The sequence below is a fragment of the Acidisphaera sp. L21 genome (assembly GCF_009765685.1).
In the GTDB taxonomy this organism is placed as follows: domain Bacteria; phylum Pseudomonadota; class Alphaproteobacteria; order Acetobacterales; family Acetobacteraceae; genus LMUY01.
Map to the genome: position 1 here is coordinate 34,021 of NZ_LMUY01000114.1, position 56,540 is coordinate 90,560.

Annotated in this window: 51 protein-coding genes (1 of these 51 running past the window's edge); 18 read left to right on the forward strand and 33 right to left on the reverse strand. The window is 63.8% G+C overall.

Annotated elements, in window-relative coordinates; translation table 11 throughout:
• The 4 genes from GSQ76_RS22090 to GSQ76_RS22105 all read right to left on the reverse strand — a co-directional run.
• The coding region (locus GSQ76_RS22090; RefSeq protein ID WP_158746278.1) for an ATP-binding cassette domain-containing protein at window positions 1-452 on the reverse strand (452 nt) is incomplete at its 3' end.
• On the reverse strand, window positions 449-1,294 hold the full coding sequence (locus tag GSQ76_RS22095; protein ID WP_158746279.1) for an ABC transporter permease: 846 nt from the start codon (window positions 1,292-1,294) through the stop codon (window positions 449-451). The genes GSQ76_RS22095 and GSQ76_RS22090, both read right to left, overlap by 4 nt.
• On the reverse strand, window positions 1,291-2,259 hold the full coding sequence (locus tag GSQ76_RS22100) for an ABC transporter permease (RefSeq protein ID WP_158746280.1): 969 nt from the start codon (window positions 2,257-2,259) through the stop codon (window positions 1,291-1,293). Before GSQ76_RS22100 ends, GSQ76_RS22095 begins: the two co-directional genes overlap by 4 nt.
• Window positions 2,260-2,546: 287 nt before the next feature.
• Window positions 2,547-3,275 (reverse strand): UTRA domain-containing protein, encoded by a 729-nt coding sequence (locus tag GSQ76_RS22105; protein WP_158746281.1) that lies wholly within the window; start codon window positions 3,273-3,275, stop codon window positions 2,547-2,549.
• An 85-nt stretch (window positions 3,276-3,360) separates the two neighbouring features.
• On the opposite strand from GSQ76_RS22105, the gene hutI reads away from it, so the two are divergent.
• The 4 genes from hutI to GSQ76_RS22125 are packed head-to-tail and all read left to right on the forward strand — an operon-like array spanning window position 3,361 to window position 9,134.
• Window positions 3,361-4,563 (forward strand): imidazolonepropionase, encoded by a 1,203-nt coding sequence (hutI, locus tag GSQ76_RS22110; protein WP_158746282.1) that lies wholly within the window; start codon window positions 3,361-3,363, stop codon window positions 4,561-4,563.
• 2 nt (window positions 4,564-4,565) lie between these two features.
• Window positions 4,566-6,092 carry a histidine ammonia-lyase gene (hutH, locus tag GSQ76_RS22115; RefSeq protein ID WP_216851235.1) on the forward strand — a complete coding sequence of 509 codons (1,527 nt, stop codon included), beginning with the start codon at window positions 4,566-4,568 and terminating at the stop codon, window positions 6,090-6,092.
• Window positions 6,089-7,753 carry a urocanate hydratase gene (gene hutU, locus GSQ76_RS22120; RefSeq protein WP_158746284.1) on the forward strand — a complete coding sequence of 555 codons (1,665 nt, stop codon included), beginning with the start codon at window positions 6,089-6,091 and terminating at the stop codon, window positions 7,751-7,753. Before hutH ends, hutU begins: the two co-directional genes overlap by 4 nt.
• A 43-nt stretch (window positions 7,754-7,796) precedes the next feature.
• Window positions 7,797-9,134 (forward strand): LLM class flavin-dependent oxidoreductase, encoded by a 1,338-nt coding sequence (locus tag GSQ76_RS22125; protein WP_216851219.1) that lies wholly within the window; start codon window positions 7,797-7,799, stop codon window positions 9,132-9,134.
• A 376-nt stretch (window positions 9,135-9,510) separates the two neighbouring features.
• On the opposite strand, the gene GSQ76_RS22130 is transcribed toward GSQ76_RS22125, so the two are convergent.
• From GSQ76_RS22130 to GSQ76_RS22165, 8 genes are all read right to left on the reverse strand, one after another.
• Window positions 9,511-10,878 carry an MmgE/PrpD family protein gene (locus GSQ76_RS22130; RefSeq protein WP_158746285.1) on the reverse strand — a complete coding sequence of 456 codons (1,368 nt, stop codon included), beginning with the start codon at window positions 10,876-10,878 and terminating at the stop codon, window positions 9,511-9,513.
• A 64-nt stretch (window positions 10,879-10,942) separates the two neighbouring features.
• Window positions 10,943-11,995 (reverse strand): ABC transporter substrate-binding protein, encoded by a 1,053-nt coding sequence (locus GSQ76_RS22135; RefSeq protein ID WP_158746286.1) that lies wholly within the window; start codon window positions 11,993-11,995, stop codon window positions 10,943-10,945.
• 61 nt (window positions 11,996-12,056) lie between these two features.
• On the reverse strand, window positions 12,057-13,193 hold the full coding sequence (locus GSQ76_RS22140; RefSeq protein ID WP_158746287.1) for an ABC transporter ATP-binding protein: 1,137 nt from the start codon (window positions 13,191-13,193) through the stop codon (window positions 12,057-12,059).
• A complete protein-coding gene (locus GSQ76_RS22145; RefSeq protein WP_158746288.1) occupies window positions 13,193-14,950 on the reverse strand; it encodes an iron ABC transporter permease in 1,758 nt (585 codons plus the stop codon). Before GSQ76_RS22145 ends, GSQ76_RS22140 begins: the two co-directional genes overlap by 1 nt.
• On the reverse strand, window positions 14,926-15,984 hold the full coding sequence (locus tag GSQ76_RS22150) for an ABC transporter substrate-binding protein (protein ID WP_158746289.1): 1,059 nt from the start codon (window positions 15,982-15,984) through the stop codon (window positions 14,926-14,928). Before GSQ76_RS22150 ends, GSQ76_RS22145 begins: the two co-directional genes overlap by 25 nt.
• A gap of 40 nt (window positions 15,985-16,024) precedes the next feature.
• Window positions 16,025-17,170, reverse strand: coding sequence for an acyl-CoA dehydrogenase family protein (locus GSQ76_RS22155; RefSeq protein ID WP_158746290.1), 1,146 nt, complete (start codon window positions 17,168-17,170; stop codon window positions 16,025-16,027).
• Window positions 17,171-17,173: 3 nt separating this feature from the next.
• Entirely contained in the window at window positions 17,174-18,343 is a 1,170-nt protein-coding gene (locus GSQ76_RS22160) for a CaiB/BaiF CoA-transferase family protein (protein WP_158746291.1), read from the reverse strand.
• A gap of 16 nt (window positions 18,344-18,359) precedes the next feature.
• The gene (locus GSQ76_RS22165; protein ID WP_216851220.1) at window positions 18,360-20,012 is read right to left on the reverse strand and encodes an FAD-binding protein; all 1,653 of its coding nucleotides are present in this window, start codon (window positions 20,010-20,012) and stop codon (window positions 18,360-18,362) included.
• 150 nt (window positions 20,013-20,162) lie between these two features.
• Between GSQ76_RS22165 and gcvA the strand changes: the two genes are divergently transcribed.
• The 3 genes from gcvA to GSQ76_RS22180 all read left to right on the forward strand — a co-directional run bounded on the left by gcvA (window position 20,163) and on the right by GSQ76_RS22180 (window position 22,397).
• Window positions 20,163-21,086: a transcriptional regulator GcvA gene (gene gcvA, locus GSQ76_RS22170; protein ID WP_158746293.1), complete on the forward strand. Its 924-nt coding sequence runs from the start codon at window positions 20,163-20,165 to the stop codon at window positions 21,084-21,086.
• Between the two features lie 145 nt (window positions 21,087-21,231).
• The gene (locus GSQ76_RS22175) at window positions 21,232-21,621 is read left to right on the forward strand and encodes a MaoC/PaaZ C-terminal domain-containing protein (RefSeq protein WP_254070571.1); all 390 of its coding nucleotides are present in this window, start codon (window positions 21,232-21,234) and stop codon (window positions 21,619-21,621) included.
• Window positions 21,622-21,629: 8 nt separating this feature from the next.
• Complete coding sequence (locus tag GSQ76_RS22180; protein ID WP_158746295.1) at window positions 21,630-22,397, forward strand: enoyl-CoA hydratase/isomerase family protein; 768 nt, start codon at window positions 21,630-21,632, stop codon at window positions 22,395-22,397.
• Window positions 22,398-22,721: 324 nt separating this feature from the next.
• Here the strand turns inward: GSQ76_RS22180 and GSQ76_RS22185 are convergent, their stop codons facing one another.
• From GSQ76_RS22185 to GSQ76_RS22205, 5 genes are all read right to left on the reverse strand, one after another.
• Window positions 22,722-23,141 carry a hypothetical protein gene (locus tag GSQ76_RS22185; RefSeq protein ID WP_158746296.1) on the reverse strand — a complete coding sequence of 140 codons (420 nt, stop codon included), beginning with the start codon at window positions 23,139-23,141 and terminating at the stop codon, window positions 22,722-22,724.
• 162 nt (window positions 23,142-23,303) lie between these two features.
• Window positions 23,304-24,611, reverse strand: a complete 1,308-nt coding sequence (locus GSQ76_RS22190; protein ID WP_158746297.1) for an MFS transporter — start codon at window positions 24,609-24,611, stop codon at window positions 23,304-23,306.
• A gap of 104 nt (window positions 24,612-24,715) precedes the next feature.
• On the reverse strand, window positions 24,716-25,345 hold the full coding sequence (leuD, locus tag GSQ76_RS22195; protein WP_158746298.1) for a 3-isopropylmalate dehydratase small subunit: 630 nt from the start codon (window positions 25,343-25,345) through the stop codon (window positions 24,716-24,718).
• A 9-nt stretch (window positions 25,346-25,354) separates the two neighbouring features.
• Complete coding sequence (leuC, locus tag GSQ76_RS22200; protein WP_158746299.1) at window positions 25,355-26,773, reverse strand: 3-isopropylmalate dehydratase large subunit; 1,419 nt, start codon at window positions 26,771-26,773, stop codon at window positions 25,355-25,357.
• Between the two features lie 23 nt (window positions 26,774-26,796).
• Window positions 26,797-27,477, reverse strand: coding sequence for an HpcH/HpaI aldolase/citrate lyase family protein (locus tag GSQ76_RS22205; protein WP_158746300.1), 681 nt, complete (start codon window positions 27,475-27,477; stop codon window positions 26,797-26,799).
• A 209-nt stretch (window positions 27,478-27,686) separates the two neighbouring features.
• Between GSQ76_RS22205 and GSQ76_RS22210 the strand changes: the two genes are divergently transcribed.
• Both GSQ76_RS22210 and GSQ76_RS22215 read left to right on the forward strand, forming a co-directional pair.
• Window positions 27,687-28,739, forward strand: a complete 1,053-nt coding sequence (locus GSQ76_RS22210; protein WP_158746301.1) for a LysR family transcriptional regulator — start codon at window positions 27,687-27,689, stop codon at window positions 28,737-28,739.
• Window positions 28,740-29,073: 334 nt separating this feature from the next.
• The gene (locus GSQ76_RS22215) at window positions 29,074-29,331 is read left to right on the forward strand and encodes a hypothetical protein (protein ID WP_158746302.1); all 258 of its coding nucleotides are present in this window, start codon (window positions 29,074-29,076) and stop codon (window positions 29,329-29,331) included.
• 31 nt (window positions 29,332-29,362) lie between these two features.
• Here GSQ76_RS22215 and GSQ76_RS22220 read toward each other — a convergent pair whose 3' ends face one another.
• Genes GSQ76_RS22220 through GSQ76_RS22235 form a run of 4 tightly spaced genes read right to left on the reverse strand, consistent with a single transcriptional unit; the run spans window position 29,363 to window position 33,626 of the window.
• Window positions 29,363-30,697 carry an MFS transporter gene (locus tag GSQ76_RS22220; RefSeq protein WP_158746303.1) on the reverse strand — a complete coding sequence of 445 codons (1,335 nt, stop codon included), beginning with the start codon at window positions 30,695-30,697 and terminating at the stop codon, window positions 29,363-29,365.
• Between the two features lie 51 nt (window positions 30,698-30,748).
• On the reverse strand, window positions 30,749-31,603 hold the full coding sequence (locus GSQ76_RS22225) for an oxaloacetate decarboxylase (RefSeq protein ID WP_158746304.1): 855 nt from the start codon (window positions 31,601-31,603) through the stop codon (window positions 30,749-30,751).
• Between the two features lie 23 nt (window positions 31,604-31,626).
• The gene (gene leuD, locus GSQ76_RS22230; protein WP_158746305.1) at window positions 31,627-32,232 is read right to left on the reverse strand and encodes a 3-isopropylmalate dehydratase small subunit; all 606 of its coding nucleotides are present in this window, start codon (window positions 32,230-32,232) and stop codon (window positions 31,627-31,629) included.
• Entirely contained in the window at window positions 32,232-33,626 is a 1,395-nt protein-coding gene (locus GSQ76_RS22235; protein ID WP_158746306.1) for a 3-isopropylmalate dehydratase large subunit, read from the reverse strand. The genes leuD (GSQ76_RS22230) and GSQ76_RS22235 overlap by 1 nt, the downstream gene beginning before the upstream one ends.
• 103 nt (window positions 33,627-33,729) lie before the next feature.
• Here GSQ76_RS22235 and GSQ76_RS22240 point away from each other — a divergent pair, with 103 nt between their 5' ends.
• Window positions 33,730-34,545: a GntR family transcriptional regulator gene (locus tag GSQ76_RS22240; protein WP_158746307.1), complete on the forward strand. Its 816-nt coding sequence runs from the start codon at window positions 33,730-33,732 to the stop codon at window positions 34,543-34,545.
• 69 nt (window positions 34,546-34,614) lie between these two features.
• A complete protein-coding gene (locus GSQ76_RS22245; RefSeq protein ID WP_254070572.1) occupies window positions 34,615-35,343 on the forward strand; it encodes a transporter substrate-binding domain-containing protein in 729 nt (242 codons plus the stop codon).
• 57 nt (window positions 35,344-35,400) lie between these two features.
• Here GSQ76_RS22245 and GSQ76_RS22250 read toward each other — a convergent pair whose 3' ends face one another.
• Window positions 35,401-36,888 carry an MDR family MFS transporter gene (locus tag GSQ76_RS22250; protein ID WP_158746308.1) on the reverse strand — a complete coding sequence of 496 codons (1,488 nt, stop codon included), beginning with the start codon at window positions 36,886-36,888 and terminating at the stop codon, window positions 35,401-35,403.
• Window positions 36,889-36,972: 84 nt separating this feature from the next.
• Between GSQ76_RS22250 and GSQ76_RS22255 the strand changes: the two genes are divergently transcribed.
• Window positions 36,973-37,569 (forward strand): TetR/AcrR family transcriptional regulator, encoded by a 597-nt coding sequence (locus tag GSQ76_RS22255; RefSeq protein WP_158746309.1) that lies wholly within the window; start codon window positions 36,973-36,975, stop codon window positions 37,567-37,569.
• Between the two features lie 112 nt (window positions 37,570-37,681).
• On the opposite strand, the gene GSQ76_RS22260 is transcribed toward GSQ76_RS22255, so the two are convergent.
• Window positions 37,682-38,791 carry an alpha/beta fold hydrolase gene (locus GSQ76_RS22260; RefSeq protein WP_216851221.1) on the reverse strand — a complete coding sequence of 370 codons (1,110 nt, stop codon included), beginning with the start codon at window positions 38,789-38,791 and terminating at the stop codon, window positions 37,682-37,684.
• Window positions 38,792-38,883: 92 nt separating this feature from the next.
• Window positions 38,884-40,617 carry a tetratricopeptide repeat protein gene (locus GSQ76_RS22265; RefSeq protein ID WP_256367014.1) on the reverse strand — a complete coding sequence of 578 codons (1,734 nt, stop codon included), beginning with the start codon at window positions 40,615-40,617 and terminating at the stop codon, window positions 38,884-38,886.
• Between the two features lie 102 nt (window positions 40,618-40,719).
• On the opposite strand from GSQ76_RS22265, the gene GSQ76_RS22270 reads away from it, so the two are divergent.
• Window positions 40,720-41,856, forward strand: a complete 1,137-nt coding sequence (locus GSQ76_RS22270) for a serine hydrolase (protein WP_158746311.1) — start codon at window positions 40,720-40,722, stop codon at window positions 41,854-41,856.
• A 46-nt stretch (window positions 41,857-41,902) separates the two neighbouring features.
• Here GSQ76_RS22270 and GSQ76_RS22275 read toward each other — a convergent pair whose 3' ends face one another.
• On the reverse strand, window positions 41,903-42,124 hold the full coding sequence (locus GSQ76_RS22275; RefSeq protein ID WP_158746312.1) for a hypothetical protein: 222 nt from the start codon (window positions 42,122-42,124) through the stop codon (window positions 41,903-41,905).
• A gap of 116 nt (window positions 42,125-42,240) precedes the next feature.
• On the opposite strand from GSQ76_RS22275, the gene GSQ76_RS22280 reads away from it, so the two are divergent.
• On the forward strand, window positions 42,241-43,383 hold the full coding sequence (locus GSQ76_RS22280) for a S9 family peptidase (protein WP_158746313.1): 1,143 nt from the start codon (window positions 42,241-42,243) through the stop codon (window positions 43,381-43,383).
• A gap of 13 nt (window positions 43,384-43,396) precedes the next feature.
• On the opposite strand, the gene GSQ76_RS22285 is transcribed toward GSQ76_RS22280, so the two are convergent.
• Window positions 43,397-44,419 (reverse strand): phosphotransferase enzyme family protein, encoded by a 1,023-nt coding sequence (locus GSQ76_RS22285; protein WP_158746314.1) that lies wholly within the window; start codon window positions 44,417-44,419, stop codon window positions 43,397-43,399.
• A 206-nt stretch (window positions 44,420-44,625) separates the two neighbouring features.
• Here GSQ76_RS22285 and GSQ76_RS22290 point away from each other — a divergent pair, with 206 nt between their 5' ends.
• Together GSQ76_RS22290 and GSQ76_RS22295 are read left to right on the forward strand one after the other, a co-directional pair.
• A complete protein-coding gene (locus tag GSQ76_RS22290; RefSeq protein WP_158746315.1) occupies window positions 44,626-46,377 on the forward strand; it encodes a gamma-glutamyltransferase family protein in 1,752 nt (583 codons plus the stop codon).
• A gap of 49 nt (window positions 46,378-46,426) precedes the next feature.
• Window positions 46,427-46,594: a hypothetical protein gene (locus GSQ76_RS22295; protein WP_254070573.1), complete on the forward strand. Its 168-nt coding sequence runs from the start codon at window positions 46,427-46,429 to the stop codon at window positions 46,592-46,594.
• A gap of 17 nt (window positions 46,595-46,611) precedes the next feature.
• On the opposite strand, the gene GSQ76_RS22300 is transcribed toward GSQ76_RS22295, so the two are convergent.
• Complete coding sequence (locus GSQ76_RS22300) at window positions 46,612-48,174, reverse strand: ABC transporter substrate-binding protein (protein ID WP_158746316.1); 1,563 nt, start codon at window positions 48,172-48,174, stop codon at window positions 46,612-46,614.
• 232 nt (window positions 48,175-48,406) lie between these two features.
• On the opposite strand from GSQ76_RS22300, the gene GSQ76_RS22305 reads away from it, so the two are divergent.
• The gene (locus tag GSQ76_RS22305; protein WP_158746317.1) at window positions 48,407-48,775 is read left to right on the forward strand and encodes a hypothetical protein; all 369 of its coding nucleotides are present in this window, start codon (window positions 48,407-48,409) and stop codon (window positions 48,773-48,775) included.
• A gap of 32 nt (window positions 48,776-48,807) precedes the next feature.
• Here the strand turns inward: GSQ76_RS22305 and GSQ76_RS22310 are convergent, their stop codons facing one another.
• From GSQ76_RS22310 to GSQ76_RS22335, 6 genes are read right to left on the reverse strand one after another with little or no spacing between them, the layout of a single operon-like run.
• Entirely contained in the window at window positions 48,808-50,454 is a 1,647-nt protein-coding gene (locus GSQ76_RS22310) for an ABC transporter substrate-binding protein (protein ID WP_158746318.1), read from the reverse strand.
• Between the two features lie 24 nt (window positions 50,455-50,478).
• Window positions 50,479-51,495: an ABC transporter ATP-binding protein gene (locus GSQ76_RS22315; protein WP_158746319.1), complete on the reverse strand. Its 1,017-nt coding sequence runs from the start codon at window positions 51,493-51,495 to the stop codon at window positions 50,479-50,481.
• Window positions 51,492-52,295 (reverse strand): ABC transporter ATP-binding protein, encoded by an 804-nt coding sequence (locus GSQ76_RS22320; protein ID WP_158746320.1) that lies wholly within the window; start codon window positions 52,293-52,295, stop codon window positions 51,492-51,494. The genes GSQ76_RS22315 and GSQ76_RS22320 overlap by 4 nt, the downstream gene beginning before the upstream one ends.
• Entirely contained in the window at window positions 52,292-53,188 is an 897-nt protein-coding gene (locus tag GSQ76_RS22325) for an ABC transporter permease (RefSeq protein WP_158746321.1), read from the reverse strand. The genes GSQ76_RS22320 and GSQ76_RS22325 overlap by 4 nt, the downstream gene beginning before the upstream one ends.
• Window positions 53,185-54,201 (reverse strand): ABC transporter permease, encoded by a 1,017-nt coding sequence (locus GSQ76_RS22330; RefSeq protein ID WP_158746322.1) that lies wholly within the window; start codon window positions 54,199-54,201, stop codon window positions 53,185-53,187. The genes GSQ76_RS22325 and GSQ76_RS22330 overlap by 4 nt, the downstream gene beginning before the upstream one ends.
• A gap of 5 nt (window positions 54,202-54,206) precedes the next feature.
• Window positions 54,207-55,448 carry an NtaA/DmoA family FMN-dependent monooxygenase gene (locus GSQ76_RS22335; protein WP_158746323.1) on the reverse strand — a complete coding sequence of 414 codons (1,242 nt, stop codon included), beginning with the start codon at window positions 55,446-55,448 and terminating at the stop codon, window positions 54,207-54,209.
• A 276-nt stretch (window positions 55,449-55,724) separates the two neighbouring features.
• Between GSQ76_RS22335 and GSQ76_RS22340 the strand changes: the two genes are divergently transcribed.
• Window positions 55,725-56,540: the 5' portion of an allantoinase PuuE gene (locus GSQ76_RS22340; RefSeq protein ID WP_158746324.1), read on the forward strand. 132 nt of this gene lie beyond the right edge of the window; the window shows 816 of its 948 coding nt (coding positions 1-816); the start codon lies at window positions 55,725-55,727; its stop codon lies beyond the right edge, outside the window.

A 56,540-nucleotide genomic window follows, 5' to 3' on the forward strand; every position in this document is an offset into this window, starting at 1 on the left:
CGGGAAATCACCACCGGGTCGGGTAGGCCGACCTCGTCCAGGAGGGCGTGCACTGCGGCGACACGCGCCGCCCGGCGGACATCGTCCGGCAACGCCTCGGCAATTTGGACGCCGACCCGGCGGGTTGGATTGAGGTAGCCGAGCGGGTCCTGAAACACGATCGAGAAGCTGCGTTGCCGACGCAGCCGACGCAGCGCCGGGCGGGGCATCGCGGCAATATCGGTGCCATCGAACATCACGCGGCCGGACAGTTCGGACATTGCCACATTCGGCAGCAATTGCACCATCGCGCGGGCCAAGGTGCTTTTACCGGAGCCGGACTCGCCGACGATGCCGACGCATTCCCCTGGCGCCACCGTAAGGTCGACGCCGTCCACCGCGCGCACCACCGTGCGCCCGATGCGCAAATGCACGCGCACCGATTCGAGTTGCAGCAGCGGAGCCGCGGTCATTCCGGCAACCCGACGAGCCGCTGCCCGGCCCGCGGGTTCACCACCTCGTTCAGCCCGTCCGCGAGCAGGTTCAACCCGATCACCGCAATGCAGATCGCCACGCCCGGGAAGACGCTCATCCACCACGCGGATTGCAGGTAGGTTTGCGCTGGAAACAGCAATTGGCCCCAACTCACCATGTTCGCGTCCGACAGGCCGAGGAAGCCAAGGCCGGATTCAATGAGAATGGCAAGGCTCGCATCCAGGGCCACCTGCACGATGACGGGCGGCAATGCGTTCGGCAGGATCTCGCGCAGCACGATGTGCCAGGCCGGCATGTCGGCGACGATGGCCGCGGCGACGAATTCGCGTTGGCGTAGATTGACGAACTGGCCGTAGATCAGCCGTGCCTCCAACGGCCAAATCGCCAGCGCGACGGCGGCGATGAGCAACCAGAAGCTGCTGCCGAACAGCGCGATGGCGAACAGCACGACGACGATCACCGGCAGGATCTGGAAGAGTTCCGCCAGGCGCATCAGCACTGCTTCGGTGGTACCCCGCCAGTAGCCCGCCAGCATCCCCACCGTGCCGCCTACCAGCAGCGCTGCGAGGGCTGCGGTGACGCCGATCAGCAGCGAGGCACGGGTGCTGATCAGCACCAGCGACAACATGTCGCGCCCGATATTGTCCGTGCCCATCGGAAATGCGCGTGATGGCGGCAGCAAGCTGATTCCGACCTGCTGGCGTGGTCCGTAGGGCGCCAGAACCGGTGCGAACACTGCCAACAGCACCAGCACCAGCATGATCAGCAACCCAGCGATGCCGTAGCGCGTCCCGGCGAGCCGCCCGAGCATTCCCCTCATCGGCCGGCGCGGATCCGCGGGTCCAGCAAACCGTAGAGAATATCCACGATCAGATTCATGACGATGACGGCGAGCGATATGAACAACACCACGCCCACGACAACTTGGTTGTCGCGGTTGCGGATCGCCTCGATCAACAGCAAACCGATGCCGGGCCAGGAGAACACCGTCTCGATCAGCACCGCGCCTCCCATCGCCACACCGAACGCGTAGCCCATGACAGTGAGCACCGGCAGGCTGGAGTTGCGCAAGATGTGGCCGCGGATGATCGCGCCGCGTGACAAGCCCTTGGCTCGCGCAGTGACGATGTATCCGGCGCCGAGCGTCTCGATGGTGCTGGCGCGCATCAGGCGCGCGACGCGGGTGGCTTCGTAGACTGCGTAGGTGATGGCCGGCAGTGCAAGGTAGCGAACCCGCTCGAGCACGAAGGCGGTTCCCGATGCGCGGGAAAACACCGGCGCCATCCCCTGCGTGGGAAACCAGCCGAGCTGCATGGCGAAGAGGATCACTAGCAACTGTCCCAGCCAGAACCCGGGAATGGCGTAGCCGACCAGCACCGCGGTGGTCCAGAAGCGGTCGACATTGCCACTTCGGGTGGTCGCGGAAATCAGGCCGATGCCGATCCCCACCGGCACGCCGATGACAAACGCGGAAGCCGCTAGAAGCAAGGTCCTCGGCGCCCGTTGCAGAATCAAAGTGGCGACGAATTCCTGCTGCTGATACGAGTAGCCAAGATCGCCGTGCAGCAGGTTGATGAAAAAATGCAGCAGCCGCACCGGCAGCGTGTCGTCCAAGTGGTACTGCAGCACGATCGCGGCGCGGAACGCCGGCGGCACGGGATAGTCGCCGACGATCGCCTGCACCGGGTCACCCGGCGTAAATTGTAGCAGGACGAAGACCAGGATGACGACACAGGCGACCATCGGGATGGCCTGCAGGAGGCGGAGGAGGACGTATCGCGCCATGCCCGGATCTTATCGACGGCGCAGGAACGTCAGCGCAGTTGGGGAGACGCCAAGGCGGTCCGCGCCATTCAGGCGGATCGACATAGGCTTCACCTTACGGGTCGCTGCGGAGATCATGCGGTCGGGAGCACCTGTTCGAATGCAAGGGCGGTCATCGCTCGGTCGGTGTTCCGTGAAGTGTGGGCAAGCCGCAGTCTAAAGTATAGACATAACGCCCCCGCAGCGGTCAATTGGGATATTGACGACTGACTCTGACACCGACGCACCTGGCGGCAGGCGCATCCGGCCTATGGCGAAAAGCGGCCCACCAGATGCTGGCGCTCGCCGGCGTAGGTGATGTCGACGGTGGTCACTGGCTTGCCCAGATGCCAGGTGCGCCGATGTAATACCAAACATGCCTCCCCCGGTTTGACGTCCAACACCCGGGCAAGGCTTGCGTCGGCGCAACAGGCGCGGATTGTGTGCTCGGCTTGGCTCCAGGGCACGCGACGCAGCAGCCAGGTGCCGGGCGGGATTAGGTCGAACTGTTCGTCGGCAGCAGCGGGGACGGCGGCAAGGGCGATCAGGCGATCCTCGAACGCCACTGGCCGTTCGCCGATACTGTGGCGGCACATCACATGCAGCACCCGCGCACCATGGGGCAAGCCAGCAGCACGAGCAGCGGCTACGCCCAATCGCTTGAGGCTATGCGCCAAAATTTCATGATGATAAGGCAAGTTCAGGCGTGCCGCTTCCATGGCGAAATCCTGGATCTCCATCACCGCCTGCTCGACCTTCGGCTCCGCCACGAAGGAACCGGCTTTGCGGCGCCGGGTGATCAGTCCTTCCTGTACTAAAGCCGACAGCGCCTTGTTCACCGTCATGCGGGAGCAGCGATATTGTCCGGCAAGTTCGGTTTCGAATGGGATGCGAGTACCGGCCGGCCAGTCGCCGGACACGATGCGTTGCTGGATGTCGCGATGAATTCGGCCGGTGAGGGAGAGCGGCGCGATCGGCGGCTCCAGCGGGGCGTTCATGCATCAAGTCTGGCTCCAAACTCAACGCTAGACAAGCTGAGCGCGGGGCGGATACGTATAGACATAACAGCACGGGTACGATGCCATGCGGATCGACACTGTCTGGCACAACGCTCGCCTCGCCACGCTGGACCCGGTGCTGCCAAAGCTGGGTGTGATCGAACGGGGTGCGATCGCCTGCACCGACGGCCGCATCGTGTTTGCTGGCCCGGAGCAGGACCTGCCCGCCAGCGACGCTGCCCGTTTCGATTGCGAGGGCCGCTGGATCACGCCGGGGCTGATCGACTGCCACACCCATTTGGTCCATGCCGGGGACCGCGCACGGGAGTTCGCGCAACGGCTAGGCGGCGCTACCTATGAGGAAATTGCCCGCGCCGGCGGCGGGATCCTTTCCACGGTGCGCGCGGTGCGTGCGGCCAGCCAAGCGGAACTGGTCACCCAAAGCCTTCCCCGCCTGGACGCGCTGCTGGCCGAGGGGGTCACGACGGTCGAGGTCAAATCCGGCTATGGCCTGGATCGAGAAGCGGAGTGGCGCATGCTGGCCGCCGCCCGCGAGTTGGGGCGCCAGCGGCCAGTCGGCATTACCACCACCTATCTGGGCGCCCATGCCGTGCCACCGGAGTTCGCCGGCGATGCCGATGGCTACGTCGACTGGATTTGCACCGAGATGCTGCCCGCCCTGGCTGCGGAGCGTCTGGCGGACGCGGTGGACGTGTTCTGCGAGACTGTCGCTTTCTCGCCGGCGCAGACCTCGCGCATTTTCGACACGGCGCAACGGCTCGGGCTGCCGGTGAAGCTGCATGCGGACCAGTTATCCGACTTTGGCGGCGCGGCGTTGGCGGCCCGATACGGCGCGCTGTCGGCGGACCATCTGGAATATGCGTCCGACGAGGGCGCCGCAGCGATGGCGGTGGCGGGAACGGTGGCGGTGCTGTTGCCCGGCGCGTTCTACACCCTGCGCGAGACGCACGCGCCACCGATCTCCGCGCTGCGCCGCCACGGCACGCCGATCGCGCTGGCGACCGACTGCAACCCCGGTTCCTCCCCGCTGACGTCACCCTTGCTGGCGATGAACATGGCGGCGACGCTGTTCCGGCTGACGGTGGAAGAATGCCTGGCCGGGTTCACCCGTGTCGCCGCCCAGGCGTTGGGGCTGCAGGCGGAGATCGGCACGCTGCAACCGGGTAAATTTTGCAACCTAGCGATCTGGGATATCGGCGCCCCCGCGGAACTGATCTGGCGCATCGGCTTCAATCCTTTGTACCGCCGGGTCTGGAGGGGGGCATGACGATGCTGACACCCGGCGCGGTGACGCTGGACCAATGGCGGGCCGTTTATGGCGGCGCAGACTTGTCGCTGGATCGCGCCTGCATGCCGGCAGTGCGGGCCAGCGCGGCGGCGCTCGGGCGCATCCTGGCGCGGGGGGAGCCGGTGTACGGCATCAACACGGGGTTCGGAAAACTCGCTTCCGTCCGGATCGAAGCGGATGCGCTGGCCCAACTGCAGTTGAACATCGTGCTGTCCCACGCCGCCGGGGTGGGCGATCCGATGCCGGTGCCGGTGGTGCGGCTGATGATGGCACTGAAGCTGTGCAGCCTCGCCCAAGGTGCCTCCGGCGTGCAGCCCGGCGTGCTCGGGTTGCTGGAGGGGATGCTCGTCCGCGGCGTCGTGCCGGTCGTGCCATCCCAGGGATCGGTCGGCGCGTCCGGCGACCTGGCGCCGCTGGCCCACATGACCATGGTGATGATTGGCCAGGGCGAGGCGCTGCTGGACGGCGCGGTCGTGCCTGCCGCCACGGCGCTGGACCGGGTGGGACTGCGCCCGATCGTGCTCGGCCCAAAGGAGGGGCTGGCGCTGCTGAATGGCACCCAGTTCTCCACCGCCTACGCCCTGGCCGCGTTGTTCGAGGCGGAGGCGCTGCTGCACGCGGCCTTGCTGACGGGCGCGCTGTCCACCGACGCGGCCCGTGGCTCCGACACGCCGTTCGATCCGCGCATCCACGCCCTGCGCCGGCACGCTGGGCAGCGGGAGACGGCGGCGGCGCTGCGGGCGTTGCTGGCCGGCAGCGCCATTCGCCAATCCCATCTGGTGAATGACGAGCGGGTACAGGACCCATACTGCCTCCGCTGCCAGCCGCAGGTGATGGGCGCGGTGCTAGACCTGCTGCGCCAGGCCGCCGACACGTTGGGGACCGAGGCCAACGGCGTGTCCGACAACCCGCTCATCTTTGCCGGTGCCGACGAAGCGCTTTCTGGCGGCAATTTCCACGCCGAGCCGGTGGCGTTTGCGGCCGACATGATCGCCTTGGCGCTATGCGAGATCGGAAGCATTTCGGAGCGCCGAATTGCGATGCTCATCGACCCGGCGCTCTCCGGCTTGCCAGCGTTCCTGACGCCGCGGCCCGGGCTGCATTCCGGCTTCATGATCCCGCAAGTGACCGCGGCCGCCCTGGTGTCGGAGAATAAGCAGCGCGCGACGCCGGCCAGCGTAGACAGCATCCCTACGTCTGCCAACCAGGAGGATCACGTGTCGATGGCGGCCCATGGTGCGCGGCGGTTGCTGCCGATGGCGGCCAATTTGGGCAGCGTTCTGGGCATCGAATTGCTGGCCGCCGCCCAGGGCTGCGACTTCCATGCCCCGCTATCCTCCAGCCCGGCGTTGGAGCACGTGCGTGCCCGGTTGCGCGCCGTGGTGCCCCGCCTCGACGAGGATCGCTACATGGCCCCCGACATCGCCGCCGCCACCGCGCTGGTGCGGGGCGACACGATTCTGCCGCCGGGGCTCGACCTGCCCGGCCTGACACGGAGCGCTGCATGAGCCGCCTGGACAATGCCCGCCGGATTCGCGCCCCCCGCGGCTCGCAGATTACCGCCCGGTCCTGGCAGACCGAGGCCGCAATGCGGATGCTGATGAACAATTTGGATGCCGAGGTCGCCGAGCGGCCGGAGGAATTGGTGGTGTACGGTGGTATCGGCCGCGCGGCCCGCGACTGGGACAGCTTCGACCGCATCGTCGCCGGGTTGAAGCGATTGGGCGACGACGAGACCCTGCTGGTGCAGTCCGGCAAACCGGTCGGCGTGTTTCGCACCCATGCCGACGCGCCGCGGGTGCTGATCGCCAACTCCAACCTGGTGCCGCATTGGGCGACCTGGGAGCATTTCAACGAGTTGGATCGTCGCGGCCTGATGATGTACGGCCAGATGACCGCCGGGTCTTGGATCTACATCGGCAGCCAGGGAATCGTGCAGGGCACGTACGAGACGTTTGTCGAAGCCGGGCGCCAGCATTACGGCGGCAGCCTGGCCGGGCGGTGGATCCTCACCGCCGGGCTGGGCGGCATGGGTGGCGCACAGCCGCTGGCTGCCACCATGGCCGGCGCATCGATGCTGGCCGTGGAATGCCAGCCAAGCCGGATCGAGATGCGGCTGCGCACCCGTTACCTGGACATGCAGGCGAAGGACCTAGACGAGGCGCTGACCATGATCCGGCGCGCCTGCGAGGAGGGGCGTGCCATCTCCGTCGGGCTGCTGGGCAATGCGGCGGACGTGTTCCCCGAACTGGTGCGTCGCGGGGTGCGGCCGGATATCGTGACCGACCAGACCTCCGCCCACGACCCGCTCAACGGCTACCTTCCAGGCGGCTGGAACGTCGCGGAATGGGAGGATCGCCGCGCCCGCGACCCAACCGCCGTGGCGGAGGCAGCAAAGCGGTCCATGGCAACGCATGTGCAGGCAATGCTGGCGTTTCACCGCCGGGGCGTGCCGACCATCGACTACGGCAACAACATCCGCCAAATGGCGCACGACATGGGCGTAGCGGACGCGTTCGACTTCCCGGGCTTCGTTCCTGCCTACATCCGACCGCTGTTTTGCCGCGGCGTCGGTCCCTTCCGATGGGTGGCGTTGTCCGGCGACCCGGAGGACATCGGCCGCACCGACGCCAAGGTGAAGGAGCTGATGCCACACGACACGCATCTGCACCGCTGGCTGGACATGGCGAAGGAACGGATTGCCTTCCAAGGCCTGCCCGCGCGCATTTGCTGGGTTGGTCTGGGCGATCGCCACCGGCTGGGCCTGGCATTCAACCAGATGGTGGCCAGCGGCGAACTATCAGCCCCTATAGTCATCGGCCGCGACCATCTGGACAGCGGCTCCGTCGCCAGCCCGAACCGTGAGACGGAGGCGATGCGCGACGGCTCGGATGCGGTGTCCGATTGGCCGTTGCTGAACGCGCTGCTCAATTGCGCATCCGGCGCCACCTGGGTCAGCCTACATCATGGCGGCGGGGTGGGAATGGGGTATTCCCAGCACGCCGGCATGGTGATCGTGGCGGACGGCACGCCGGAAGCGGCGGCGCGGCTGGAGCGGGTGTTGTGGAATGACCCGGCCACTGGCGTGATGCGCCATGCCGACGCCGGATACGAGTCCGCCATCGAATGCGCGGTCCAGCACGGGTTGAACCTGCCGGGTCTGGCATGATTTTCTTTCGGGGGCACGAAAGAGCCCCCAAGGAGACAAATTAATGGCTCGCCAAATGCATTTGTCATTCTCCGCACACCTGACGGGCGCCCATCCTGCGGGTTGGTTGCACCCCAGCACCCAACTCGACGCCGACACCGATATCGGCGCCTATATCGGCCTGGCGAGATTGGCGGAACAAGGTTGTTTCGACATGTTCTTCATTGCCGACACGCCAGCGGCGCGAACGACCAATCTGACCGCCTGGGCGCGCTACCCAATGTTCATGAACGCGTTGGAGCCGCTGACGGCGCTGACCGCAATCGCCGGCGCTACCAAATATATCGGCCTGGGTGGCACTTGCAGCACCAGCTTTACCGAGCCGTATAATGTCGCCCGGCAATTCGCATCGCTGGATCATATCAGCCGCGGTCGCGCGGCATGGAACGTCGTTACGTCCGCCAACGACTTCGCCGCGCAGAATTTCGGCCATGCCAAGCTGCCGCCCCATGCCGATCGCTATGCCCGCGCGCGGGAGTTCGTGGAGGTGGCCAAGGCGTTGTGGGACACCTGGGAGGATGATGCTTTCATCCACGACCGGGCGCAGGGCCTTTTCTTCGACCCGGGCAAGCAGCATGCGGTGCATCATGATGGCCCTCACTTCAAGGTCGATGGCGCGCTGAATATTGCGCGCTCCCCGCAGGGGCGGCCCGTCATCATCCAGGCGGGTGCGTCCGACGCCGGCAAGGCGCTGGCCGCGGAGACCGCGGAGGTGGTGTTCGGCTCGGCGATCGATATCGAGGCGGGGCGAGCCTTCTATGGTGATTTGAAGGGCCGGATGGCGGCATTCGGTCGTGCCACGGACAGCTTGAAAATCCTGGCCGGCATGCCTGTCGTCGTCGGCGAAAGCCAGCAGGAGGCCGATGATAAACACGCCGAGTTGCAGGCCATGGTGCACCCGGATGTCGGTCGCCAGCGCTTGTCCACGGATCTCGAGGTTGACCTCACGCAATTGCCGTTGGACGAACCCGTGCCAGAGGATTTGATCCCGAAAACCTCCAATTTTCACAAAGCGTATTTCGACGAGATCGTTCGCATGATCCGGGTGGAAAAGCTGACGTTGCGCCAGCTTTACACCCGCTACGAACGGGGCACCCGATCCGTTCGTGGCACGCCCCAGCGTGTCGCAGATGTGTTGGAGGATTGGTTCAGCACGGGCGCTGCAGATGGCTTCATGTTCATCCTGCACCTGCAGCCGAAAAGCCTGGAGGATATCGTCCGTTACGTCGTCCCGGAATTGCAGCGCCGCGGTCTGTTTCGCACGGGCTACACTGGAACCACGTTGCGCGACCATCTGGGTCTGGCTCGGCCGGCCAATCGCCACGCAAAAGCTGCGGAGTAGCTTGCGTTGCCGAGAGTTATCTCGCCAGTACACTGACAGACGAGCCTGCTTGTGATCAAGCACGCGCTCGATGGCACAGACATCCCGTTGCTGCAGGACCGGCGCCCGGCGCACCGTTCCCCCGCGGGGGAACGCTTGGCATTGCCCGCCGGACTATCGGACGGCTCCACCATCCGGCCCGCTCTGCGCACGCCTCCCCAAGCCCTATAATGTGCCAGTCCTTCAAAGTGCGGTGGTGGCGTTGGCTGGGGAGGCACTGGCGGCGAAGATCGGCCTCTTCGTTGCAACAGGGCCGGGCTGATTAGGGCTGCTTCTTTCCATCCCAGCCGAGCGCGACGCGGTGTCACGCTCGGTCTGGGAGGCCGTCTGGAAGACGCTATTTCAGGAAAAGCTGTGCGAGGGTCCTGACCGATACGCTTCCACCGGCTAGCACCATGGCCATGGCTTCTGCCGTGTTGGACGCCCCGATCACGGGCTCGGAAAGAGACTGAAACTTGTCTCGCAGTGCGTCTGGCCGCATCGGCTTGTCGCGGGAGCCAGTCGATGTGATTTGAGTTTGGCGAAACTCGCGACCATCCTTCAGTCGCAACACGACTTCGGCTGGCCAGTTCTTGGGGAAATGCACGTCTAGGGCTGGGTCGTGAATGAGGTTGGTGCGCGACTTGAGATCCTGCACATCCTGCCCGTTCATCCTGTCACCTTCGCCTTGCGCCAGGCCAAACCGGCCGTCGATCGCCGCGGTGGCAATCACCGACCGGCAGTCGATATTTTGCGTCGGATTTCCATCCACGATCGAGGCGGCGTTTGGCGGCATGTGCACGTCGATGCCCTCCAGGTTGGCCGCCACGACGCCGTGCTCTTTCATCAATTCCAGCAGTGCATCCAGCGCTGCATGCATGGGCCGGCCGGCAGCATAGGACTTCTTTGCCGAATTCCAGATCTCGTAAACGGACCCAAGCCCGTTCACCCAACTGGGATCATTGTCTTGACCGGTGAACGTGTGAACCACGTTGCGTGGCCCGGCAAAGACGGCGACCGGCCCTCGAAAGCCGTGCCGCGCCAATAGCGCGGCCGTGATGCCGTTGCGCGCGCCCATGCCCATGTGAAATGATTTGGAGTTGTGATGGGACTCAGTATGCCAGGCAAGCGTGCCGGACGCTTGGCTCGCCGTCAGTCCCAGGCTTGCATAGACCTGGTCCGCAGACGATCCCAGCAACCTGGCCGCCGCGGCAGCACAGCCGAAGCCGGATACGACGGCGGTGAGATGGAAGCCGCGCCCAACCAGCCGTGGCATATCGATGCCCACACCGAAATGCCCCGACAGTTCGTAGCCGACCAGCGTCGCATCCAGCACCTGGTCCATGGTTGAACCGACGTGCTGTCCCAGCGCAAGGGCCGCGGCACACACCGTTGCGCCAATATGTTGTTGGCTTGGCAAATGCACCTCATCCAGTTCAAGACCGTGTCCAAGCGTCCCCCAGACGATGGCGCCGGTTTGAACGTCGACGCGCTTGTCGGTTCCGGGAACGATGACGTTACCAGGTGCGGCAAAGCTCGGTATCGCCCCGTATAACGCCTTGCCAACATCATGATGCGTGGATGCCAGCATGACCCCGAGCGAATCGAGCAACACGTAGGCCGCAGCCTCCTTCAACGCCGGCGTCATGGACGCAGCAGAGAAGCCAGAAATCCAACGTGCCACGGTTTCGGTCGGCGCGCGATCGGCCTCGGTCAGTTCGTACATAGCATCTCTCTTTCTAGGGGGCGCCAAGAGCCCATTGCTCTCGGCCAGTGGACCTCATGAGCGGCTAAAACCCGGTGATCTGGTTCCAGAGTTTCACGAACTTCGCGTGGTTGGCGGGCGAGCCGTAATCTTCCATGTCGGTGGGCAAGATGATCTTGAACTTCGACGTATCGGGCAGCCCGGGAATGTGGGCGTCGGGCCGGGCCGAGGACGCGCCCTGGATGGTGTTCCAACTCTCCTGCCCCTCTTTGGACAGCAGAAAGTCGACATAGGCCTTGGCCGCATTCGGCCGCTTGGTCGGCGCGATGATGCCAACCACCTCGCTGAAGGCGGGCGTGCCCTCCGGCGGGAACACCATCTTCATCGGGACCTTCTGCCGCTGGGCGCGGACGAATTGCACCGTGTTGACCCGGCCGCCCATTTTGAGGTTGCCGGAGGTGATGTCATCGGCGAGTTGCGTCGACGAGGCGTAGGAGCGCGGCTTCTGTACCGCAAGACGATCCCAATAATCGGCCGGCACCAAATTCTTCACCAGATACCACCATGCGTATTGGCCACCTGCAGCGGCGTTCTGAAACCCCAACTGATTTTTCCAGCGGGGATCGAGTAGGTCGAGCCAGGTCTTGGGTGCCGACGCATCATCCACGTAGCGGGGATCGTACATGATCGGCCCGATATTGATGTAGTAGGTCGTCCAATAGCCCGTGGGCTCACTGCGATACTGCGGCGCGTACGCTGCGATCTCCGGCGACTCGTAGCGGAGCAGATGGCCTTGCTTGCGCAATTGCTCCATCAGCCCGGCGTCGGAGGCGTCGAACACGTCGACCTCCGTGGCGCCTGCGCGCAATTGCGTCATCAGCTTTGGCAGCGCCACGCCAGGCAGCAAATGCTGCTGAACCGCCTCTATCCCGGTTTTGGCCTTGAAGGCATTCAGAAACTGGACAACGTCCGATTCCTGGTCGGCATGCCAGATCACCAGCGGCCCTTCCCTGCGCGCCGCCTCGAGGTCCGGCGCATCGGACGGGGCGGCAACGGCGACAAGCGGCAGTCCCAGGGCGGCAGCCCCTAGCAATATCGCGCGCCGGCTTATCTCGGGTCCAGAAATCGACGGCTCCATGATGGCCTCCTTTTATTGCTCTTGGACTTGCGTCATCCGCAAACCTAGGTTTTCGTGCACGTCACGCCGCCACACCCGCGACACCGGCCGTGGCAACGTTGCGGAGCAGCACGGCGCGGGAAGGCGGAATGTGCAGCCAGATCGCCTCGCCTTCATCGAATAGATCGGTCGGAAAGGCATGAATGTTCAATGTCCCGCCGGGCCACTCCACCGTGTAGACGACAAGGTCCCCCAGCAGCGCCCGCCGCTTGACCTGGGCCGGCCATTGATTGACCAGCTCCGCCCGCTCGGTCCGCGCCATTTGCGGATACACCGGCCGCACTGCCACGGATTGTGGCCCAGCGATGCACGCCGCCCGCGGTGTCGTGCAGGTGAGCATCGCACGCCCGATCTGGACAATGGTCGGCTGGCCCGATGCGGTGGCCGCGACAGTGCCGGTCAAGATATTCGCGCCACCGATGAAATCGGCCACGAAGCGGGTTTGCGGGCGGTCGTAGATCTCGAGCGGGGCACCCTCCTGCTCAATCTCCCCTTCCCGCATAATGATCACGCGGTCGGATAAGGCCATGGCCTCTTCTTGATCATGCGTCACATAGATGGTGGTAAGTCCGAACCGCTGTTGTAGGTCCTTGAGCTCGGTTCGCATCCGAACCCGCAGCCGCGCGTCGAGGTTTGAAAGGGGCTCGTCTAACAACACTGCCTTTGGTCGAAACGCATAGGCACGGGCCAATGCCACGCGCTGTTGCTGCCCGCCGCTGAGCGAGGTAGCGGGGCGGTCGATGAATTCGCCCATGCCAACGCTGTCCAGCGCCTGCGCGACACGTTGGCGTAGGTCCGTCCCGCGTAGCTTTTGCATCCGCAGACCGTATGCGACGTTCTCCATCACCGTCATGTGCGGCCAGATCGCATAGGACTGGAACACCATGGACAGCCGCCGCTTCTCCGGTGGCAGATTGATCCGCCGGCTGGCGGAAAACACGGTCTGCCCGTCGATGATGATTTCACCCTGCAGCGGCGTTTCCAACCCGGCGATGTTGCGCAAGACCGTCGACTTGCCGCACCCGGATGGCCCCAGCAGCGACAGATGGGATCCGGGTGCGACCTGCAGGCTCAGGCCTTTGACTGCGATCTTGCCGCCATACCCGGCGACCAAGTTGCGCACTTCGATGAAAGGTTCGGCGTGGATCATCGTGTCCATCAGGGCGTTCCTTTTGGAACGGCGGTTTCGCCGTCGTTGCGGCCGCCGCCGACCTTGCGCACGAGAACCATTGCCAGCAGCACGATCAAGCTTTGCGTGACCACCAATGCGCTGACATGCGGCAATCCGCCTGATTCCCAAAAATTCAGGATCGCTGGCCCCAGCACCTGGGTGCCGCTGCCAGCCAGGAAGATCGAAGCGCTCACCTCGCCGATCGACACCATGAATAGCAACGTCCACGTCACCAACAACCCGCCACGAAGCAGCGGGACCGTGATGGTCCATGCCGCCCGTATACGCCCTGCGCCGTAGAGCCGCGCCGCTTCCGCCAGGCTGGCGTCCAATTGCACCACCACGCCCGCCATGCTGCGATAGGCGAGTGGCATGAACGCCACGACATACCCAAGCAGCACCGGGATGAGCGTTCCATACAGGTGGCCCGGTAAAATCAGCACCATCCACAGAAACCCGAAGCCGAAGATGAGCCGCGGAAAGGATTGCGGCAGCATGATCAATTGTTCCAGCAAACCGATGCCACGCCCACCGGAGCGATGGACCACTAGCGCCAGAACTGCGGCCAGAACCATGCCGATCGTACCCGTTCCGACGCCGAGCATGAGGGAGTTCTCGATCGCGGTTCGCGTGGTTGGAAAGTCGACGATGACGTATTTGAAATTCTGCAGCGTCCAATTGGCCGGTGAAAGGCTCAGCACGCTGCTTGTCTGCAGCGATGCGATGATCAGCACACCCAGCGGCAGCACGAGCGCGACCAGGATGTACAGGATCTCGAACCCGAATAGCAGCGGTGTCCAGCCTCGCATATTGATCCTACGGGGCCGATAGCTCTTGCCGGAAACGACGACATAGGACCGTCCTCTCAAGGCGCGTGAATAGAGCAGCACCGCAAGTGCAGTGATGAGGATCAACAAGATACCGAGTGCGCTTGCCAGGGGGTAATTCGGCGGGTAGCCCTGGAACAGGATGAAGATCGCCGTCGTCACGACGTAGAAACGGGAGTTGGCGCCAAGGATGGCGGGGATCGCGAACGAGCCCATCATGGACGTGAACAGGAACAAAGCCGCGCTCAGAATCGCCGGAAGCATGAGCGGCAGCGTAATCCGCAGCGCGGTGCGCAAGGTCGGGGCCCCCATGACGGACGAACACTCTTCCAGCGAGGGGTCCATTCGCTGCATCGCTGCCCCAATCATCAAAACCGCAACTGGCGCTTCGAAAATGGCCATTACGAAGATGATGCCGGCCATGCTGGACGTGTCGATGAACGGACCGGACAAACCCGTCACCGCCGATAGGATTTTGTTGATGAGACCGCCTTGTGGTGATCCCAACGTGTTCCAGGCAAGCGCCCCGACAAGCGGGCCGAGTGGATAGGGAACGGTAACTAATATTTCGAACAAGCGTGAGCCGGGCACGGTCGTGCGATGCAGTATCCAGGCAAGGACGACGCCGATCAGGGTGGCCAAAATGGTGCCGCCGGCGGATACCGCGAGCGTGTGACCGATCCAGTCCAGATGATCCGCGACTTCGATGATATGGTCGAAGCCGAACTGCGTCGCCGGTATATCCTCGGGGTCGCCGACATTGAAGGCGCTCTGGACAATCAGCAACAACGGAAAGGCCAAGGGCGCGGCAACGACCACGCAGAGGATCGCAACCTCCGGCCGGATGCCCAGGCCAAATTTCCAGCGGCGGGGCGGCGCCCCTGCCGCCAGAGCTATAGCCCCGTGATCTTGTTCCACAGGGATACAAACTCCGAATGACGGGTTGTCGAGCGATAATCCGAGAAGTCGGTGGGGGCGAGGATTTTGATATTGTTCAATGACGGAACGTCGGCGATCTCCAAATCACCCCGGACAGAGTTGGAGCCCTGGATCCGGTTCCAAACCTCCTGCCCTTCCCGGGAAAGCAGATAGTCCACGTAGACTTTCGCCGCGTTCGGCCGCTTGGTGCCTGCAATGATTCCGGTGACTTGGCCTTGTGCGGGCGTTCCCTCGGGGGGGAAGATCATGCGAATGTCTTGGTTGAGACGTCTTGCCTTCACGTATTGATAGCTGCTGACCTTTCCGCCGATCTTCAAGCCGCCGCTCTGCATCTCCGTCAAAATCTGGGTCGACGAGGAGTAGGCCCGGGGCTTCTGCGCAGCCAGTTTCGTCCAGAAGTCTTTTGGCATCACCGTTCGCAGCAGGTACCACCAATTATACTGCGTCCCCGCGGCGGCGTTCTGGAAGCCGACCTGCCCAACCCAGCGCGGATGCAGCAGGTCTTCATAGGTCTTTGGCGCATCGGCTTCGCTGACGTAGCGAGGGTCGTACATCATAGGGCCGATATTGATGAAATACGTCGTCCACCAGCCTGGTTCGGCACTCCGCCACTTCGTCTCGTAGGCGCCGATCTCCGGGCTTTCATACCGCATCAGCATGCCGCGCTCACGCAGCACATCCATCAGCCCCGGATCGGAGTTGTCATACACGTCGACATCGCTACCGCCCGCGCGTATCTGCGCCGCCAGCTTCGGCATGGCCTCGCCCGGCAAGGCTCGGGTCTGCGAAGACTGGATCCCCGTCTTGGCAGTGAATGCCTGCAGAAAACTGACGACGTCGCTTTCCTGATCGGCATGCATCACCATCAGCGTGCCCTCCTTACGGGCGGCGGCCAGGTCTGGGGTGTCGGTGGCCGCAAGCGCGGGTGACGGCAACACGGCAGGCAGGGTGATACCGAGGCCCAAGCCTGCCAGAACGTGGCGACGTTTCACGCCGCTCTTCTCCCGTTCCATATCGATCCTCCTCCATTCTTCTTGTTAGTTTGAAGCTATGTTAGGCGAAGGCGCTCAACCCCGTCAGCGTGCGGCCAATGATCAATTGGTTGATTTGGCTGGTGCCATCCGGAATAGTCAGCATACGTGCATTGCGAAAATGCCGTTCGACTGGAAACGCCTTGCTGATGCCGAATGCACCGTGAATCTGGATCGCTTGGGACGTGATGAACTCCGCCGCCTCGGTGGCGAACAGCTTCGCCATCGCGGCCTCCTGGTCGCACCTGGCGCCGTTGCTCATCAGCCACAACGCGCGGTAGACCAGTAACCGCGCCGCCGCCAGTTTGGTCGCCATCTGCGCCAACATCGACTGGACCAATTGGTGCCCGGCGATCGGCTTGCCGAACTGCACACGGTCGCCTGCGTAAGTGATGCTGGCATCCATGGCCGCCTGTGCAATGCCAAGGGCGATGGTGGAAACGAAGCACCGTGAGCGCTCGAACCCCTTCATCGTCTCGCGCAGTCCGCGGCCCGGTTCACCAAGGATGAACTCCTCTCCGACCCAGATGTCCGGCAGTTCGATCTGCCCCAAGGGCCAGGCATTCAGCCCGAGCTTGGGGATCTCCTGCGTGCGGAAACCGTGCTGCTGTCGGTCCAGCAGGAACAATGTCAGCCCGTCCGCCTCGGTCCGCGCCAACACGATGACGAGGTCGGCAATGGCGGCATTGGACGTCCACATTTTCTCGCCGCGAATGCGATAGCCCTTGCCATCGCGAACGGCGCGGGTGGTGACTGCGCGCGCGTCGGAGCCCACGCCGGGTTCGCTGATCGCGGAACAGCCGATCAGGTCACCGGACACCATCCCCGGCAAATAGCGCTCCTTGAGTGCCGCCGAGCCAGCCTGCTGCAGCTTCAACGCTGCGCCCTCTGCAACCCATGCAACGCCAGCAAGATCGGGTGACCATCTCGCCAATTCCTCGAACAGCAACCCGCTGGACAGGAAGTCTAGCCCGGCACCGCCATCAGCTTCTGGCACCCAGCCATTGCCGACGCCGAACGCCATGCTGCGTTGCAGCAGATCGTGCGCGACCATTTTCGGATACGCGGCATCCTGATGCTCGCGGGCGATGGGCGCGATGTCGCGTTCGACCGCACGGCGCCATCCGTCTACCGCCAGGCGTTGGTCGTCGGTGGGGGCGAAGTCCATCGGTCAGCCTAGGGCCGAAGGATCGTCGCCCAGCCAATCGCGCAACACAGCCTGCGTGTGCTCCCCCAGCAGCGGTGGCGCGGTCCAGCCTTCCGTGATGTCGAAGCTGCCGTATTTCACCGCCGGGCCAATGGTCGGCAAATCGCCATAGGTAGGATGCCGCAGGGTCTGCAACATGCCGCGATGCAGCGCCTGCGGGTGGGCAAACACCTGCGCCATGTTATTCACTGGCGAGGCTGGAACCCCGGCCGCCGACAGCCGCGCCAGCAGATCCTCGACCTTGAGGCTGGCGAGGATACCATCCAGTATCTCGTACAGCGCGTCCCGGTTCTCGTTGCGGGCGGACATAGTGGCGAAGCGCGGGTCGGTCCCAATATCCTCGCGACCCAGCACGCGCAAGAACGCTTCGTAGACCTTCGGATGCCCGGCGCCGATGACGATCCAGCCGTCCGCGGCCTGGAACGCTTTGTAAGGCACCATCGTGCTATGCTCGGAGCCCCATTTGCCGCGGTTCACCCCGGTGACGAGGTATTCCATCGCCGCGTCCATCAGATAGGTGATCTGGCCCTCGAACAGGCTGGTCTCGATCAGTTGGCCGCGCCCGGTCCGCTCCCGCACGAACAAGGCGGTCATGATGGCGCCCATCGCATATTGGCCGCACACCAGGTCGAAAGCGGAGGTGCCCAGTTTGATAGGGGCGCCGGATCGCTCGCCCGTCAGGCTCATGTAGCCGCCTTCGGCCTGAATGGTGAGGTCGAAGGCACCGACATCCTTGCTGGGTCCATCCCGCCCCATGCCGGACATGGATGCGTAGACGAGCCTGGGGCGTTCGGCGGCCAAGGCCTCGTAGCCCAAGCCCAGGCGCTCCATCACGCCGGGCCGGAAGTTTTCCACGATGACGTCGGCCTTGGCCGCCAGGCGTTGGATCGTGCCCTGGTCCTGTGCCGCCTTCAGATCCAGGACGATGGAGCGCTTGTTCCGATTAGCGGCCAGGAAGCCGAAGCTATTGTCGGCATGGAAGGGTGGTCCCTGGCGGCGGATGGCGTCGCCCTCCGGGCTTTCCACCTTCACCACATCAGCACCGAGATCGCCGAGCAGCATCGTGCAGAATGGTCCGGCATAAAGCCGGGTGAAATCCAGCACACGAAGGCCCGCAAGCGGTTTGTCGGTCATGGCGCACTCACCTGGGTCATTGGATGGCGACGGTCTCGGCCCGAAGAACCCCCTCCGGGCCGTATTGGAACACGACGTGGCGTAGCCAATTCGAATTATCGGTCTTCGGGAAATCGACGCGTTGGTGCGCGCCGCGGCTTTCTTCCCGCTGCAGAGCAGACCCAACGATCGTGCGGGCCGTCAGCACCATGTGCATCGCCTCGACCGCCTCGATGGCGGTGCGGATATCCGTCACCTCCAGTCCGACGGTGATTTGGTCCTGCAAATCGAGCAGCGCTGTCGCGCCTTGCTGCAGTTGCTGCCCCGTGCGCCAGATCGGCGCTGCCTGTGATACGGTTCGACAAATTTCGCTCTTTGCCGCGATCGGCGATTTGCGACCCTGGCGCCCAATCGTGGCGAGGATCGGGTTCAGCGCCGACGCAACGGCCCTGCCCCGGTCCACCCCCGTGATGTCCCGCATGCCCCCGGCGGCGCCTCGCCCGGCAAGGCCACCGAACACCACGGTATCGCTGCATCCATTGCCTGCAATGCGACTTGCGCCATGCACGCCGCCTGCTGCCTCACCTGCCGCATAAAGGCCCGGCACGCCGGACCAGCCGTTCGCATCGATGTGAATGCCGCCCATCTGGCTATGCGCGGCCGGCCGCACGAGCGGTCCCTGAACGGCCGGGTCGAGGCCGGCCGATCGTAGGCGGCGGCAATGGGAGACATAGCTCTCCAGTCGCTCCCGCGGGACAGGCCTGGTGTCGAACAAGACAGTGCCACCCGCCAAACCCCGGCCAGCATCAATCTCCTGCTGAATACAAAGCGCCATCCGCGCCTTCTCGATCTGGCGTTCCCCGTGACCGGGGTTATAGCGCAACATAAAGCGCTCGCCCTCTGCGTTGAGCAAATGCGCGCCATCGCCCAACATGGCAGTCGGCATTTCCATCCCTCGGCACGCCTCGGGCCAGACCGTCACGACCGGTTCGAACTGCACGAACTCCATGTCCACCAGCCGCGCGCCCGCCTCCAACGCCACGCCGTACGAGCCGGCGGATACATCTGCGGGATAGGTACTGTCGTCATACAGGCGCCCGATGCCGCCAGCCGCAAGCACGGTGGATTTCGCATGCACTGCGCACAGGCGATTGCCCTGTTGGCGCCACAGCAGGGCCCCCACGACGGTGTCCCCGGCCTTCAACAGCCGCAGCGCCTTCCAGCCCGACATCACCGTGATGCCGATGCGGGATACCTCTTTGCCCAGCGCGTCCATGATCGATCGGCCGGTACCGTCTGCCACATACACCGAACGGGCATAGGTGTTGCCGGACAAGTGGCGCAGGCTCGGCCGGTCATCGTCGCGCGCGAATGGGACACCCAGGCTGGCCAATTCGTCGAACGCCGCGATCGACTCCTCGACCATGGCACGGACGAGCCGCTGGTCGTTCAGGCCGTAACCGCCGCGGATCATGTCGGCAGCATATTCCTCCGGGCTGTCCTTCGGCTGCACCTGCATCGTCGGCACGTTGCAGCCGATGACGAAAGGTGAGGCGCCGCGGGCGACATAGGCCATCAACACGTCGGCACCGCGCTGCCGCGCCGCGAGTGCTGCGCGATGGCCCGCGATGCCGCCACCGATGACGAGCACATCGGTCTGCACCGTCGCAATATCAGGAATGGCCGCCATCATCACGGCGCCGATGACGGGGCAGTCCGCCCTCTGTGTTGTTGTACTCCCATGCTACCAGGGTAGGATTACGTTTCCGCCAGTAGCAAACGATAGAAACTTATGGTGTCATGAGTTTTCGGTCATCAAGAACCGATCGAAGGGAACGTCATGTCGGCCAATCTGCCTTCGCTGTCCGCACTTCGAACATTCGAAGCGGCCGGCCGGCACATGAGCTTCACGCGCGCTGCACTCGAGATGCACATTACGCAAAGCGCCGTCAGCCGGCAGATCCGCGGGCTGGAGGAGATGCTGGGCGCCACGTTGTTCAACCGCACCGGCCAGCGGGTAACGTTGACCGATGTGGGCCAAGGCTACCTTCGCGACATCAGCAGCGCGTTGGAGCGTATCCAGGACTCGACCCTGCGCCTGCTGACCAAACATAGTGGCAGCATGCTGACGCTCGCAACGCCGCCTGCGTTTGGCATGCGTTGGCTCATCCCGCGGCTGCCGGCGTTTCACAAGCGACACCCCGAGATCATGGTGAGTCTGCTGACCCGGGCGAGCATCTTCGATTTCGCCAAGGAACCCGTCGATGCGGCCATCCATTACGGCCACGACGACTGGCCCGGCGCCGAGACGGTACGCTTGCTAGGGGACACGATGACGCTGGTCGCGAGCCCAGACTATCTGGGGCAGCGCAAGCCGATGAACCGCCCTGCCGATCTGCAAAATGCCGTCCTGCTACAGCACATGCGCCGGCCGACCGCATGGGCGGACTGGCTTGCCCACGCCCGCATGACCGGGATCAACGCCTGGGCGGGTCCGCGCTTCGAACATTACTACATGTTGATCCAGGCGGCGCTTGCCGGGCTGGGCATTGCACTGATCCCCAGTATCATTGTCGCCGAGGAGCTCGGCTCCGGTCGCCTCGTGCAGCCGTTCAAGACTGGCTACATGGGCCAGGATTCGTATTGCCTGGTCTATCCAGAGACGAAACGCGCCGACCCAAACCTGCAGCGCCTGCGCCAATGGCTGGTCTCCGAGGCGAATGCTTGCCGTCAACCTTGTAGTTCCCATGATGCAGGGTCATGACCCTGCATCATGGGACATGAGATTGTACCATTTGCCAAGGTATCCACCGGCCTGCAGGGTAGCCTTGACGCCGCGGTAGCTTGCGGCCGGGAGGCGACAAGAAATGGCAGAGTCGGGTGGGCGCGAGCCAGGCATAGGCGACGTCGTGATCGGCACCAGCGTACAGGTGGCCAAGACCATCACGGAATCAGATGTCTATCTTTATGCGGGGATCACCGGTGATTTCTCCCCAAACCATGTCAATGCCGAGTTCATGAAGGATAGCCGCTACGGCGAACGCGTGGCTCACGGCGCGATGCTGGTTGGCTTCATGTCGGCCGCCTCCGCCAAGATGTATCTCGGACGCACGGTGTCGATGGGATATGACCGCGTCCGCTTCATGGCCCCGGTCCGCTTCGGCGACACGATCACGACGCTATACCGTGTTGCGGCGGTTGACCTGGAAAAGCGCCGCGTTACGGCCGAAGTGACCTGCACCAACCAGGACGGCAAGCTCGTCGGGGTGGCGACCAATATCCGCGCCTTCATCGATTAGGCATAGACATGTCCATCCTGCTGACTGAATCCCGCGACGCCGTGCTGACGCTGACGCTGAATCGGCCGGAATTTCGAAACGCTCTGTCAGCGGAGTTGGCGCGCACGCTCGCCTCCGCGGTGACGAACGCTGGACACGAGGTACGCTGTGTCGTCGTGCGCGGCGCGCCAGGCGCCTTCTGCGCCGGGATGGACCTGAAAGAGCGTCGTACTCTGGATGCCGACGGAAAATGGGAACAGGCACAGTCGCTGCGGGACTTGACGGCAGCCATCATGGCATCGCCCAAACCGGTGATCGCGGCGATTTCCGGCTGGTGCCTGGGCGGTGGTTTCGAACTGGCGTTGTCGTGCGATCTGCGCGTTGCCACCGCGGATGCGGCGTTTGGCTTTCCAGAGATGACGCTTGGTGCCTACCCCGGCGGCGGCGGCGCCGTTCTGGTCCCGCGGGTCGCTGGCATCGCAGCGGCAAAACGGCTGATGTTCGCCACCGACCGGATTGATGCTGCGGAGGCGCTTCGGCTCGGTCTGGTCGATTGGTGCGTTCCGGCAGCGGAATTGGAGGCGACGTTACAAACCATCGAGGGCGCCATCGCACGTCGTAGCCCCCTGGCGCTCGCGGCGTTGAAACGCGTCCTCGATCGGGTCAACGACCTGCCTTACCTCGATGCAGTGGCGTTCGATGCCGCAGCACGCCGGCCACTCGAGGGCACTGCCGATTATCAGGAAGGCATCGCCGCCTTCTTCGAGCGTCGGCCCGCAGTATTCACTGGGACGTAACATCAGCTGGAGCGGCGGCGCTTCTTTGGAGAGACTCCAGCGATGTCCCAGTCAAAGCCGCGCAATGGCGGACGCATTCTTGTGGATCAGCCGGAAATCCATGGGGTATCGGACGTGTTCTGCGTTCCTGGAACGCGAGTATCCCGGCCGAATGATTGCCACGCAACTCCGCCACCCGGACTTCGCCGCCTACCCGAGGCGCTCACGCCAGGCCGCTCCCTCAGCCAGATATGGAGTGCTGGTAGGTAGCGCTCCGCTCACCTAACGGTTTTGTAACGTTCGCAGTTCGATTGCCGATTGCCTCACGCCGGGATCGGCCTGTGGTTAGTGCGCAAACCCTCGTTCGCTGGGATCAACCGTAATTCCAGTCAAGACCAGGAGACTGCTTCCTATCGACTGGGGAGAGTAGGTTAGCTGTCCTTCACCGCGGTAAAACTTCTCGGTCTGCGATGTGTCCCCGCCGAAGTAGAACGGAATAAAAGCCTTGCCCGTAATGTGCGAGGCGGTGTCGGTGGGAGCGCCGATGATGCTCTCAACCTCCGTGGCACCCATCCCGATCTGCACCCGGCTGAATTTCGATCCGGGGTGGATGCTCCCGTGTACCTCGCCTTCCGTTCCGTTCAAACCGATTACCTTGTTGCCAGAGGACGCGGCGGACGTCGTAGACGGGGTTGGTGACGTGCCACCTTGGGCACAGGCGCCAAGAACCAGCAGGGCGGATAGAGCAATGTAACGGTAATTCATCGCAGATCCCCAAAAGCTGGCACAGATCTATCTAAGATGCAGGATCGGATCAATCCTATATCGACATGAGACACCCGCCGGAACCGGCGTAGCAGGATTGCGCGCACTGACGAGGCCCGCCGGCACCAGCAGCAGCATGGATCGGTCCATTTGCGCCGATGCTCATTGTCCCCCGACAGCGAGGACCACTTTCGGGATTCCGGCTTCATGATCCGCCATGCGGTTGGCGCCACGTCCGTTCTTTTGTTCTTGGACCAGGACCGCCAGCAAACCGGCACCCACGTAGAGCAGGCCGCCTATCAGCATGGCTCCGTGGAATCCCCCGGACGTGGTTCGCAGCCATCCGAACATCAAAGGCCCTAGAAAGCCACCGAAATTGCCGATGCCGTTGGCGACGGCCATGCTTGGCCCTGCGACACTTCTTGGCACGGCATCGGCTACCATGATCCAGTAAATCGTGATCCGACCAAACCACAGCCCCGTCGTCATGGTGAGACAGAACAGAAGCACCAACAGATGCCCTTCGCCGAACAGCGCGGCGCCGCACATGAACAGACCGGCCAGCACCGTCGGCACGATAAGGTGCCATCGCCGTTCCTGCATCCGATCCGAACTGGCCGAGATGAGGAACGCCATGCCCACGCTGACCACGTAGGGAATCGAGGCGAGCACCCCCGCAAGGCCGATGGTGCGGCCGCCCTCCACCAGCAGCGTCGGCAGCCAGAAAGTCAGCCCCCAGAACGCCGTGAGGCCCAGCAAGTTGTAGATCGACAGGATGATGACAGTCGGGTTCCACATCGAGCGGAACCAATGCTGCTGCAGCACTGGGGCTCGCTGAGCTTCCGCATCCAGTTCCGTCACCAGGGCCAGTTTGGTTGCCGGGTCCAACCATGCAGATTGCCGGGGATCGTCCTCGACGGCCCACCACCACACCGCGCACCACAGCAGCGAAGGGATCGCGGTGACAACGAACATCAGTCGCCATCCCACGTAACTGACGGCCAGCCCGCAGACCGCGTTGCCGATGGCTGCGGCGATGGGCGTGCCTAGCAAGGCAAGGTTGGCGCGCGCACGCTCCCGTTGGGTAAACCAGCCGCGCATCACCACTACGATGGCCGGCAGGATGCCACCCTCCGACATGCCGAGCATGAGACGGTTGACGATCAGTTGGGTCTCCGTCTGCACCAGGGCCGTCGTCGCGGAGACGATCGACCAGCAGACTCCAAGCAGGATGATCGTACGCTTGGCGCTCCAAGCGGATGTGAGCCTGCCGACCGGGATTTGCAGCGCGAGATAACCCCACGCAAACATGCCTACCGCGAAGCCTAGTTCCGTCGCGGTGAGCCCTAGATCGGCCCGCATGCCGGGAAAGGCAACGGCGATGTTCGACTTGTCGATCTGGGCGCAGATATAAAGGATGGTTGCGACGAGTTGTATGCGGATCCATCTGTTGCGAAGTAGGCTGGACATGGGTTTCCTCCCATATTGCCGAGAGGGTCATTGGTTGCCCTCTCGTTCATCTGGTAGCCAAACTCGGAACTACGTCTTCGCCGGGCCGTTCCGAAGGACCCGAATCAGGCTTGGCTGGTGATGGGCAGCCACGGGAACGCCATGCGCCGTTTTGCCTCGAAGGCGACGATCTCTGCCCCGTGGCTCTCCGTCACGCTGATATCGTCCTGGCCGAGGATCAGGCGCTCCTTGCGCAGCGGATTGATGTCAAAAGAATGTCGTGCGCCGGCCGGGTCGATAACGAGTTGGTTGGGCAGGTCGATTGTGATCTCGCTGCCCGGGCGGGCACGGACGGCAGCCCAAAGCTGGTGGATCACTGCTTCGTCGAGTGTCACGAGCAAGATGCCGTTTTGCAAGCAGTTGCCATAGAAGATCTCGGCAAAGCTGGGGCCGATCAGCGCGCGAAACCCGTAATCCATCACGGCATAGGCGGCCCCTTCGCGGGAGGAGCCGCAGCCAAAGTCGGCATCGGTCAACAGTATTTGGGGAGTGCCATAGGCGGCGTCGTTCAGCGCGCATTCGGGGCGGGGCTGCTCGTTCTCATCGAACCGGACGTCGTGCAGGAAGGCCTCGCTGTAGTCATGGCCTGGGCGACGATGCCGCCGCATGTAACGACCGGGCAGGATCATGCCGGTGTCGATCTTGGCGATCGGCAGCGGCACCGCGGCGGCGGTCAGGATCGTGAAGGGTTGCATGGGATGTTCCTAAGGAGACGTCAGATGGCGTACGTCCGTCAAGCGGCCCATGATGGCTGCGGCAGCGACCATGGCCGGGCTCATGATGTGCGTCATCGCATTACGACCCTGCCGCCCCTCGAAGTTGCGATTGGTGGTTGAGGCGCAGCGCTGGCCCGGACCGACGATCTCTCCGTTGGAGCCGTTGCACATTGCGCAGCCGGAATCCCGCCACTCCAGGCCAGACTCAAGGAAGATGCGGTGCAGACCCTCCGCCTCCGCCTGGCGCTTCACCTCGCTGGACCCAGCGGACACCATCCCCGGCACCGCCACCTTGCGCCCCCGCAACACGCCGGCCGCGGCGCGCAGATCCTCGATGCGGCTGTTGGTGCAGGACCCGATGAACACGCGGTCGATCCGGATCTCGGATAAGGGTGTCGCCGGGATCAACTGCATATACTCCAACGCACGGCCGACATGGCGGCTGCGCTCGTGGTCGTCAAAGCTGCTGGGATCCGGCACCACCCCATCGATCGGGGAACAATCCTCCGGGCTGGTGCCCCACGTCACCATTGGCGCGACCGTGGCTGCGTCCAGATGAAGCTCGCGATCGAAGACGGCGCCGGGATCTGTCGGCAATGTCCGCCAATAGGCCAAGGCGCGGTCCCAGTGTTCGCCCTTCGGCGCGCGTTCGCATTGCGCCAGATGGGCAAACGTGATGTCGTCCGGCGCGATCATGCCGATGCGTGCGCCCGCCTCGATCGACATATTGCAGATCGTCAAGCGCCCTTCCATCGACATGCCGCGGATCGTCGATCCGGCATATTCGAACGCGTAGCCGGCACCGCCGCCAATTCCGGTCTGCCGAATAATCGATAGGATCACATCCTTGGCGGTGACGCCCGTTCCAAGGGCGCCGTCGATGGTGATGCGCATGGTCCGCGGTCGCTTCATCCAGACGGTCTGCGTGGCGACGACGTGGCGCAACTGGTTCGATGCGCCGACGGGAATGGCGCAGGCCCCCATTGCACCATGTGTCGCGGTGTGGGAATCGTTGCAGGTGATCAGCATGCCGGGCTGCGAGATGCCCAGTTCCGGCCCTACCACATGAGCAATACCTTGCTTGGCGTGATGCATGTTCAAATGGGGCAGGCCGAAATCTGCAGCGTTGCCCGCCATCATGGCGACGACGTTGCGAATTTCGGGGTTTGGAATGCCCTCTACCCCCGCCGCGCGATTGATGGTCGGCAGGTAATGGTCGGTGATGGCCAGGTGCTGTTCCGGCCGGCGACTGGTGCGGCCTTCCAGCCGCAATTGGTCGAACGCGAGGAAGGAGCCACCTTCGTTGAGGTAGTTGAAATCGACGTAGAGCAAGTCCTCGCCTTGGGGCGACGTGACGATGATGTGCTCACCCCACACTTTCTCGAACAGCGTCCTTGCGCTCAGCATCGTATCAATTCCCTCCATGTGCATTAGCCGGCGCGGGCTGCCGCGAGTGACCGCTTTGCCTGGCCCAATAGCAGCGGCAAGTCACCGCCGACCGAGATGAAGCTGCATCCTCTGGCCAGCCACCCGGCGGCGAGCGACGGCTCGCCAGTGGACATGCCGACGATCTTGCCCGCGCGCAGGATGGTGGCCACGGCGTCTTCGATGGCGGCAACGACTTCCGGATGCTCGGTCTGTCCGAAATGGCCCATGTCTGCTGCCAAATCTGCCGGGCCGAACAGCAGCGCATCGATGCCATCGACGGCAGCGATCTCGGCGACATTCCTGATTGCCGTGCGCGACTCGATTTGCACGATCAGGCAGATGCGGTCTTCGCCTCGCGTGGGGCCAAGATCGAGATTGTCGTAGCGGTTGCCTCGGTGAAACCGGGCGGCACTGCGCAGGCCACGTGGTGGATACAATGCGGCGGATGCGACCCGCTGGGCCTGCGCCGCCGTTTCGACCATGGGGACGACTAGCGTCTCGATACCGATGTCCAGCAACCCCTGGATCACCGCCGGGTCATCGCTCGGCAGTCGCACCACGGCGCTGGCACCCGTGCCTGCCAAGGCCTGCGCCTGGTGTAGAACCGACATCAGGCTGTTCGGCGAGTGCTCCATATCGATGTAGACATAGTCGCAGCCCGCGTATCCGAGCGCCTCAGCCACGATCGGACTGCAGAATTGCGTGCGGATGCCGATTTGCGGTTGTCTGTCTGACAGCTTCTGCTTGAACGATGGCGTGTCAGTGGCGACCATGTCACAGATTCTCCCCGGTTACTAAACGGTTGCCAGCGCGCTTATACAAATTATAAGCTGCGTCGATTGAAGCGCAAGCTTTTCGTGCGATGCTGCGGACGGCCCCCCATGGAAGGTGCATGACGACGATACGACACGATCTCCGAGACGAACCGGCCGAGCCGCTCAACGCCCGCAGCCTCATCGGGCAAGGCCTGTCGGCCCGTGCGTTGGAGGTGTTCGTGGCAGTCGCGCGCACGGGCAGCATGAGCGCGGCAGCTCAGCATCTGGGTTTGACGCAACCGGCGGTGTCGCAATTCATCGGGCAGATGGAGCGCGCGCTGGACGTCCAATTATTCGACCGGTCGCGCCGGCCGCCCGTGCTCACGTTGAAGGGCGCCGCCTTGCTGGAGCCCGCGCGGGCGCTGGTGAATGGCATCGAGCGGTTTGACAATGCGCTGCGGTGGAGCACGAGCGAGCAGTTGCCGCTGCTGCGGATCGGCATGCTGAACAGCTTTGCGGAGGCGATCGGCCCCGCCGTGCTGTCGCGACTGCGTTCGATGGCAGCGCAGCTCACCGTTGAATCCGGTTTCAACGCCACCCGGGCCCGGGCGGTCGCGGACCGCGAGTTCGACTTCGTCGTGACATCCGACGAATCGCCCCCGCTACCCGGCGTGACGATCGTGCCGATCATGACCGAGCCGTTCCTGATCGTGGCGCCCCCGGATTATGCTGAGAATCCACAAGCCCTGAAGCCATTGAGCGAGACGCTGGACCTCATCCGCTTCGGGCGCGATCCTTTTATGAATTCACGGTTCGACCAGACGCTACGCTCCTGGGGTATCACGCCCCGGCGGCGCTATCACATGGATACGCATGCTGCCGTGCTGGCAATGGTGGCGGCGGGTTTTGGCTGGACGATCATGCCGCCCCTCGCCGTCTATCGCGCCATCGCCCGCGGCGAACGGTTTGCGATTGCGCCCTATCCAGACCCGTCGATGAAGCGGGTGATGATGATTGCCGCGCGCGATGGCGAGGGCGCACACGTGGTGCGCCATATTCACGAGGCGGCAACGCTAGAACTGCGATCCAGCGTGATCCCAGTCATTCGAACGCATTTGCCTGAGGTCGCCCACCTGATGACACTGCACGAGCTGGCAGAGGAGGAGCCGGGCTCGTCTGCTGCATCCTAACTGCGAGGATGGTTAGCAGCATGTTCACACGTCGGCGGCGATGTCGTGCGGGTTGACCTTCGGCATTGAGCGGTGACGGAGTTCCCGCTCACGCAGGTCAACGAAGGCATAACGCATGCAGCCGCCGAGGCGGGGCCGTTCAAGCTGACGGTGCTCAAACCCTAGCGATCTGCACGGATCGACATTCATCATTGTAAATCGCGCGTGACGGGCTGAACCAGCGTGGCCCGGCGCTCTTACAACCAGCGAGGGGCCAAGCTCTCTCATTCGAAACTCGGGGCTGCGATCAAAATGGTCGTGCCCCGTCTTGCATCGAAATACGGACGTGCCGCGTATGACAATTCACACTGATGCTGCTGGCCACACGCTCGGCGCCCGGATTCATCCGGAAACCCATCAGGTTCTACATCGTGACGTGCGCCAGCAGGTCTTCAAGGCCGACGATGGTGTCGTGGTCGTGGCTGATTTGCCGGGCTGGTATCCCGAGGCTGATGGAGAACCGATCCTGACGGCCGATGACGAGAAGATCCGGGTTCGCGCCGTAGCGGCGCTGAATGCTCTACAACGGGGTTTTTCTCCCGCTTCTCCATAAAGCGATCGCCATCGATGATGGGCTGGCGTTCTCACCTGGTGGCGCTGAGCCGATCAGCTTTCGGGGTCACGATGCTGGTGTGGCCGAGATGCAGCGGAAGAAAGCGCAAGTACCAGGCAAGGCCTAATGCAAGCACGCCACCCAGCACCTCCTGCCAGACTGGCACGGAGAGCCCGAAACTGCGGACCAGCCACGCAACGACGAGCGGCGTCAGGCCCGAGACCACGGCCGTACCCACGCTGTAGGGAAATGCGAAGCCGCTTTGGCGGATTGCGGTGGGAAACAGTGCGCAGGTCAGGCCCGAGATCAGCGAATGGATCACCCCGCATAGCGCTCCCACGATCGCCAGCCCGGCCGCGAGGCCCGCAGCGCTACCCTGCAGCGTTGGCAGTTCGGAGAAGAACCAAGTTGCAGACGCAGCATTGAGCACCCCACCGATGACAAGCAATCGCGGCCATCCCAGCAATGGGAGCATCGCACCCCAGGCGGGCATGCTCAACACGAAGGCCGCGACGCCACACATATTGGCGACGAAGACCGTGTTGGCCGGGACGTGCTGGATGCCGATGAGGTAGGTTGGTAGCCACTGAAAGTAGATGCCCGGCGTGGTGGAGAAAACGAACGTCAACACGACGGCGAACACGCATTGTGCGCGACAATCACGCAGGATCTTGGCGATCGGCACCTGCGTCGACAGCTGCCGTTCCTCCCGGATTTGCTCGAACATCGGCGATTCTGCCAAATGGCGGCGCAGATAGGCGGCCAGCAGCCCGGACAAGCCGCCGAGGATGAATGGTAACCGCCACGCCAATGACACCCAGCCCGGGTCCAGCAGACCCGCAAATTCCTTCGCCAGGAGTGCCACCCCCGCACCCAGCAGCAAACCGCAATTCACCATGCCCAGGAACAAGCCACTGGCAGGACCCAGGCGGCGGGGCGGGGCGTGTTCGCAGATGAACACGGCTGCACCGGGCAGCTCGCCACCCACCGCACATCCCTGCAGAATGCGCAACAGCAGCAATGCGGCTGGCGCCATCCAGCCGGCCGTCGCGTAGGTTGGCAGCAAGCCCATGAGGAAGGTCGGGAACGACATGAGCAACACGGTGAACACGAAAAGCCGCTTGCGTCCGATCCGGTCGGCATAATGCGCGATGATCATGCCGGCGATCGGGCGAACCAGGTAGCCGATGGCGAAGATACCAAAAGCCTGGACCTGGGTCTTCCACACGGAATCACCCGGTGGAAACAGATCGGTGCCAAGAGCGGCGGCGACGAAAACATAGACCTGGAAATCGAAATATTCCAGCATGCCGCCCAACGATGCCAAGCCGACGTTTTGTAGTTCCTTGATACCTTGACGGTTCATGGCTCTCCCTTTCTGCCGCCGACTCTTGCGGTCGCGGTCGCCTCGTTGACGTCAGCCTGGCTGTAGGGTCCAGCGATCCTCATCGGCTTGCACGCCGGGTAGATCGGTCACTTCGTTGTAGTGCGCCATTGGCATCAAGACCGACGCGACCCCCGCCAGTGAGCGGTCTCGGTGCAGGGCCTGCAACACGTGCTGCATCGCGGCTGCGGCGGCCAGCAAGGCAGCGATGGGAAACATGACGGCTGCGGCACCCGCTGCCTGCGCCGTATCAACGGTTAAATTCGTGGCGCCGGCCGCCTGGGATACGTTGGCCAAATGGAAACCCGGGATTGCCTTGCAGACACGCGCCAGCGTCTCCGGCGTGTCGGCGCCCTGCACGAACACCATGTCCACCCCTTCCTGCTGATAGCGGCCAGCACGGTCTATCGCGGCGTCGATGCCCTCGACAGCCAAGGCGTCCGTGCGGGCACACAGCACGAAGGCCGGGTCGCGTCGCGCATCCAAGGCCGCGCGCAGCTTGGCGATCTGGTCGGCGACGGGAATGACGGCCTTGCCAGCCAGATAGCCGCAGCGTTTCGGCGTTACTTGGTCTTCGATGAACAGGCCGGCCAATCCAGCGCGCTCGAACGATCGAACGGTCTGCGCGACGTTGTGAACGCCGCCAAACCCGGTATCGGCATCCGCCAGGACCGGCACGCCAGACGCGGCGGCGATCCGCGCATAGTGGTCGGCAAAGTCGCGCATGCCAAGCTGGCCCATATCCGGCGCCCCCAACAACGTGCCGGTCGCAGCATTGCCGCCCGATGCCAGCGCGTCGAACCCCGTGCGGGTGGCAAGGCGGGCGGATAGGGCGTCGTGCACCCCTGGCAGCACCAGGATTTCGGGCTGGCCAAGCAATTCACGCAATCTGGATCCGGGATGGATGGGCGTCATAGCGGCGTCCTTAGTGTCTGGAGCCAGGGTTGGCCGGCTTTTTCCGCGGATTCCCAGCGATCTATCGCTGTGGCCTCGAGTAAGGTCATGCCTATTTCATCGAGTCCTTCCAGCAGTGCCGTCTTATCTGCAGCCGGCAAGTCGAATGCCATCTCGAACCCTGGGGACGTGACACGCTGCGTCGCCAGGTCCACCAGCAGGTGCACCGGGTCCTGGGTGTCGCGCAGCATACTGCGCAGACGTGCAAGGCCTTCCGCACCGGCGGCGATCGGCAGGATGCCGTTGCGGATGCAATTGTCTCGGAAAACCTCGCCGAAGCTGGCGGCGATCAGCACGCGGATACCGAATTCGTCCAGAGCCCAACAAGCGTGCTCCCGCGTGCTGCCACAGCCGAAATTGGCGCCGGACACCAGGATCGCGGTCTTCTCCCACCCTGGGCGATTCAGCACGAAGGCCGGGTCGCGCCGCCACAATGCGAACAGGCCGGCGCCGTAGTCTGGGTCGATGCCGCGCATGAAGGCGGCGGGTAGCACTTGGTCGGTATCGATGTTGTCGCGGTCCAGCAGCGTCGCAACCGACTCTACGGGTTGAAAACGGCGCATCACTGCACCGCCCGGCGGTCGACGATGCACCCGGCCAGTGCGGCGGCGGCGGCTGTCTCCGGGCTTGCAAGATGCGTCATCACACCCGCGCCCTGCCGGCCCGCGAAGTTACGGTTGGTGGTGGATACGATCCGCTGGCCCGGCGATCCCTCCTCACCATTGACGCCGGCGCACATGGAACAGCCGGCCTCCCCCCAATCGAACCCGGCATCGAGGAAGATTTGGTGCAACCCGAGGTTCTCCGCCTCCCGCTTCACCATCGTGCTGCCGGGCACCACCGTCGCGTGCATCCCGGGTGCCACGTGCCGACCCCGCACCACGGCCGCGGCGGCCTGCAGGTCGGACAGGCGGGCATTGGTGCATGATCCGATGAAGACCCGGTCCACCGGCACGCCCGCAATCGGCGCACCCGGCTGCAACTGCATGTAGTCTAGCGCCCGGCGCAATTCCGCCCGTTCCGCGACGGGCGCGGTCTCAGGGTTTGGCACTGTGCCGGACAACCCGATGACATGCGCGGGATCAATGCCCCAGGTGATCTGCGGCTCCAACGTACCGCAATCGATGCAGAGGTCCTGGTCGAAGACTGCGTCCGCGTCGGTATACAGCGCCTTCCAAGCCTGGACCGCCTGGCCCCAGTCTGTGCCCTGTGGGGCGAACGCACGACCCTTCAACCAGGCTGCGACGCTTGCATCCGGCGCCACCAGACCGGCCCGGCCGCCAAGTTCGGTCACCATGTTGCAGAGCGTCATGCGGCCTTCCACGGGCAGGGCGCGGGCCACCGGCCCGGCGAATTCGACAGCATGGCCACGCGCCATGTCCGAGCCCCAATGGCCGATCACGAACAGGATCACATCCTTCGCCGTCACGTCCGGGGCGAGCCCGCCATCCAGCACGATGCGCATCTGCCGGGGCTTGTTCCAGGCCAGCGTCTGGGTGGCCAGCACATGCACCACCTCCGTCGTGCCGGTGGCCAGGCCCAGTGCGCCGATGCCGCCCACTGTGCAGGCATGACTGTCCGGGCAGGCTACGGTACTGCCGGGCAGCGCGATGGCCAATTCCGGCGAGATGACGTGAACGATACCCTGCATGGGGCTGTCGATCCCTAGCAGGCGGATGCCGAATTCCAATGCGCCACTCCGGGTCCGTTCCAGGAAGGGCGCGCTTTTCGGGATCGTGCTGGTCGTCCGCCCCGTGCTGGTGGCGACCATGTGGTCGGTCACCGCGACCGTCAGGTCTGGCCGGCGCACGTCGCGGCCGGTCTTGCGCAGCTTGGCAAAGGCGGGCGGCGCATGGAGGTCATGGATCACGTGGCGGTCGATATAGACCAGGGTGCGACCGTCCTGGCGGGGGCCGACCACGTGCGCATCCCAGATCTTATCGAATAGTGTTGCCATCCCGGCTCTCTGACGTTGGTCGTTCCTTGACGGCCAGCGTCGGGCCGTTGTGGTCGATTGTCAACAATCGACGATTAAATTGCCCGATAGGCTTTGTCGTGGCATGATCCGGCTACAGCATGACAAGGGCGATCATTTGATGGGGGTCGAGCGCATTCAGGTGCAGACGCTGGCCGATCGTGCCTTCGACATGCTGGAACGCGCGATCCTCAATGGCGACTTGGCGCCCGGCGCCACGCTGGGCGAGGCCGATCTGGCCGGGCAACTCGGCATCAGCCGGGGTCCGCTGCGGGAGGCCATCAGCCGTTTGGAGGGCCGCCGCCTGCTGCAGCGTGTGCCGCATGTGGGCGTCCGCGTAGTGTGCCTGTCCGATGCGGAAGTGGCCGAGATCTTCGCCATGCGTGAGGTGCTTGAGGGTCTCGCCGCAAGCCTTGCCGCCCAATACATGACAGGGCGCGACATCGACATGCTGGAGGAAGCCGCGCCATTTCGGCACCGGGCACCGGGCAGACATGGCGGCCAGCGTCACGATCCCACAGAGGATTTCCACGTTCGCATCGCTCAGGGGAGCCGCAATAGCCGGCTCATCGAGTATCTGTGCATCGATATGTATTCGCTCCTGCAACTCTACCGCATTCGCAGTGGCAGCAGCCCCATGCGTGCGGGTTCGGCCGAGGAGCATCGCGAGATCGTGGCCGCCTTGCGGGCCCGTGACGGCGTGACGGCAGAGCGACTCATGCGCGCCCATGTTCGCCGGGCAAAGGACAGCCTGAACCTTGCGTCGATCGGCGCAAGTGCTTCGATAGTCGCCGCAGATGACAATGGTGCCGGATCGAAGGCCGTTGGGGAGCATCGGGCCAGTGGTCCCGAACTGTCCCTGGATCGCCGCCGGCGCATCGCGATGACGACGAGTGCCTGACGACGAGTGCCTGACGACGCGGTACTATCGAATTTGGACAAGCAGCGTCGAACACGAAGGGAGGCAACAATGATGATGTCGCAGATCATGGCAGAACTGGCGCCAGGTGGTGTCCTGCGGGCCGGGATCAACATGAGCAATTTTCTGCTCGTTACCGGCACGAGCCCCAGCGGTGAGCCTGACGGCGTTTCCCCCGACATGGCCCGCGCAGTCGCCGACCGGCTCGGCGTTCGCGTTGAACTGGTCCCGTTCGCGAAGCCCGGCCTGGTGGCGGATGCCGCGGTGACCGGTGGCTGGACGATCGGCTTGATCGGCGCGGAGCCAGCCCGGGCCGAGACGATCGCCTTTTCCGCGGCTTATGCCGAGATCGAGTCGACCTACCTCGTGCCGCCGGGTTCGCCGCTGCATAAAATTGGCGATGTCGATCAACCCGGCAATCGCATCGCAGTGACGGGCCGCGCCGCTTACGGGCTTTGGTTGGACCGCAGCATCAAACACGCGACGCTGGTCCGGACCGATAGCCTCGATGAGGCATACGAAGTCTTCGTTCGCGATGGGCTGGAGGCGCTGGCGGGTTTGCGGCCGCGCTTGCTGCAAGATGCCCAAACGCTGCCCGGCGCTAGAATCCTCGATGGCGGTTTCACTGCGGTACAGCAGGCGATCGGCACGCCGCGTCAAAACCAGGCTGGCGCGGCATTCCTGCATGATTTCGTTGAAGAGGCTAAAGCGAGCGGCCTGGTGGAACAATTGATCGCCAAGCACAAGGTGCAGGGGCTTTCCGTGGCACCCGCCGCCTAGCGCTTTCGGAGCGCGTCGTTGCGAGGCAGCGGCGTATCGCTGTTCCGGCTGGCTGCGTCAGCCGCCCGCGCCACGCAACGGCCGTTCCGGCAGGAACAGCACCGTCAGGAACCCCAATCCGGCGATGATTGTCCCGGTGATGAACGCCGCGGACAAACCGGCCCGGTAGGCCCCTAGCACAAGTGAACGCTGCACGTCCGGAAGGCTGGCGATCGCCGATAGACCGCTCAACGATGACCCCCCCACCTCCACGCCCTGCAGATGGGCCGCCAGCACTGCGCCGCCCAGGGCGGCGCCGACGGCACCACCGAGCGAGCGGAAGAATGCCGCCGACGCGGTTGCCGCGCCCAATTCGCTGCGTGCGACCGCGTTCTGGATCGCGGTCGTCAAATTCGGCATGACCAGCCCGATACCAAGGCCCATCACCACCAGCACCGCCTCGATCAGCGGCGGGTTCAGATCGTTGCGCACAGCCCAGGCCAACGTTGCGTAGGACAAGGTCGCAGCCGCCAGGCCGAGCACCGGGAACAGCTTGTAACGACCCGTTCGGGACACAAGCCGACCGCCCGTGTAGGACGCGATGATCACCCCGCCCATCATCGGTGCGATCATCAACCCGGCCATGGCGGGGTTGGCGCCCATCAGCAATTGGAACATCAGCGGCAGGAACACCACGGCGGCGAACAGCGCCATGGTCGCTAGCGCGATGGTTAGCGCGCCAAGCACGAACACCCCGTTACCGAACAGATCCGGCGGCAAGATCGGCTGGCGCGCGGCGCGCTCCGCGAAGGCCAGGCCAACAAAGGCGGCGATGGCGACCACCGTCAAACCCAGGATCTGCGGGGACGCCCAGGCATAGGCATTGCCGCCCCAACTCAGCACCAACAGCAGGGTACCAGTGCCAGCGGTCAACAACGCCGCCCCCACCCAGTCCAGGCGCGGCGCTATGCTGGGCGGGCGCGGCCGAAGCGCCAACAGGATGCACGCCAACGCAGCGCCACCGACGGGCAGGTTGACGTAGAAGATCCAGCGCCAGGATGCGAACTGCGTGATGAAGCCGCCCAGCAGTGGGCCCGCCACCGAGCAGGCTGCGAACACGGCGGCGAACATGCCCTGATAGCGGCCCCGCTCGCGCGGAGAGACCAGGTCGCCGATCACCGTCTGCGCCAGCACGATCAACCCGCCGGCGCCCAGTCCCTGCACCGCGCGAAACGCGATCAACCCGACCATGCTTTCGGCGAGACCGCACAGCACGGAGCCGACCAGGAAGATGGCGATCGAGCCGACAAAGGCCGGCTTGCGCCCATAGAGATCGCTTAGCTTGCCGTAGAGCGGGGCCGAGATCGTGCTGGTCACGATGAAGCTGGTGACGACCCAGGACAGGTGAGACAAGCCGCCCAGATCACCGGTGATGCGCGGCAGCGCGGTCGCGACGATATTCTGGTCCAGCGCAGCCAGCGTCAGCGCCAGCATCAAACCAATCAACACCCAGCGAAATTCCGCCTGGGTGGGCACCAGGGCGGAACTGGTTTTGGCGTCGCTCATCGGATCACCCTGGTGTTGGTAGACGGCTTCGGTCAGGCTATGTGAGGAGACTCTCGCCTAGAGTAGTTGAGGATGTTCTCGCTTATGTCAACCATGCTTGCCGATGCGCGCGCGCCGCAACGCCCCAAGGGCCATCAAAGGGTGGCAGTGATCCTGGCCGCGGCGGCCACGGTGTTTCAGGAGCGGGGGTTCGAGGCGGCGACGATGACTGAGATCGCTGCCCGGTCCGGCACCGCGTTCGGGTCGCTCTACCGGTTCTTTCCGTCAAAGGCAGCGTTGGCCGACGCCTTGCTGCAGCAATACGCGCAGCAAGCCCTAGACGGGCTGGCCGCGCTGGCCGAACAGGCGGCTGGGCTAACCTCCGACGGCCTTGCAGATGCCCTCGTCGATTTCGCGCTGTCGCTGCAGGCGATGCGCAGTTTCGCCGTCGCGGTCATGGGCTCGCACTATGGCACGCTGGACCGGCGTGCCCAGTTTCGCCAGGCCGTCCATGACGGGATGGTCTTGATCCTATGTCGTGCCTGGCCCGAACTGCCCGGATTGCAGGCGAGTAGCGTGGCGTCGGCTCTGCTCCATGTCCTGAAAGGCGCCGCTGCGGCTGCACAAGATGGTGCGGAGCCGCAGGGTCCGCTGCTGACCGAATACCGTACTCTCACGCGGCGCTACCTGGCAGGCGTTTGAACCTGGCGACCTTATGGCCGTGGGGGCGTAGAGCGACAACGTCACGACCGCAGATCCACCGTGCGGCCACGAGGCGGTTGCGCCGAAGTACACCTGAGCCAGATCGCGTTCGTTACTGAACCGTCTTCCAATGGTTGGTCACGTCCGCCATGAAGCCGCGGACGGTGGCGTTGATGAATTCGAGATCAGCAGGCTTGAAACCCGGTGATGCCGCGACGTGCCCTTGCACCGAGGGGATCGTCACGTGACGGCCATCGGGGATCGCGGTCGTCGCCTCGATCCCTTCCTCAACCGGATTGTAAAGATCGAGTTCGCCGGACATGAGCAGGGCCTTTGCCTTGATGGACCGCAATGCGCGGATTGGGTCGCCGCCATAGATCGCCCTTCCGTCCACAAGCGTGTCACCCACATTGTGCCGGTCATAGGCCCAACTCTGCGCAATCCAGTCATTTGCGTCGGCGCCGCTTTTCACCAAAGCGTCCTCCTGCGATTGGATCCAGGCCAGGACATCCAGCGGGGACGTGAATTGCTGCCGCATCGCGTTCGGCGTGCGGGTGCTCAACACCGACACGGCGGCGCGTGCCCGCAACCCGGCGATAGGCTCCTCCGTGTAATTGCCGCCCTTGAACGCGGGATCCAGCATCAGCGCTTGCCGCGTAGCTTGGTTCACCGCGATCGACCACGCAGACGTCCGGGCCATGGGCGTTAATGCAACAAGGCCGTCCATCATGTCCGGATGGCTGACGCCCCACTGCAATGTTTGCATCCCGCCCATCGACGCGCCGGCGACGGCAACCAAATGGGTAATGCCAAGATGCTGCAGCAGCAGGTATTGGCTTTGAACCATGTCGCGGATCGCGAAATGCGGAAATGCCGTACCGTGCTGCGTGGTGCTGGTACTGGGCGATGTGGAGATGCCGTTGCCGATCGCGTCGGTTTTGATGACGAAAAGATGGTCGGTATCGAGTCCCTTGCCCGGCCCGATCAGATAATCGATTCTATGATGGTTTCCGCCGATCGCCGTTACCATGAGCACGGCGTTGCTTTTGGCTGCGTTCAGCGTGCCCTCGGTCATGTAGGCAATGTTGAAATCGTGTATGGTTTCTCCGCTTTCCAAAAGCAGGTCGCCGATCTGAAACCGCTGTAAACCGGGCTCCGCCGCAGGCTGGGCCTTTACGGCCTGGCCAATCATCAAAAATGCAGCGAGTGCGAGCCATTTCATCGAGCGCAGTCTCCACCTTTGTATTTCTTGGAGCGCACGCTAGCGACGGCTTGACGTGCGGTCAACTCGTTCCGGGCAAGAGAGGAATCTGTCTAGGATACACCTGATTCCACAGGCGTAGACAACGCAGCCTGTTGGCGCAGGAGAATATACGCGCTCAATGCGTCGCGTATCCGCTCCGCCTGTCGTCGCTTTTCGGGAAATACACCGGTTGCGTGAACGAGCATTGTCGCGTTGGCTTCAAACAATAATAGGCGGCCGTCCACAAGCACCGCGCAGTCCACACCGCCATAGTCAAGATCCAGCCGCCGGACAACGGCGCGTAGTGCGTCGAATGCAGTGGCTCCCATCGCGGCAACGGGGTTTGCCAGAAATGCAGTTTCTTCGTGTCGCATGGCATCGGACATGGCGGTCCGCCAATAATGCACCAACCAGTCGTTGCCGATTGCCAGATGAACCGGGAATATCTCGTTACCGATGAAGACCAGGCGGTATTTCCGGAACCGCCCATCGTTACCGCGGAAATCGTGAAAATGGCTGAGGTAGTAGTCGCCCGGCGCTGCGGTGGATGCGGCGGCGGTCAGTTGCTGTGCGATACTCAGCCGCTGCAAATGCTCCCCGCCATGCAATCCAACCGGGCGTAGCAGCAAGGGCGGCTGCAGCGCCTGCCCCTCTACCGCATCGGCATAGGATAGAACTTCGTCACGACTCATCCGCACGAGGAATGGCACGACCAACCCTGCAATTCCCGTCAAACGTTCTGGCAAACGGTCGCGCCGGGTCGGAGGGATTTGCCAAGGAGGATTCAGCACCGGGTATGGAAACCGGCGCAACAATGATTCCGCCTGAGCCAAGAAGGGAGCGCCGGCGTCGGCGTCGCCAATTATGTTGAACGCGATCCCGATCGGCGGCGACTGCGCCATGATCGTGTCCCAATGATGATCGGCTGCCTCATTCGGCGGCAGGAACAGGGTCACGATTTCGAACCGATTCCGATCCAGCATGAAATCAGTTGGCAGATTACACGATCCGGCGCCCCCGAGCAGCAGCAACCGAGCGGCCGGAGCCTCCCCCAGGCATGGTTGCACCATCACCCCCTGCCGCCGCCCCACGTCGGCGCGTTCTGTCTGCGCGTCGGCAAAATGGCCGGCGCGCTCCAGGCACTCCGCCAACAACAGGCGCAACTGCAACTCCATCGGAGTGGGAGCCGCATCGGGAGCCAAACCGACGATGGTGCCGAGCCCATGGCGACATGCGTGGGCCGCTCCGGTCGCATCGTCGAAGTATAGACAAGCCGTCGCCCGGTCGTGCCAGTCGCTGGCGGAGTGGGGATGCAGGGCGAGCACGGCGTTGAACGCCGGGTCGGCTTCCGGTCGATGCAGCGAGGCGAGTAGTTTGGCTCGGTTACACTGCGTCGTCATGGAACCCGGCGCCAGTGCGACGGCAGTGTCCAGTGCCGCTACTGCCGCCTCGTGTTCACCGAGACGAAACAGCACCGCGCCATACTCATGCCACGCGTTTGGATTGTCGGGCTCGACCTCAACCGTACGCGCGAAGCATGCGCGCGCCTGCGGGTCCGCTCCGAGGCGCTGGTGAATTTGTCCGAGCCGCAACCATGCCAGACCGTCATCCAGGTTGAGGACCAGGTAGCGGAGGAATAGTTCCCGAGCCTCCGCCAGACCGCCTTCATCATACCGAACCAGCGCCAGCAGCAGTAATCCACGGGGATCAACCGGTTGCTGTTCAAGCAGAGCCACAAGTATGCTGGCGCTCCCTTGCAAGTCCCCTGCGTTGAAACAGCGTATTGCGGATTGTAACGAGAGCATCGAGCGTTGCTTGATTACCAGTTGCTCGTCGGACAGTGCTGTGAGAACGTGCCGGGTGTCGAGGCAATCAAAGTTAAACCTTAGAAAGGTGCTGGACCCGGCATGAAGGCAACAGGTCCCTCGGTGATGGCGTCGACCCTGCGCCCGGACATCGCGCCCGGGGTGGTTGGACGGATGGTTCTCAAGGGGGTGACCACCGCCGCTGCCTCATTCCTGCTGTCCGTGTCGGCGCTTGCGCAAGCGGTGCCGGCGGCGGAGTGGTCCCGGTCCACGCCACAAGCTGCCGGCTGGTCGCCCGACCTTCTGGGAGAGGCTCATCGCTATGCCCAGGAAATTGGGACAGCGAGCCTTTTGATCGTTCAACACGGACAGATCATCGATAGCCTAGGCGACGTCAGCCAGCGGCTCGAACTCCATTCCATGCGCAAAAGCCTGCTATCCGCGTTGATCGGCATCGCCGTGGCGGACCGGCGGATCAATTTGCATGCAACGCTGGGCCAACTCGGGATCGACGATGTCCCCCCGGCACTGACGCCAGAGGAGAAGCAGGCGACGGTTGCCGACCTGCTCGCCTCCCGATCCGGCGTGTATCACGTCGCCCTGTACGAGACGGAGGGCGAGCGCCGCAGCCGGCCACCACGGGGCAGCCACCCGCGCGGCACGTTCTGGTACTACAACAACTGGGACTTCAACGCTCTCGGCACCATTTACGAGCATGCTGTGGGTCAATCGGTCTTCGCCAGCTTTTTAACCCGCATTGCGCAGCCTATTGGCATGCAGGATTATCGCGTGGTCGACGGGCGCTACGTCACCGGGCCGGACTCATCCATACCGGCCTATCCGTTCCATATGAGCGCCCGCGACCTGGCCCGATTTGGACTGCTATACTTGCATGGTGGCCAATGGGCGGGGCGGCAGGTGGTGCCGCCCGACTGGGTGGCAGACAGCACCAGGCCGCGTTCCGTCACGACCATCGGCTCGGGCTACGCCTATCTTTGGTGGACAGGCTGGGATGGAGCGGGCGTCCCGATCATGGGATTGCCACCGGGCGCATTCTGGGCCGATGGCGCGGAGGGCCAGTTCGTGGTCGTCGACCCGGCCGATGACCTCGTCGTCGTGCATCAAACCAAGGATGAGCCGGTCGGCCGGCGCAACTTCGGGCACCTCATGTGGCTGATACGGCGCGCCGCCCATACGGCCGATCCGGGTGCCGATCCGGAGTTGCGCAACCGCCGTTGACCGACTTGGGCTGGCGTTGCCGTCAGCGCGTAGCCAGACTTGGTTTCTACCGCGACCTGTAGTTTTCGCTGATCAAACTGAAATCGTCCAGCGAGATCATGACCGTGCCATCCGCATCAGCCGCGGCGGCGGCAAGGTTTTGCAGGTCGATAAGCAGAGCTACCTTTTGGGGACCCGACGCATGCGTCTGCCCCGATTGTGAGATCAACCCGATGGCCGCGTCGCACGCCTTGACGATCTGCTTAGCCGGCAAAATTGCAGAGGTCATGTGTGATCCACCCGTTCGGTGGCGCTAACGCTGTTCCAGCGGAACGAGTTGCGCCAGGATTGCCGGCGCCAGTGGTCGGTTTTAGCATATCGACGGGTGCCCTATTGGAGCAGCAGATGGCCGCGCCGCCCTTGATTTTGGACCGCAACGGGGCCGTGTTCGAACGACACAGCTACAGCCACGACGACCTCGAACTCGTGGCGTGGGTCATCCGCCCGCCTGGACCCGGTCCCTTCCCCTTACTCATGCAGAACCACGGTTCCGGCATTGGCGTCGGCCCGCATGGCACGCTCACCGGTGATCCATCGCGCGCGACGGTCGATCCCGAGAACCCGGCATGGGCGCGCATCATAGATGGCGGCGCTCTGGTTCTGTTCCCAGAAGGTCGTGGCTATGGCGGCTCGGACGGGCCGAACCCACTCGAAACTGTGCGCCGGGGCACCGAAGCGACGTTCGAGATGCTGCTAGGCCGGGCTGCCGATGCCAATGCCGCGGCGGATTGGGCTTGCAACCGTCCCGACGTGGACGCTGCGCGCTGCGTCATCGTCGGTGCCAGCCATGGCGCCGTCGTCACATTGCTGGCCGCCTCCCAGCGTGCCTACGGGGCAGCCATCGCGCAGGCTACCGGCGCCGCATATGGCCACACCGAGGCAAGCATTCGCCCCATCGCCAACGCCGCTTCGCGCATCACGGCGCCCGTATTGTTCCAGCACATGCGGACCGACACGATGGTCCCGATGGCGGGTGCCCAGCACATCTTCGATTGGAGCAGCCGCCTGCGGCCCCAGCAGCGGTGGCGCGACTATCCCGGCGCACCCGGCGTCGAAGGGCACAACATCTTCAATCCCGCCAACTGGTCACAGGTTCGCCCCGACTATATCGCGGCCATTCGCGCCGGGTTCAACGCTGCCGCATCCGCGCCACAGGATCCGCCGGAGCAGTGGCAGACCTTGGAGTTCCTGCTACCAGAAACGCTTCGTCCGGATGCTGCGCGCTGGGCTGGGCGGTTCGGCCCAGAGGGACCAGCCGCCATGGTCGCCTTGGACGGGGAGCAGGTGGTTTATTCTTGGAAAGATCGAGATTCACGCGGCTACGGCGAAGCGGCGATCATCCATCGTGGGGATGCGCTGTTTTTCGAGCCATGGCCGGGTATCTCCCTTCTGCTGGAGCCACTGCCGAATAACGCGTTGCAGGCTACGTTCGAGCGGCGCGACCGTCGCTCGGTGGCGCAGCTCGATCCGGTTGGTCAGGGTCCATAACCGCGAAGAACCGTCACAATAGACCCGGAGATAGTTTGTCGCGCTCCCAGGCCAGCAGGAACCCGACCTCGCGTTCCAGCCAGGCGGCCGACAGAACTTCGCGTCCCCATTCTGCCGTCCGCCCGGCATATTCGCCCATCAGCCAGATGTGCCGGATCGCCACGAACAGGGGGGTTGCCGCCTCGTCCACCGGCGTCATAGGGCGAACGGTCCGGTAACCCTGGTCGAACGCTTGCCACACGGCATGCCGCCGCCGCCCGAACGACACCTGCGCCCAGAGATGCACCGCCAAGTCGTACGCCAGGTAGCCGAACCCGCCATCGTCAAAATCGAACAACACTGCTTGCCCGGCGTAACGGCCGGCCGCGGGAATACGAGCGTTCAGCCCGTGACAATCGCCGTGGCAACGCGTGCGTGTCAGATCACGATCAACGCGTTCAACCGCCGTGGCGAGCCGCTGCGCCAGCGCTGTCAGGTCACCCCGGGCCTGTGGCGCTTCGAAATCGAGCGCCAGCACCGCCGCCACTTGCCGGTGCAGCAAGTGATCCAAATCCAGCCGGTAGCGCCCCTCCGCGCGGCCAGGGTACCGATCGGCGGCATGATGCACGCGGGCCAGGGCCGCCCCTTGGACCCGCGCGTCATCGGGATTGTCGAGATTCGGCGGACGTCCGGCGACATGCTGGAACAACACGGCGGCGCGGGGACCATCCGGTAGTGCAACACTGGTGAACAGTGCGCTGTCTCTCGCCGGCACGGCTTCTGCAACTGCCACACCCTCGGCACCGAGGAAGGCGAGGAATGCTGTTTCGGAGGCGACGTCGGCTGGCCCGCGGGCGCGGTGACCGGCGACACGGAATATGAAGCGGTTCCCAATCCCGGCGTTCACCTCGTAGACGTCGTTGAAACCGCGATGCAGCAGGTGGCAGGTTACGCTTCGCCCTACATCGAATTGCTTGGTCACGAATTCGGCGACGGCCTCCGCCGAGGCGGTCGCATAGCTCACAGGGAGTTTGGCAGGGGTTGAGGACGGCGACATCAAGCAATGCTGAGCTCGCCGGCAATGGTCTGCAAGGGTGCGGAAACGACTCAGATGCTGAGCCAATGCGGGCTGGCGCCGTATTGGGGGCCAAGATGCTCGGTAACGGGTTCCACATTGCAAACCGAGGATGCCCGATATTGAATGGGTCGCCGTCCCTGCGTGCCGGGTCTTCTTCGCGCCTTCCCAGAACAGAGGAAAAAGCCATGGCGTTCGCTCTGCCAACGACGAAATCCAACCGTCCGCTGCTGATGGGCAACAGCCACGTGGTGGCGGCAGGACATTACCTGTCCGCCCTGGCCGGGCTGGAGATGCTGGAAGCGGGCGGTAATGCGATCGATGCCGGGGTCGCCGCGGGCATTGCCACCGGTGTGCTGGAAGGCACCCATGTCAGCTTCGCCGGCGTGGCGCCCATCATCATCCGCATGGCCACCGGCGTGGTGGAGACGATAAGCGGTCTCGGCTATTGGCCGGCTGCCGCCACCCCCGACTATTTCGCACAACATTTTGGCGGCAAAATCCCGCCGGGGGTTGCCCGAACCGTGATCCCCGCCGCGCCAGATGCCTGGATCACCGCGCTGGAGCGCCACGGCACGATGAGCTTCGCCGACGTCGCGGCACCATCCATCCGACTCTGCAACGAGGGCTTTCCGGCGCACGCCTTCATGGCAAACTTCATCGCCAAGCGCCGCGCCATGATCGAACGCTACCCGAGTACGGTCGAGATCTATCTTCCCGGCGGCCAACCCCCCGCCATGGGACAGGTGTTCGTGCAAACAGATCTGGGTGCGACGCTGCAGTACATGGCGGATGAAGATCGTGCGCAGAGCCGGCATGGCCGTCTCGCCGGGCTCGCCGCAGCGCGCGCCTCGTTCTATCGCGGCGACATTGCGCAGAAGATCGTTGCCTTCCATCGGGCGGAGGGCGGGTTGATCACCGCGAAGGATCTTGCCGGTTTCCGGGTGGGTATCGAAAAGCCCGTGGAGGGGCGGTTTGGGGATCTCATGGTTTGGACCTGTGGACCGTGGTGTCAGGGACCGATGCTACTGCAAACGCTGAACCTGCTGGACCCTGCCGCCCTGCGTAGCGCCGGCCACAACTCAGCGGAGGCGATCCACGCCATAACCGAGGCCATCAAGCTCGCCGCCGCCGATCGTGAAGCCTATTACGGCGATCCGCGATTCATGGACGTGCCGATCGATGCCTTGGTGAGCCCAGCCTATGCCGCCAGGCGCCGCATGCTGATCGATCCTGGCCGCGCCGCGCCCGACATGCCGGCGCCCGGCTCCGTCACCGGCGAACCGTGGCATGGAGACCTGCTGCGCAATTCGCTGGACCACGCCCCGGCACCGATCGAGGAGGATGAGAGCGCCGCCGACACCTCGTATTGCTGCGCCGTCGATCGCTGGGGCAACGTATTCTCCGCCACGCCCAGCGACGGGAACACGGCCTGCCCGGTGATCCCCGGCACCGGCTTCGTCGCGTCCGGCCGCGGGTCGCAATCACGGGCCGATCCGGACCATCCGGCTTGCCTGGCGCCGGGCAAGCGCCCACGCCTTACGCCCAACCCGGCGATTGCGATGAAGGCCGGTGAATACGTCATGCCGTTCGGGACGCCCGGCGGGGACGTGCAGGTGCAGGCGATGGTGCAATGCCTGGCCAACATGGCGGTCTATGGCATGGATCCGCAATCAGCCGTTGAGGCGCCACGCTTCGCCAGCTACAGCTTTCCATCCTCATTCGCCCCATACGACTATCGTCCCGGCGTGCTGGCCGTCGAAAATCGCATTAGGACGGAAACAGCCGACACGCTGGCGGCGAAGGGTCACATCATTGAATGGTGGCCGGCTTTGGCTGGCGAGGCAGGTTCGGTCTGCATGATCCACCACGATCTGAACAGCAACGTGAAGTCCGGTGGCGCCGATCCGCGGCGAACGGCCTATGCGATGGGGCGGTAAACCGCTGAGACAGCATGGCTGGATTGAAACGACGACCTTGGACCTGGCGATGAAGCAAGCGCTGACGGAGATGATCGCCTTCATCTGCGAGCGCACCGGCTGGGAACCGGTGAACGCCTATCAAACCTGTTCCAAGGCCGTCGATTTTCACGTCACGCAGAACGTCAATGGCGAAAAAGGTGTGCACGGTATGCTGCGAAAGGGCCTGCTGTTCTAGCGACGCGCCCTGGCCGCCTATGCGGACTTCGTCACGTTCCAGAATATCTGCAATGGCGTCGGGGCGAAGCCAGCCAGGGTGCGGCGCCAGGCAAAGGGGGAGGCGAATTGCCCGGCGGGAATATATGGGATCACCTGCCAAAGACGCTGCTGCAGGGCGTCCAGCGCCACTCGCTTGGCGTCCGGCTCAGTCTGCGCGAGATAGCTTGTCTTGAGCGCGGAGGCCTCATCATCACAGGCGCCGCCAACGAGCGCACGTGACCCACAGGTCGTGTCCGCCGTCTGGTTGGTCAACGGCTGGTGGAGCGAGGCACCTGTGCCATAGCTGGCATAGATGTTCCAACTGCCATTCGACGGGTATTTGCTGGTGACGCTGGTCATCTGACCCCACGCCATCATCCGCAAGTCGACGTTGAAGCCGATGTCGCTCATGCGCCGGGCCAGCACCGCCGTCATGCCGCCGATCGGGGGCAACTCGTCGGTTCCGATGACGACGACCGGCTCACCGTTATAGCCCGACGCAGCCAACATCCGCCTGGCCTCGTCCAGGTTGGACTGCGCGTAAGGTTCGCTTCCGGCCAACGTCTCGTTCGGGGAGCCGCAGACGAAGAAAGAGTGGCATGGGGAAAACCAGGCCGGATCCCCGACGGCGGCCTGCATGAACTCCGTCTGGTCAACCATCTTGGCGACTGCCCGGCGAACGAGGACATTATCGAACGGCGCCTCACTCTGGTTCATCCGGATCGTGCCGACGGAGGGTAGTGGGAGGAGCCGATCGATGATGACATCCGGGCTCCGGCGCAGTGTCGGCAGCAGGTCGATCGGCACCGTGTCCCAGAAATCCATCTCACCCGCGATCAGGGCGGCAGCGGCGGTGGCGGCATCCGGGATCACATGCCATTCTAGCCGGTCGATTTCGACGATGCGGGCGCCTGCGAGTCCATCTGGCGGTTCGCTCCGCGGGATGTAGTCGGGGTTCTTCTCGTAGACGACCAAAGATCCCGGCACCCACTCGGACGCCACGAAGCGGAACGGGCCCGAGCCGATAATGTCTGTCACGGCCTTATTGGGGTCGGTCTGCGCATCGCGCTCGCGCATGATCTGCGGCAGGATGGCACCGACGGCACCTAGGGTATACTCGACCCACGGATAGGGCGCCTTCAGTCGCAGGCTGAAGACGATGTCGCTCTCGATGTCATAGGCGGCGATCTGGGCGGCCAGGCGCCCGCCGGACGCATCCTTGGCCATCCATCGCTTCAGCGAGGCGACGACATCCCGCGATCGGACCGGCTGGCCATCGTGGAACAGCATGCCGGCACGCAGAGTGAAGCGATACACCAGCCGGTCGGACGAGACTGTGTATGATTCTGCCGCCATCGGCCGAACGTTCAACTTGGAATCCCACGTCAGCAACGTCTCGTAGACCAGGGCGCCGTGCATCTTGGTGATCTGCGCGCCGCTCAGATGCGGGTCGAGAACGCGAAGATCTGCCTGGGGAATGACCTTGAGCACGCTAGGTCCCGCGGCGCGGCCCGGCGTCGTGGACAGCCCGACCAGCGTTGCGGCCGCGGCGGTTGTCATTAAGGATCGCCGGCTGGCTGTCATTCTCACGTCCCACTCGACTGCCGAAACACCCTATATGGGCGGCCTCAGACGCTCAATGCCGTGCGGACGATCGTGCTGCTGGCAGGTGTCCGCACCGGCGCGGCGTCGCTTCTAAATCACCACTGCGCGATTGTGTGATAATCCGGCAACTACGGAGTCCGGCGGGCATTGAGGTGACAGAACTAGGCACTCGTAAGGACCCGCCCCCATGCGTTCGAGCACCATCGCCCTCATTGTCGGCTTGATCGCTGCGCCGGCTGCCATCGTGCTGGCGCCGCAAACCCAGGTCTTTGCCGCGGAGCTATTTCCACTCGTCGACAACACGCTCACCACGTCGACATTTGGTCCTCGCCAGTTTGAACCGGCGCCGATGATCGCACCGGCCGTCGGTGTGTCCCGTGTCGAATTGCTCGCTGCACCGGGGAGCCGCGCGACAGGGTCGGGGCCCATCAACGGCACGCCTTTCAGTGCGGGGCCGGGCAGCGTGTTTTCAGAGGGCGGCGCCCAGACTTCGCAGGCCGATCGCACGCTGACGGCCGACGGCATCGATGGTGCCACGCCCAGCCTGGGTAAGTAGGCGGAACCCGGTCAGTTGGTGACGCCTGCCTATCAGGCTTTGGGCTTCAGATAGGCGTAGCGTGCATAGGGGTCTTGGGAGAAGGTCACACCAGTGATCTTCGGGCTCGTGACGATGGTGCGGCCCATGACAACGAGTGGGTTGGAGGTCGCGCAGGACTCTGCAAGTTTGTTTTGGATGGTCTGGTAGGCGGCTACTCGGGCTGCGACGTCGACCGAGTTCCGATATTTCTCGTGCAGGGCGTCAGCTTCCAAATCGCTGTAGCGCGCCCAATTCGTGACGCCCCCCGTGGCGCTCTTGGTGACGACAGTCAGATTGGTCAGCGTTGACGGGTCGTTCAACCAGATCGTGTTTTCCGCCATATACATGCCCGACATCATTTGATCTGTGCCATTGATACGGGCACGGAAGGCGTCCAGCAGTTGCAGCGCGGGCGTCGGCTTGAGGGAAGCTGTCACGCCAATGCGCTTCATCGAGGCTTGGATCAGAATTGCGATGTCGTTGTTGTAGGGAATGGACGAGCTATACCAGAAGTCGAAGCTGAAGGTTTCCTGGCCCGCCTCCTTCAAGAGCGTCTTCGCTTTGTCCAGGTTTAGCGCGTAGCGCGCGAAGCTGTCATTGTTCGTGACGTCTTCAGGGTTGTAAAATCCGGTGGCTCGCTTGCCGCGGCCGGATAGCGCGGTGCGGATGATCTGATCGATCGGGATGGCATACATCATGGCCTGGCGCACACGCGGATCGGTAAAGGGCGCTTTGTCCATGGCCAGGGAGACGCGTAGCATATCGGGCGTTTCGCCATGCAGGACCGGGAAACCGGCGGAAGCCAAGGCGTCGTATTGACGCCCTGTAAGGCCCTCGGCGCAGTAATCGACGACACCCCCACGCACCAATGCGACAAGGTCGGCATTGCCGCGGATACGCAGGATCACCGTCTCGAACGCCGGCTGCGATCCCGACCAGTGGTTTGGCACCGCCTTCAGTTCCAGCTGCGTATTCGGGTCGCGGCTAGCGATGTAGTACGGGCCGGTCGTCGCGAGATTCTTGATCAGCCATTGATTGGCCCATGGGTCATCCGCCGTGACGTGCTTCTTCACCTCGACTGAGTCCAGGATGGCAAATTGCTGGAACTTCATCGATGTCAGCGCGACGGGAATGGCCGTCGGCGTTCCGAGGTTGTCGGTGAAGGTGATGCGCACGGTTTGTGGGTCGACTGCTTCAATTTGCTTGGCGTCGTAGATCCCAGCCACCGCCGCCTGATTTTTGCCATTGCCGACGATGCGGATCAGGCGCTCGAAGCTATAGCGCACGTCCTCCGCCGTTACTGGATTGCCCGTAGGATAAAACTTCACACCCTGGCGCAGTTTGAATGTTATCACCGGGCCTTCGGCGACCCAGCTCTCCGCAAGCTGCGGCACGACGTCCGTCGGATGGGCCGCCAGCGTTCCGTCCGGTTGCGGCAAGAATTTCATCTGCACCAGGCGCTCGTAGACGTTGACGAGGATCTCCTGGTCCTGCTGGTTGCGGATGTCGACCGGGTCAAGGCTTGCGACATCGTTCGGGATCGCATGCACCAGCGGCTTGGCGGCTTGTGCGCGAGTGTCTACGGCATGCAGCCCGGCAATGGCGACAACGCCGCCCCCGAATGCGAGCTTGCCCAATCCGCGGCGATCGATCTTCATCGGTGTGTCCTTTCCAGGTCGCATTCAGGCGGCAGTCTGTGACGGCATGGGTCGGTCAAGCGCCGACTGGCCAAGGGTAGCCGACTGGCCGAGGGTAATAGGGCACGCTGCCTGGTGCCCATTGGCAACGGTCAATAGGGCGGGCTCGGCGGTGCGGCAGGATGGCTGCTCCAGCGGGCAACGTCCGACCAGCCGGCAGGCATCGGGCGGATCGACCGGGCTACCGATCTCACCAGCCAGGCGTAGCCGGTCGCGCTTGACGCCCCACTGGGCGATCGGCGCCGCAGCGATCAGCGCGCGGGTATACGGATGTGCCGGGCGTTCGAAGATTTCGGCCGTCGGCCCGATTTCCACGATGCGGCCGAGATACATCACCGCCACGCGATCGGCCATGTGGCGCACCACCGGCAGGTCGTGGCTGATGAAGAAATACGCCAGCTTCAGCTCCCGCTGCAGCCGCCGCAACAGCGCCAGGACCTGCCCCCGCACGGAGACATCGAGCGAGGCCGTCGGCTCGTCCAGGATCACCAAATTCGGTTCGGCGGCGATCGCGCGGGCGATGCCCACACGCTGGCGCTGCCCACCGCTGAGCTCATGTGGATAACGGTCGAGATGGGCAGGCGCCAGCCCCACCAGTTCGACCAACGCACGCGCCCGCGCCTCCCGCTTATCCCGGGGCATCGCCAAATGCAGGCGCAGTGGCTCGTGCAGGACCTGGCGCACGGAAAGCCGGGGATTGAGGGAGGCGTTCGGGTCCTGGAAGACCATCTGCACCTCCCGGTACAGGCTCGCCAGCGCCACCGAATCCAGCGGCCTGATCGAGCGACCATTGATCCGCACGTCACCCGCAGTCGGCTCTATCAGCCGGGTAACGCACCGGGCGACGGTGGATTTGCCGGACCCGCTCTCGCCCACCAGCGCCAGGGTTTCGCCAGCGTGGAGCGTCAGGTCGATCCCGTCCACCGCATGCAACCGCCGCCCACCGGCGAGCGGGAAAATCTTGCGCAGCTTGTCGACCTGTAGAACGGCGTAATCGCTCATACCGGCTCCCCAAGCTGGCTGGCGGCAAGTAGGCGGCGCGTGTATGGCTCGGCTGGGGCAGTAAAAATCTGCTCGGTGCTACCCGTCTCGACCACGCGGCCGGCATGCATCACCACGACTGCGTCGCATGTCTCCGCTACCACGCCAAGATCGTGGGTAATCAGGCACGCGGTCAGCCCCTGGTCGCGGCACAGCTCGACGATCAGCGTCATGATGTCGGCCTGGATCGTGACGTCCAGGCCGGTGGTGGGCTCGTCCAGGATCAGCAAGCTGGGCTGGCAGATGAGTGCGGCCAAGGCGATCATCGCGCGTTGCGCCATGCCGCCCGAGAATTCATGCGGATATTGCCGGGCCCGGCGCTCCGGCTCCGGGATGCGGACCCGTCCCAGGGCCTCGATCGCGCGGTCCATGGCGTGCCGTGCGCTGCCGCCATGATGCAGGCGAAACACGTCCGCCATCTGCCGCCCGACGGTGAATACGGGGTTCATCGCGGCGCGGGCATCCTGGAACACGATACTGATCCGCGCGCCCCGAATAGTGCGCATGGCCGCCGCATCCAACGACAGCAGGTCGCGCCCCCCGAACAGGATGCGGCCGCCGGTTCGCCGGAACGCTGGCGGCTGGATGCCGAGCACCGACAGCGCGGTGAGCGATTTGCCGCTTCCCGTCTCCCCCACAACCGCCGTCAATTGACCCGGCATCAAGTCGTAGCTGACCGCGTCCAGCACCGGGGCGATGCCGCCATCGGCGCCCAAAAAGCCGCCGCTGAGTCGATCGATCGAGAGCAACGCCGCGGTCATCGCCGCCGCCGCGGGTCGGTGAGGTCGGAGATCGCATCGCCCAGCAGGTAGAAGGCGCCGGTCATGCCGAGGATGGCCAGGCCGGGAAAGAAGGAGATCCACCATTCCCCGGTCATCACCGCATCCTGCCCGCGCGCGATCATATTGCCCCATTCCGGGGTGTTCGGGCTGAGGCCCAGGCCCAGGAAGCCGAGGCTGGCGGTGATCAGCGCCACGAAGGCGGCGTTGATGGAGGTGAAGGCCAAGACTGGGCCGATGCTGTTTGGGAGCAGATGGAGGAATGCGACCTGCCAGGCGCGGTTGCCGACCATGCGCGCGGCCTCGGCATAGGGCCAATTGCGCCGTGCCTGCACTTCGGCCCGGGCAAGCCGCAAATAGTCCGGGATGCCGATGAACGACATGACCACGATGATGTTCAAGACGCCGGGCCCGACCGCCTTGACGATCAGCATGGCGAATAGCAGCCCGGGGAAGGCCTGAAACATCTCCACACCGCGTAGCAGAACGACATCCACCACACCGCCATAATAGCCGGCGATGACCCCCAGGATGGTGCCGAGCGTCAGCGCGACGGCGACGGCGACCAGGGTGATGCCCAGGTCATATTGCGCGCCGGTCATCAGGCGCGATAGCAGATCGCTACCCAGGCGATCGGTGCCGAGCCAGAAATCCTGGCCGGGCGGCAGGAAGCTGTCGCCCACGCCGGGTGCAAGCGGATCGTAGGGCGTCCAGAACACCGATAGCATTGCGACCGTGACGTAGACGCCCAAAATCCCCAGGCCGATCCGCATCGACCAGGACAGGCGCAGTCGGCGCCGGGTGCGGATTGTGGCCCCCGGCGCCGAGGCTGCCTCCGCCAGTTCCAGCCCTTCCAGCGGTGCGAGCGGCTTCATTGCCGGATCCGTGGATCGATGAGCATGTACAGGATATCGACCACGAGGAAGGCCAGCACATACAGCAACGAGGCGTAGATCACGAAACCCTGCAAGGCGGCGAAATCGGATGAGTCGATCGCTTGCAGCGCGTACTGCCCCAGCCCCGGCCAGCCGAAGATCGATTCAAGCAGCACGGCGCCCCCGAAGATGTGCCCGGCGACCCCGCCGATGAGCGTGACCACCGGCAGCAATGCGTTGCGCAGGCCATGACGAAACCACACGGTCCGATTGGTGTGTCCCATGGCCGTGGCGGTGCGAATGTAATCGCTCTGCAGCGCCTCCACCATCGAGGCGCGCGTGACCCGGGCGATCGGCGCCAGCGTGGTCAAGCCCAAGGTCGCGGCGGGAAGTGCAAGCTGTTTCAGCGCCATGAACCACAGATCTGGACGCCCCGCCGCCAGGGTGTCGATCAGCATGAAACCGGTGAGTCGCGACGGTGGATCGATACCGACCGGAAGACGGCCGACCGGACCCGGCAGCCAGTTCAGGGTGACGAAGAATACCCAGATCAAAACCAACCCGATCCAGAATTGCGGCAGCGCCATCCCGCCTAGCGTTACGCCGCGCACGAGAAAGTCTGGCCAACGCTCCCGGTTCACCGCGGCAATGACCCCGAGCGGGACCCCCAATAGGATGCCGATCGTCAAACCGGTGAAGCCGAGTTCGAGCGTTGCGGGCAGCCGGTCCCACAGGTCGATGAGTACTGGCCGATTGGTCGAGAAGGACATGCCCAAATCGCCACGCAGCAAGGCGCTGATATAGTGGATGTACTGAACCCAAAGCGGATCGGCCAGGCCAAGCCGTATTCGGATGAGGGCGCGGAGCGCATCGGTGGCATCCGGCGGCGCGTACAGCTCGGTTGGATCACCCGCGAAGACGCGCGCAGCGAAGAAGGTGATGGTCACCACGCCCAGTGCGACCGGCAGAACCCAAAATACACGGCGCAAGATCAAGCGAAGCAGCGGTGGCATGGCGCTCAGAACGCCATCAGATTGTCACGGAATTGCGCATGCTCGTATGCTGTGCGCACCACCCCGCGGTCTTGCAGCGCCGGGGTCAAGCCGTCGGCGATTTCGGCGATATACCGCCGGGTCAGCGTGCCGGTGAGGATGAAGCCGTCGCCGCCGACTTCCTCCATGATCTCCGCCATCTGGCCAGCGACCGAGTCCGCTGTGCCATGCAGATGATCGAGCCCGTAGCGGTAATTGCGGGCGACCTCACGCAGCGTGCTGCCCTGGGCCAGGAACTGCTTCAAAGTGCCTTGCTGGCCGTTGGTTTTGAAATCCGCCAGCGGTGCGTCGATGTCATATTGGGAAAAGTCGATGTCGGTGAGCCCCGCCATGCGCGCGAGCACAAGCTCGGGCGAGGCGTTGGCTGCGATCTGCTTGCGTTCGTAGCGTTCACGCGCCTCCGCGTTGGTCTCGCCAAGGGTTGGCGAGGTGACGAACATGATCTTGCAGCTTCGTGGATCACGTCCGAATTGGACGAGCCGGCGACGTAGATCGGCGCAGAACTCCCTCATCTGGTCCACGCCGCTATAGGCCGCGATGACGACATCCATATGATGGGCGCCGAATTGCCGACCCTGCGGTGAACTGCCGGCCTGCACCAGCACCGGATGGCCCTGCGGTGGTTGCGCGGTATTCATGGGCCCGCGTGAGGTGAAGAACCGGCCCTTGTGCGCAATCGGGCGGACCTTGGATGGATCGACGAAGCGGTCGCGGTCGCGGTCCATCACGATGGCGTCGGCATCCCAGGACGCCCACAGCTTTAGGCAGACTTCCACGAATTCGTCGGCCATCGCGTAGCGTGAATCGTGCTCGATATGGTCGTCATAACCGTAATTCTGCGCCGCGCGCGCCGCGGTGGAGGTGACGAAATTGCAGCCCACGCGGCCGCCGGTCATCAGGTCCAAGGTTGCCATCAACCGGGCGAGTAGAAATGGCGGGTAGAAGGATGTCGAGATGGTCGGCACGATACCGAGGTGTTTCGTGGCTTGCGCCATCAGCGGCACCAGCGGCATTGGGTCGTTCTTTGAGGCGCGCATTGCGCGCTCGAGATAATAATCCATCGACCCACCGAAACTGTCGGGTACGAAGGAGGAATCTTCCATCAGCACGAAGTCGAAACACGCACGGTCCAGCGCCCGCGCCAGGTCGAGATGGAGATCTGGTTGTGCCCAATCGCGCCCCGACGTCCCGCCCACGCCGTCTTCCATCCATGCACGCCAAACCCGTTGCCGAGGAACCAAGCGAGGTGAAAGGGACGCGGCATCGAAGACCACTCAGATCCGACTGATGCCGACTACAGCGCCAGCGCTGCAACGGGGTCAAGCCGCGCGCTGCCGATAAGACCGAGAGATTGCATGCGCTAGATGAGGATGATCAAAATTCGTGCAGAATGAAGCTGAGGCGAGCCATTCCATTGGCATTTAGGGTATGCGCTGCTGGGGCAGCTTGCTACGCTATCACTCTAGTTTCGAGGGATTTGGCGAATGGAAACCCCACTCACTCACGATTATTCGCGTGATCTCATCGGGTACGGCGCAACGCCGCCGCATCCGCAATGGCCGGGTGGCGCGCGCATAGCGGTCAATTTCGTCATGAACTACGAAGAGGGATCGGAACCTTCCTTTCTGGATGGCGAGGGACGTACGGAGACAGGCTTAACCGAGAATCCGAACACCTCGCTCAGCGGCCGAGATCTCGCCGGGGAGGGAATGTATGAGTATGGGTCGCGCGTTGGCTTCTGGCGTCTGATGCGGCTGTTCAAGCAGCGCAATCTGCCGATGACGATTTTTGCCTGTGCGCTCGCGCTGGAGCGTCATCCGCCGGCGGCCGCTGCGATCCGTGAGGCGGGCCATGATTTCATCTGCCATGGCTGGCGTTGGGTGGAACATTTCAAGCTGACGAAGGATGAGGAGCGCGAGCATATCCGTATGGCGATCGAAAGCCTGCAGAAGACACTCGGCAGCCGTCCGCTTGGCTGGTATTGCCGCTATGGGCCGAGCGTGAATACCCGGGCGCTGCTGGTGGAGGAAGGTGGTTTCCTGTTCGACAGCGACTGCTACAACGACGAACTGCCATACTGGGTGCTGCAGGACGGCAAGCCGCATTTGGTGGTGCCATACTCCCTGGTGACGAATGACAGCAAGTTCGGCCGGGGCTTCTTCAGCACCGCGGACGACTATTTCACGTTCCTGCGCGACCAGTTCGACATGCTTTACGAGGAAGGCGCTGAGCAGCCGAAAATGATGTCCTGTGGGCTGCACATGCGGATGATCGGCCATCCTGCCCGGGCGGTCGGCCTG

Excerpts from the sequence above, each read along its gene's own strand:
- GSQ76_RS22095 (WP_158746279.1), bottom strand. The coding sequence starts at position 1,294 with ATGAGGGGAATGCTCGGGCGGCTCGCCGGGACGCGCTACGGCATCGCT.
- GSQ76_RS22100 (WP_158746280.1), bottom strand. The coding sequence starts at position 2,259 with ATGGCGCGATACGTCCTCCTCCGCCTCCTGCAGGCCATCCCGATGGTC.
- GSQ76_RS22105 (WP_158746281.1), bottom strand. The coding sequence starts at position 3,275 with ATGAACGCCCCGCTGGAGCCGCCGATCGCGCCGCTCTCCCTCACCGGC.
- hutI (WP_158746282.1), top strand. The coding sequence starts at position 3,361 with ATGCGGATCGACACTGTCTGGCACAACGCTCGCCTCGCCACGCTGGAC.
- hutH (WP_216851235.1), top strand. The coding sequence starts at position 4,566 with ATGCTGACACCCGGCGCGGTGACGCTGGACCAATGGCGGGCCGTTTAT.
- hutU (WP_158746284.1), top strand. The coding sequence starts at position 6,089 with ATGAGCCGCCTGGACAATGCCCGCCGGATTCGCGCCCCCCGCGGCTCG.
- GSQ76_RS22125 (WP_216851219.1), top strand. The coding sequence starts at position 7,797 with ATGGCTCGCCAAATGCATTTGTCATTCTCCGCACACCTGACGGGCGCC.
- GSQ76_RS22130 (WP_158746285.1), bottom strand. The coding sequence starts at position 10,878 with ATGTACGAACTGACCGAGGCCGATCGCGCGCCGACCGAAACCGTGGCA.
- GSQ76_RS22135 (WP_158746286.1), bottom strand. The coding sequence starts at position 11,995 with ATGGAGCCGTCGATTTCTGGACCCGAGATAAGCCGGCGCGCGATATTG.
- GSQ76_RS22140 (WP_158746287.1), bottom strand. The coding sequence starts at position 13,193 with ATGGACACGATGATCCACGCCGAACCTTTCATCGAAGTGCGCAACTTG.
- GSQ76_RS22150 (WP_158746289.1), bottom strand. The coding sequence starts at position 15,984 with ATGGAACGGGAGAAGAGCGGCGTGAAACGTCGCCACGTTCTGGCAGGC.
- GSQ76_RS22155 (WP_158746290.1), bottom strand. The coding sequence starts at position 17,170 with ATGGACTTCGCCCCCACCGACGACCAACGCCTGGCGGTAGACGGATGG.
- GSQ76_RS22160 (WP_158746291.1), bottom strand. The coding sequence starts at position 18,343 with ATGACCGACAAACCGCTTGCGGGCCTTCGTGTGCTGGATTTCACCCGG.
- GSQ76_RS22165 (WP_216851220.1), bottom strand. The coding sequence starts at position 20,012 with ATGGCGGCCATTCCTGATATTGCGACGGTGCAGACCGATGTGCTCGTC.
- gcvA (WP_158746293.1), top strand. The coding sequence starts at position 20,163 with ATGTCGGCCAATCTGCCTTCGCTGTCCGCACTTCGAACATTCGAAGCG.
- GSQ76_RS22180 (WP_158746295.1), top strand. The coding sequence starts at position 21,630 with ATGTCCATCCTGCTGACTGAATCCCGCGACGCCGTGCTGACGCTGACG.
- GSQ76_RS22185 (WP_158746296.1), bottom strand. The coding sequence starts at position 23,141 with ATGAATTACCGTTACATTGCTCTATCCGCCCTGCTGGTTCTTGGCGCC.
- GSQ76_RS22190 (WP_158746297.1), bottom strand. The coding sequence starts at position 24,611 with ATGTCCAGCCTACTTCGCAACAGATGGATCCGCATACAACTCGTCGCA.
- leuD (WP_158746298.1), bottom strand. The coding sequence starts at position 25,345 with ATGCAACCCTTCACGATCCTGACCGCCGCCGCGGTGCCGCTGCCGATC.
- leuC (WP_158746299.1), bottom strand. The coding sequence starts at position 26,773 with ATGCTGAGCGCAAGGACGCTGTTCGAGAAAGTGTGGGGTGAGCACATC.
- GSQ76_RS22210 (WP_158746301.1), top strand. The coding sequence starts at position 27,687 with ATGACGACGATACGACACGATCTCCGAGACGAACCGGCCGAGCCGCTC.
- GSQ76_RS22215 (WP_158746302.1), top strand. The coding sequence starts at position 29,074 with ATGACAATTCACACTGATGCTGCTGGCCACACGCTCGGCGCCCGGATT.
- GSQ76_RS22220 (WP_158746303.1), bottom strand. The coding sequence starts at position 30,697 with ATGAACCGTCAAGGTATCAAGGAACTACAAAACGTCGGCTTGGCATCG.
- leuD (WP_158746305.1), bottom strand. The coding sequence starts at position 32,232 with ATGCGCCGTTTTCAACCCGTAGAGTCGGTTGCGACGCTGCTGGACCGC.
- GSQ76_RS22235 (WP_158746306.1), bottom strand. The coding sequence starts at position 33,626 with ATGGCAACACTATTCGATAAGATCTGGGATGCGCACGTGGTCGGCCCC.
- GSQ76_RS22240 (WP_158746307.1), top strand. The coding sequence starts at position 33,730 with ATGATCCGGCTACAGCATGACAAGGGCGATCATTTGATGGGGGTCGAG.
- GSQ76_RS22245 (WP_254070572.1), top strand. The coding sequence starts at position 34,615 with ATGATGATGTCGCAGATCATGGCAGAACTGGCGCCAGGTGGTGTCCTG.
- GSQ76_RS22250 (WP_158746308.1), bottom strand. The coding sequence starts at position 36,888 with ATGAGCGACGCCAAAACCAGTTCCGCCCTGGTGCCCACCCAGGCGGAA.
- GSQ76_RS22255 (WP_158746309.1), top strand. The coding sequence starts at position 36,973 with ATGTCAACCATGCTTGCCGATGCGCGCGCGCCGCAACGCCCCAAGGGC.
- GSQ76_RS22260 (WP_216851221.1), bottom strand. The coding sequence starts at position 38,791 with ATGAAATGGCTCGCACTCGCTGCATTTTTGATGATTGGCCAGGCCGTA.
- GSQ76_RS22265 (WP_256367014.1), bottom strand. The coding sequence starts at position 40,617 with ATGCTCTCGTTACAATCCGCAATACGCTGTTTCAACGCAGGGGACTTG.
- GSQ76_RS22270 (WP_158746311.1), top strand. The coding sequence starts at position 40,720 with ATGAAGGCAACAGGTCCCTCGGTGATGGCGTCGACCCTGCGCCCGGAC.
- GSQ76_RS22275 (WP_158746312.1), bottom strand. The coding sequence starts at position 42,124 with ATGACCTCTGCAATTTTGCCGGCTAAGCAGATCGTCAAGGCGTGCGAC.
- GSQ76_RS22280 (WP_158746313.1), top strand. The coding sequence starts at position 42,241 with ATGGCCGCGCCGCCCTTGATTTTGGACCGCAACGGGGCCGTGTTCGAA.
- GSQ76_RS22285 (WP_158746314.1), bottom strand. The coding sequence starts at position 44,419 with ATGTCGCCGTCCTCAACCCCTGCCAAACTCCCTGTGAGCTATGCGACC.
- GSQ76_RS22290 (WP_158746315.1), top strand. The coding sequence starts at position 44,626 with ATGGCGTTCGCTCTGCCAACGACGAAATCCAACCGTCCGCTGCTGATG.
- GSQ76_RS22295 (WP_254070573.1), top strand. The coding sequence starts at position 46,427 with ATGAAGCAAGCGCTGACGGAGATGATCGCCTTCATCTGCGAGCGCACC.
- GSQ76_RS22300 (WP_158746316.1), bottom strand. The coding sequence starts at position 48,174 with ATGACAACCGCCGCGGCCGCAACGCTGGTCGGGCTGTCCACGACGCCG.
- GSQ76_RS22305 (WP_158746317.1), top strand. The coding sequence starts at position 48,407 with ATGCGTTCGAGCACCATCGCCCTCATTGTCGGCTTGATCGCTGCGCCG.
- GSQ76_RS22310 (WP_158746318.1), bottom strand. The coding sequence starts at position 50,454 with ATGAAGATCGATCGCCGCGGATTGGGCAAGCTCGCATTCGGGGGCGGC.
- GSQ76_RS22315 (WP_158746319.1), bottom strand. The coding sequence starts at position 51,495 with ATGAGCGATTACGCCGTTCTACAGGTCGACAAGCTGCGCAAGATTTTC.
- GSQ76_RS22320 (WP_158746320.1), bottom strand. The coding sequence starts at position 52,295 with ATGACCGCGGCGTTGCTCTCGATCGATCGACTCAGCGGCGGCTTTTTG.
- GSQ76_RS22325 (WP_158746321.1), bottom strand. The coding sequence starts at position 53,188 with ATGAAGCCGCTCGCACCGCTGGAAGGGCTGGAACTGGCGGAGGCAGCC.
- GSQ76_RS22330 (WP_158746322.1), bottom strand. The coding sequence starts at position 54,201 with ATGCCACCGCTGCTTCGCTTGATCTTGCGCCGTGTATTTTGGGTTCTG.
- GSQ76_RS22335 (WP_158746323.1), bottom strand. The coding sequence starts at position 55,448 with ATGGAAGACGGCGTGGGCGGGACGTCGGGGCGCGATTGGGCACAACCA.